At 67.8% G+C, this 54,216-nt stretch carries 59 protein-coding genes and 1 tRNA gene (1 of these 60 only partly in view); 21 read left to right on the forward strand and 39 right to left on the reverse strand.

The genetic code is table 11. The annotated features are described in order from the left end of the window. A partial coding sequence (locus MF270_RS08875; RefSeq protein ID WP_238365524.1) for a hypothetical protein occupies positions 1-203 on the reverse strand: 203 nt, incomplete at its 3' end. A 60-nt stretch (positions 204-263) separates the two neighbouring features. Between MF270_RS08875 and MF270_RS08880 the strand changes: the two genes are divergently transcribed. Then, complete coding sequence (locus tag MF270_RS08880; RefSeq protein WP_238365525.1) at positions 264-740, forward strand: GyrI-like domain-containing protein; 477 nt, start codon at positions 264-266, stop codon at positions 738-740. Here MF270_RS08880 and MF270_RS08885 read toward each other — a convergent pair. The 3 genes from MF270_RS08885 to MF270_RS08895 form a co-directional block, all read right to left on the reverse strand. After that, positions 737-1,309 carry a cob(I)yrinic acid a,c-diamide adenosyltransferase gene (locus tag MF270_RS08885; RefSeq protein WP_238365526.1) on the reverse strand — a complete coding sequence of 191 codons (573 nt, stop codon included), beginning with the start codon at positions 1,307-1,309 and terminating at the stop codon, positions 737-739. The genes MF270_RS08880 and MF270_RS08885 overlap by 4 nt on opposite strands. A gap of 2 nt (positions 1,310-1,311) precedes the next feature. Then, positions 1,312-1,515 (reverse strand): twin transmembrane helix small protein, encoded by a 204-nt coding sequence (locus MF270_RS08890; protein ID WP_336246006.1) that lies wholly within the window; start codon positions 1,513-1,515, stop codon positions 1,312-1,314. A gap of 95 nt (positions 1,516-1,610) precedes the next feature. Then, positions 1,611-2,153 (reverse strand): SH3 domain-containing protein, encoded by a 543-nt coding sequence (locus tag MF270_RS08895; RefSeq protein WP_238365527.1) that lies wholly within the window; start codon positions 2,151-2,153, stop codon positions 1,611-1,613. 217 nt (positions 2,154-2,370) lie between these two features. Here MF270_RS08895 and MF270_RS08900 point away from each other — a divergent pair, with 217 nt between their 5' ends. From MF270_RS08900 to MF270_RS08910, 3 genes are all read left to right on the forward strand, one after another. After that, positions 2,371-4,674 (forward strand): DNA topoisomerase IV subunit A, encoded by a 2,304-nt coding sequence (locus MF270_RS08900; protein WP_238365528.1) that lies wholly within the window; start codon positions 2,371-2,373, stop codon positions 4,672-4,674. 94 nt (positions 4,675-4,768) lie between these two features. After that, on the forward strand, positions 4,769-5,938 hold the full coding sequence (locus MF270_RS08905; protein ID WP_238365777.1) for a DUF898 family protein: 1,170 nt from the start codon (positions 4,769-4,771) through the stop codon (positions 5,936-5,938). Then, on the forward strand, positions 5,935-7,068 hold the full coding sequence (locus MF270_RS08910; protein WP_238365529.1) for a M48 family metallopeptidase: 1,134 nt from the start codon (positions 5,935-5,937) through the stop codon (positions 7,066-7,068). The genes MF270_RS08905 and MF270_RS08910 overlap by 4 nt, the downstream gene beginning before the upstream one ends. Before the next feature lie 198 nt (positions 7,069-7,266). On the opposite strand, the gene dgcN is transcribed toward MF270_RS08910, so the two are convergent. Then, a complete protein-coding gene (gene dgcN, locus MF270_RS08915; protein ID WP_238365530.1) occupies positions 7,267-8,268 on the reverse strand; it encodes an N-acetyltransferase DgcN in 1,002 nt (333 codons plus the stop codon). 330 nt (positions 8,269-8,598) lie between these two features. Between dgcN and MF270_RS08920 the strand changes: the two genes are divergently transcribed. Further along, the gene (locus tag MF270_RS08920; protein WP_238365531.1) at positions 8,599-9,558 is read left to right on the forward strand and encodes an L-malyl-CoA/beta-methylmalyl-CoA lyase; all 960 of its coding nucleotides are present in this window, start codon (positions 8,599-8,601) and stop codon (positions 9,556-9,558) included. A 48-nt stretch (positions 9,559-9,606) separates the two neighbouring features. Here the strand turns inward: MF270_RS08920 and MF270_RS08925 are convergent, their stop codons facing one another. Then, the gene (locus MF270_RS08925; RefSeq protein WP_238365532.1) at positions 9,607-10,998 is read right to left on the reverse strand and encodes a hypothetical protein; all 1,392 of its coding nucleotides are present in this window, start codon (positions 10,996-10,998) and stop codon (positions 9,607-9,609) included. Between the two features lie 130 nt (positions 10,999-11,128). Between MF270_RS08925 and ilvD the strand changes: the two genes are divergently transcribed. Further along, complete coding sequence (ilvD, locus tag MF270_RS08930; RefSeq protein WP_238365533.1) at positions 11,129-12,961, forward strand: dihydroxy-acid dehydratase; 1,833 nt, start codon at positions 11,129-11,131, stop codon at positions 12,959-12,961. A gap of 245 nt (positions 12,962-13,206) precedes the next feature. Here ilvD and MF270_RS08935 read toward each other — a convergent pair whose 3' ends face one another. After that, positions 13,207-13,650, reverse strand: coding sequence for an Lrp/AsnC family transcriptional regulator (locus MF270_RS08935; protein ID WP_238365534.1), 444 nt, complete (start codon positions 13,648-13,650; stop codon positions 13,207-13,209). An 81-nt stretch (positions 13,651-13,731) separates the two neighbouring features. Between MF270_RS08935 and MF270_RS08940 the strand changes: the two genes are divergently transcribed. Both MF270_RS08940 and MF270_RS08945 read left to right on the forward strand, forming a co-directional pair. Continuing rightward, on the forward strand, positions 13,732-14,328 hold the full coding sequence (locus MF270_RS08940) for a LysE family translocator (RefSeq protein ID WP_238365535.1): 597 nt from the start codon (positions 13,732-13,734) through the stop codon (positions 14,326-14,328). Positions 14,329-14,405: 77 nt separating this feature from the next. After that, complete coding sequence (locus MF270_RS08945) at positions 14,406-15,368, forward strand: acetyl-CoA carboxylase carboxyltransferase subunit alpha (protein WP_238365536.1); 963 nt, start codon at positions 14,406-14,408, stop codon at positions 15,366-15,368. A gap of 64 nt (positions 15,369-15,432) precedes the next feature. Here MF270_RS08945 and MF270_RS08950 read toward each other — a convergent pair whose 3' ends face one another. From MF270_RS08950 to lspA, 4 genes are all read right to left on the reverse strand, one after another. Then, positions 15,433-16,731 (reverse strand): M16 family metallopeptidase, encoded by a 1,299-nt coding sequence (locus MF270_RS08950; RefSeq protein WP_238365537.1) that lies wholly within the window; start codon positions 16,729-16,731, stop codon positions 15,433-15,435. Next, positions 16,728-18,089, reverse strand: coding sequence for a M16 family metallopeptidase (locus tag MF270_RS08955; RefSeq protein ID WP_238365538.1), 1,362 nt, complete (start codon positions 18,087-18,089; stop codon positions 16,728-16,730). Before MF270_RS08955 ends, MF270_RS08950 begins: the two co-directional genes overlap by 4 nt. 141 nt (positions 18,090-18,230) lie before the next feature. After that, positions 18,231-18,785, reverse strand: a complete 555-nt coding sequence (locus tag MF270_RS08960) for a DUF3035 domain-containing protein (protein ID WP_238365539.1) — start codon at positions 18,783-18,785, stop codon at positions 18,231-18,233. Between the two features lie 46 nt (positions 18,786-18,831). After that, the gene (gene lspA, locus MF270_RS08965) at positions 18,832-19,317 is read right to left on the reverse strand and encodes a signal peptidase II (RefSeq protein WP_238365540.1); all 486 of its coding nucleotides are present in this window, start codon (positions 19,315-19,317) and stop codon (positions 18,832-18,834) included. A 99-nt stretch (positions 19,318-19,416) separates the two neighbouring features. Here lspA and MF270_RS08970 point away from each other — a divergent pair, with 99 nt between their 5' ends. Beyond that, positions 19,417-19,818 carry a VOC family protein gene (locus MF270_RS08970; RefSeq protein ID WP_238365541.1) on the forward strand — a complete coding sequence of 134 codons (402 nt, stop codon included), beginning with the start codon at positions 19,417-19,419 and terminating at the stop codon, positions 19,816-19,818. A gap of 88 nt (positions 19,819-19,906) precedes the next feature. On the opposite strand, the gene ureG is transcribed toward MF270_RS08970, so the two are convergent. Genes ureG through MF270_RS09010 form a run of 8 tightly spaced genes read right to left on the reverse strand, consistent with a single transcriptional unit; the run spans position 19,907 to position 25,051 of the window. Then, a complete protein-coding gene (gene ureG, locus MF270_RS08975; protein ID WP_238365542.1) occupies positions 19,907-20,545 on the reverse strand; it encodes an urease accessory protein UreG in 639 nt (212 codons plus the stop codon). Next, positions 20,542-21,174 carry an urease accessory protein UreF gene (locus MF270_RS08980; protein WP_238365543.1) on the reverse strand — a complete coding sequence of 211 codons (633 nt, stop codon included), beginning with the start codon at positions 21,172-21,174 and terminating at the stop codon, positions 20,542-20,544. The genes ureG and MF270_RS08980 overlap by 4 nt, the downstream gene beginning before the upstream one ends. Next, complete coding sequence (ureE, locus tag MF270_RS08985) at positions 21,171-21,656, reverse strand: urease accessory protein UreE (protein WP_238365544.1); 486 nt, start codon at positions 21,654-21,656, stop codon at positions 21,171-21,173. The genes MF270_RS08980 and ureE overlap by 4 nt, the downstream gene beginning before the upstream one ends. 9 nt (positions 21,657-21,665) lie before the next feature. After that, positions 21,666-23,375 (reverse strand): urease subunit alpha, encoded by a 1,710-nt coding sequence (gene ureC / locus MF270_RS08990; RefSeq protein WP_238365545.1) that lies wholly within the window; start codon positions 23,373-23,375, stop codon positions 21,666-21,668. Between the two features lie 35 nt (positions 23,376-23,410). Further along, the gene (locus MF270_RS08995; RefSeq protein ID WP_238365546.1) at positions 23,411-23,719 is read right to left on the reverse strand and encodes an urease subunit beta; all 309 of its coding nucleotides are present in this window, start codon (positions 23,717-23,719) and stop codon (positions 23,411-23,413) included. Then, the gene (locus MF270_RS09000; RefSeq protein WP_238365547.1) at positions 23,716-23,892 is read right to left on the reverse strand and encodes a hypothetical protein; all 177 of its coding nucleotides are present in this window, start codon (positions 23,890-23,892) and stop codon (positions 23,716-23,718) included. Before MF270_RS09000 ends, MF270_RS08995 begins: the two co-directional genes overlap by 4 nt. Before the next feature lie 17 nt (positions 23,893-23,909). Next, the gene (locus tag MF270_RS09005; protein WP_238365548.1) at positions 23,910-24,212 is read right to left on the reverse strand and encodes an urease subunit gamma; all 303 of its coding nucleotides are present in this window, start codon (positions 24,210-24,212) and stop codon (positions 23,910-23,912) included. 14 nt (positions 24,213-24,226) lie between these two features. Next, the gene (locus MF270_RS09010; RefSeq protein ID WP_336246007.1) at positions 24,227-25,051 is read right to left on the reverse strand and encodes an urease accessory protein UreD; all 825 of its coding nucleotides are present in this window, start codon (positions 25,049-25,051) and stop codon (positions 24,227-24,229) included. A gap of 668 nt (positions 25,052-25,719) precedes the next feature. On the opposite strand from MF270_RS09010, the gene MF270_RS09015 reads away from it, so the two are divergent. Both MF270_RS09015 and MF270_RS09020 read left to right on the forward strand, forming a co-directional pair. Then, positions 25,720-25,857 carry a hypothetical protein gene (locus MF270_RS09015; protein ID WP_238365549.1) on the forward strand — a complete coding sequence of 46 codons (138 nt, stop codon included), beginning with the start codon at positions 25,720-25,722 and terminating at the stop codon, positions 25,855-25,857. Between the two features lie 263 nt (positions 25,858-26,120). Next, positions 26,121-26,309 carry a hypothetical protein gene (locus MF270_RS09020; RefSeq protein ID WP_238365550.1) on the forward strand — a complete coding sequence of 63 codons (189 nt, stop codon included), beginning with the start codon at positions 26,121-26,123 and terminating at the stop codon, positions 26,307-26,309. Between the two features lie 70 nt (positions 26,310-26,379). On the opposite strand, the gene MF270_RS09025 is transcribed toward MF270_RS09020, so the two are convergent. From MF270_RS09025 to MF270_RS09040, 4 genes are all read right to left on the reverse strand, one after another. After that, positions 26,380-26,456: transfer RNA gene (locus MF270_RS09025), tRNA-Pro, on the reverse strand. Between the two features lie 51 nt (positions 26,457-26,507). After that, positions 26,508-27,479, reverse strand: a complete 972-nt coding sequence (locus MF270_RS09030) for a DMT family transporter (RefSeq protein ID WP_272490717.1) — start codon at positions 27,477-27,479, stop codon at positions 26,508-26,510. A gap of 183 nt (positions 27,480-27,662) precedes the next feature. Next, positions 27,663-28,769 (reverse strand): 3-isopropylmalate dehydrogenase, encoded by a 1,107-nt coding sequence (leuB, locus tag MF270_RS09035; protein WP_238365551.1) that lies wholly within the window; start codon positions 28,767-28,769, stop codon positions 27,663-27,665. 78 nt (positions 28,770-28,847) lie between these two features. Beyond that, positions 28,848-29,735 carry a LysR family transcriptional regulator gene (locus tag MF270_RS09040; protein WP_238365552.1) on the reverse strand — a complete coding sequence of 296 codons (888 nt, stop codon included), beginning with the start codon at positions 29,733-29,735 and terminating at the stop codon, positions 28,848-28,850. 94 nt (positions 29,736-29,829) lie between these two features. Between MF270_RS09040 and MF270_RS09045 the strand changes: the two genes are divergently transcribed. The 4 genes from MF270_RS09045 to MF270_RS09060 all read left to right on the forward strand — a co-directional run bounded on the left by MF270_RS09045 (position 29,830) and on the right by MF270_RS09060 (position 35,353). Continuing rightward, positions 29,830-30,714, forward strand: coding sequence for a Rossmann-fold NAD(P)-binding domain-containing protein (locus MF270_RS09045; protein WP_238365553.1), 885 nt, complete (start codon positions 29,830-29,832; stop codon positions 30,712-30,714). Positions 30,715-30,902: 188 nt separating this feature from the next. Further along, on the forward strand, positions 30,903-33,860 hold the full coding sequence (locus tag MF270_RS09050; RefSeq protein WP_238365554.1) for an error-prone DNA polymerase: 2,958 nt from the start codon (positions 30,903-30,905) through the stop codon (positions 33,858-33,860). Positions 33,861-33,984: 124 nt separating this feature from the next. Then, positions 33,985-34,590 (forward strand): uracil-DNA glycosylase family protein, encoded by a 606-nt coding sequence (locus MF270_RS09055; protein ID WP_238365555.1) that lies wholly within the window; start codon positions 33,985-33,987, stop codon positions 34,588-34,590. Beyond that, on the forward strand, positions 34,568-35,353 hold the full coding sequence (locus tag MF270_RS09060) for an SseB family protein (RefSeq protein ID WP_238365556.1): 786 nt from the start codon (positions 34,568-34,570) through the stop codon (positions 35,351-35,353). Before MF270_RS09055 ends, MF270_RS09060 begins: the two co-directional genes overlap by 23 nt. Positions 35,354-35,558: 205 nt before the next feature. Here the strand turns inward: MF270_RS09060 and MF270_RS09065 are convergent, their stop codons facing one another. The 4 genes from MF270_RS09065 to MF270_RS09080 are packed head-to-tail and all read right to left on the reverse strand — an operon-like array spanning position 35,559 to position 38,473. Continuing rightward, positions 35,559-36,491, reverse strand: coding sequence for an OmpA family protein (locus MF270_RS09065; protein ID WP_238365557.1), 933 nt, complete (start codon positions 36,489-36,491; stop codon positions 35,559-35,561). Continuing rightward, positions 36,463-37,029, reverse strand: coding sequence for a peroxidase-related enzyme (locus MF270_RS09070; RefSeq protein WP_238365558.1), 567 nt, complete (start codon positions 37,027-37,029; stop codon positions 36,463-36,465). Before MF270_RS09070 ends, MF270_RS09065 begins: the two co-directional genes overlap by 29 nt. Beyond that, on the reverse strand, positions 37,026-37,751 hold the full coding sequence (locus tag MF270_RS09075) for a GNAT family N-acetyltransferase (RefSeq protein WP_238365779.1): 726 nt from the start codon (positions 37,749-37,751) through the stop codon (positions 37,026-37,028). Before MF270_RS09075 ends, MF270_RS09070 begins: the two co-directional genes overlap by 4 nt. Further along, positions 37,751-38,473, reverse strand: a complete 723-nt coding sequence (locus MF270_RS09080) for a competence/damage-inducible protein A (protein WP_238365559.1) — start codon at positions 38,471-38,473, stop codon at positions 37,751-37,753. Before MF270_RS09080 ends, MF270_RS09075 begins: the two co-directional genes overlap by 1 nt. A gap of 49 nt (positions 38,474-38,522) precedes the next feature. Here MF270_RS09080 and sfsA point away from each other — a divergent pair, with 49 nt between their 5' ends. Both sfsA and map read left to right on the forward strand, forming a co-directional pair. Beyond that, complete coding sequence (gene sfsA / locus MF270_RS09085; protein WP_238365560.1) at positions 38,523-39,230, forward strand: DNA/RNA nuclease SfsA; 708 nt, start codon at positions 38,523-38,525, stop codon at positions 39,228-39,230. A 77-nt stretch (positions 39,231-39,307) separates the two neighbouring features. After that, positions 39,308-40,120 (forward strand): type I methionyl aminopeptidase, encoded by an 813-nt coding sequence (map, locus tag MF270_RS09090; protein ID WP_418887872.1) that lies wholly within the window; start codon positions 39,308-39,310, stop codon positions 40,118-40,120. Positions 40,121-40,208: 88 nt separating this feature from the next. On the opposite strand, the gene hisG is transcribed toward map, so the two are convergent. Genes hisG through hisS form a run of 3 tightly spaced genes read right to left on the reverse strand, consistent with a single transcriptional unit; the run spans position 40,209 to position 43,467 of the window. Then, a complete protein-coding gene (gene hisG / locus MF270_RS09095; protein WP_238365562.1) occupies positions 40,209-40,901 on the reverse strand; it encodes an ATP phosphoribosyltransferase in 693 nt (230 codons plus the stop codon). Continuing rightward, positions 40,898-41,983 carry an ATP phosphoribosyltransferase regulatory subunit gene (locus tag MF270_RS09100; RefSeq protein WP_238365563.1) on the reverse strand — a complete coding sequence of 362 codons (1,086 nt, stop codon included), beginning with the start codon at positions 41,981-41,983 and terminating at the stop codon, positions 40,898-40,900. Before MF270_RS09100 ends, hisG begins: the two co-directional genes overlap by 4 nt. Further along, entirely contained in the window at positions 41,983-43,467 is a 1,485-nt protein-coding gene (gene hisS, locus MF270_RS09105) for a histidine--tRNA ligase (protein ID WP_238365564.1), read from the reverse strand. Before hisS ends, MF270_RS09100 begins: the two co-directional genes overlap by 1 nt. A 129-nt stretch (positions 43,468-43,596) precedes the next feature. On the opposite strand from hisS, the gene MF270_RS09110 reads away from it, so the two are divergent. Then, positions 43,597-43,809, forward strand: a complete 213-nt coding sequence (locus MF270_RS09110; protein WP_238365565.1) for a SlyX family protein — start codon at positions 43,597-43,599, stop codon at positions 43,807-43,809. An 18-nt stretch (positions 43,810-43,827) separates the two neighbouring features. Here the strand turns inward: MF270_RS09110 and MF270_RS09115 are convergent, their stop codons facing one another. Next, positions 43,828-44,778, reverse strand: a complete 951-nt coding sequence (locus MF270_RS09115; RefSeq protein WP_238365566.1) for a hypothetical protein — start codon at positions 44,776-44,778, stop codon at positions 43,828-43,830. A gap of 188 nt (positions 44,779-44,966) precedes the next feature. Between MF270_RS09115 and argB the strand changes: the two genes are divergently transcribed. Genes argB through MF270_RS09130 form a run of 3 tightly spaced genes read left to right on the forward strand, consistent with a single transcriptional unit; the run spans position 44,967 to position 47,026 of the window. Continuing rightward, on the forward strand, positions 44,967-45,854 hold the full coding sequence (gene argB / locus MF270_RS09120) for an acetylglutamate kinase (RefSeq protein WP_238365567.1): 888 nt from the start codon (positions 44,967-44,969) through the stop codon (positions 45,852-45,854). After that, positions 45,799-46,506: a ferredoxin gene (locus MF270_RS09125; RefSeq protein ID WP_418887873.1), complete on the forward strand. Its 708-nt coding sequence runs from the start codon at positions 45,799-45,801 to the stop codon at positions 46,504-46,506. The genes argB and MF270_RS09125 overlap by 56 nt, the downstream gene beginning before the upstream one ends. A 31-nt stretch (positions 46,507-46,537) precedes the next feature. Then, complete coding sequence (locus MF270_RS09130; RefSeq protein ID WP_238365569.1) at positions 46,538-47,026, forward strand: SixA phosphatase family protein; 489 nt, start codon at positions 46,538-46,540, stop codon at positions 47,024-47,026. A gap of 15 nt (positions 47,027-47,041) precedes the next feature. On the opposite strand, the gene MF270_RS09135 is transcribed toward MF270_RS09130, so the two are convergent. The 8 genes from MF270_RS09135 to crcB form a co-directional block, all read right to left on the reverse strand. Then, the gene (locus MF270_RS09135; RefSeq protein WP_238365570.1) at positions 47,042-47,809 is read right to left on the reverse strand and encodes an amino acid ABC transporter ATP-binding protein; all 768 of its coding nucleotides are present in this window, start codon (positions 47,807-47,809) and stop codon (positions 47,042-47,044) included. Positions 47,810-47,821: 12 nt separating this feature from the next. After that, positions 47,822-49,117, reverse strand: coding sequence for an amino acid ABC transporter permease (locus tag MF270_RS09140; RefSeq protein ID WP_238365571.1), 1,296 nt, complete (start codon positions 49,115-49,117; stop codon positions 47,822-47,824). A 1-nt stretch (position 49,118) separates the two neighbouring features. Next, entirely contained in the window at positions 49,119-50,333 is a 1,215-nt protein-coding gene (locus MF270_RS09145; RefSeq protein WP_238365572.1) for an amino acid ABC transporter permease, read from the reverse strand. A gap of 151 nt (positions 50,334-50,484) precedes the next feature. After that, entirely contained in the window at positions 50,485-51,501 is a 1,017-nt protein-coding gene (locus MF270_RS09150; protein WP_238365573.1) for an amino acid ABC transporter substrate-binding protein, read from the reverse strand. A gap of 184 nt (positions 51,502-51,685) precedes the next feature. Further along, positions 51,686-52,414, reverse strand: a complete 729-nt coding sequence (locus MF270_RS09155) for an ATP12 family chaperone protein (protein ID WP_238365574.1) — start codon at positions 52,412-52,414, stop codon at positions 51,686-51,688. Beyond that, a complete protein-coding gene (locus MF270_RS09160; RefSeq protein WP_238365575.1) occupies positions 52,411-53,082 on the reverse strand; it encodes an HAD-IA family hydrolase in 672 nt (223 codons plus the stop codon). The genes MF270_RS09155 and MF270_RS09160 overlap by 4 nt, the downstream gene beginning before the upstream one ends. Further along, entirely contained in the window at positions 53,079-54,128 is a 1,050-nt protein-coding gene (locus MF270_RS09165; RefSeq protein WP_238365576.1) for an RluA family pseudouridine synthase, read from the reverse strand. Before MF270_RS09165 ends, MF270_RS09160 begins: the two co-directional genes overlap by 4 nt. Further along, positions 54,125-54,216, reverse strand: partial view of a fluoride efflux transporter CrcB gene (gene crcB / locus MF270_RS09170; RefSeq protein ID WP_238365577.1) — the final stretch only. 286 nt of this gene lie beyond the right edge of the window; the window shows 92 of its 378 coding nt (coding positions 287-378); its start codon lies off the right edge, out of view; its stop codon occupies positions 54,125-54,127. Before crcB ends, MF270_RS09165 begins: the two co-directional genes overlap by 4 nt.

The raw sequence follows: 54,216 nt of genomic DNA on the forward strand, positions 1-54,216 counted from the left end.
ACGCGAACCTTCACGTTGTAGTCGATCACCCGCTTGACCGGTACCAGCACCTTCATCAGCATGGACTCCCTTGGTTTGTCGGACCTGTCCCGGGACCCCGGCCAGGCATCTCGCGGCGTTGATATAATCTTGCGCCGCGAGGCAACAGGCCAAAATCGACCCGTTAGCGCCAACCGACGCCGGGATTCGACATTTTCTTCCATCCCGTGAAATGGCCTTGCTACGGTGAAAGTCCAGAAAGACGCCGATCAAGGAGATTTCAGATGAGTGATTCCCGCCCCGACCCCGAGATCGTGGAGGCCGCGCCCCGGCTGATCGTTGCCACCAGCCGCGACTACACGATGGACACGCGCCACGAGATCCCGGCCCAGTTCCAGGGCTGGTTCGCAGCCGGCCACGAGATCCCCGAGGCCGTGGGCGACGCGATCTTCGGCGTGTCCTATAATGCCGACGGCCAGGGCGCCTTCAGCTACGGTGTCGGTGTCGAGGTCGAGGGCCGGCCCGCCACGCTGCCGGACGGCACCTGCATTCTGACCACCGCGAGCGGCCCGCACGCGGTGCTGCGGGTCTTCGGCCCCGTGACGGACCTGCCCGGAAATTTCGACTGGCTTTTTAGCACCTGGATGCCGGAACACGGCAAGACCCCGCGCGCGGGCGCGGTGTTCGAGCGTTACCCGGACGATCCGCGCAACGGCCCGGACGGCATGGCCTACGAGATCTGGGCGCCGATCCAGCCCTAGCGGTTGGCGCCGGGGGTCCAGAGCACGTCGGCCTTTCCGGTGTCGTTCGCCATCCGCGCGGCGCAGAAGAACCAGTCGCTGAGCCGGTTGAGGTAGGTCACGGCCACCGCGTTGATCGGCTCGGCCTCGGCCAGCTCGACCACCAGCCGCTCGGCCCGCCGGGCCACGGTGCGGCAGACATGCAGATGCGCCGAAAGCTGCGCGCCCCCCGGCAGGATGAAGCTGCGCAGCGGCTCGAGCTGTCCGGTCATCGCGTCGATTTCGGCCTCGAGCCGGTCGACCTGCGACTGCACCACGCGCAGGGCGGGGTAGTCGCGCTCGTGGTCCTTCTCCATCCCCGGGGTGCAGAGGTCCGCGCCAAGGTCGAAAAGGTCGTTCTGGATGCGGGTCAGCGCCTCGGCCGTCTCGTCGAGCGCCCCAAGACGCGCCACGCCGACAAAGGCGTTCAGTTCATCCACCGTGCCATAGGCCTGCGGCCGGGCGGAATGCTTGGGCACGCGGCTGCCGTCGCCCAGCGCCGTGTCGCCCTTGTCCCCGGTACGGGTGTAGATCTTGTTGAGAACGACCATCCTCAGCCCCTCCGCACGAGAACGAAGACGAGGATCAGCACGACGGCCACCGCCTGCGCGATGATCCGCGCCTTCATCATCCGGTTGGACTTGATGGCGGCCTCCTTGGTGCCCTTGCCGAAATGGCTGATGCCGATCGCAAGGATGACCACCACGAAAAGGCAGGCGGCCGCGACGGCCAGGAACAGGGGATCTTCGCGCAACATGGGGCAGGTCCGTTTCGGTCAGCGTTGGCGGCACCACATAGCCGGTCCCGGGCAAAAAGCGAACGGGCGATTTGGCGCGGGACGCACCGGGCCTGTCAGCCCGTCGGCGCGCTCAGCAGGAAATCAGCCATCCAGCCCACGCGGCCCTCGGCGGTGCGCAGCTTGACCCAGCCGTCGCCGTTGTCGGACAGCACCTCGACCTGGTCGCCCTGTTCGAGCTTGGCCAGCACCGAGTAATCGCGCCCGGGGCCGTTGCGCATGTTCACGCGGGTCTTGGTGACCGTGCGCATGTCGCTGGGGGCGGCGGCCGCTTCCGCGGCGGGGCGGGTCAGGGTCGCGACCTTGTCCGCGTCAAGCTTGAGCGCGGCACTGTCGCTGACCACAGGCTTTTCGGCGGTCTCGTCGACGCTGAGAGAGGCCAGCGTCACCGCCGCGGCAGTCTGCTCGCTTGTCGGTTGCGGAGCCATCGTGACGCGTGGCGTGCTGGCCTGGGTGCTGACGACCGGCGTCGGGTCGATTTTCTTGATCTCGGCCAGCAGCGGTCTCGGCCGCTCGGGCGGCTGGAAATCGGCGCCGCCGCTGAGTTCGTAGAAACTCCAGGCCATGAACCCGAACGTCAGGAAAATGAAGCGCTTCATACCACGCACCCCCCAGTTAAACCGACCCACGCGCCGAAGGCGCGCGCCTCGCGGCAGCAGCTTCCGGTCGGCAAGATCATGCTATCATCATTTGACATGTTCGTGAAACGGGTAGACGTGCGGAAAAGTTCCCCGTTTTCCGAACGTGACCGCAATGCAACTGCACGATGTGCTGTTGCCGCTTGAGGCCCTGCACCGGCGCGGGTACACAGCATCTATGACCAAAGACGCCGAAGACCCCAACATGGATGGACAGATCATCGCCGAGCCGCTGCGCCGCGCGATCGGTGACCGCTATCTGACCTATGCGCTGAGCACGATCATGCACCGGGCGCTGCCCGATGCGCGCGACGGGCTCAAGCCCGTGCACCGGCGAATCCTCTACGCGATGCGCGAACTACGGCTGTCGCCGACCGGGCGATTCCGCAAGTCGTCCAAGATCTCGGGCGACGTGATGGGCAACTATCACCCGCATGGCGACGTCGCGATCTACGACGCGATGGCGCGGCTCGCGCAGGATTTCAACGTCCGCTACCCGCTGGTCGACGGGCAGGGCAACTTTGGCAACATCGACGGCGACAACCCCGCCGCCAGCCGATACACCGAGGCGCGCCTGACCATCGTCGCCGAGGCGATGCTGCAGGGGCTCGACGAGAACTCGGTCGATTTCCGCGACAATTACGACGGCACGATGACCGAGCCGGTCGTGCTGCCCACGACCTTCCCGAACCTGCTGGCCAACGGGTCCTCGGGCATCGCGGTCGGCATGGCGACGAACATCCCGCCGCACAACGTCAGCGAGCTGGTCGATGCCTGCCAGCACCTAATCAAGGTGCCCGACGCGCGCGACGACACGCTGCTGAACTATGTGCCCGGCCCCGATTTCCCGACCGGCGGCATCCTGGTCGAGCCGCGCGAGAACATCGCGCAGGCCTACCGAACGGGCCGCGGGTCGTTCCGCCTGCGCTGCAAGTACGAGGTCGAGGACCTGGGCCGCGGCCAGTGGCAGATCGTGGTCACGGAAATCCCCTACCAGGTGCAGAAATCCAAGCTGGTCGAAAAGATCGCCGAGCTGATCCAGACCAAGAAGATCCCGATCCTTGGCGACGTGCGCGACGAAAGCGCCGACGACATCCGCCTGATCCTCGAGCCCAAGTCCAAGAACGTGGACCCCGAGGTGCTGATGAACCTGATGTACCGCAACTCGGATCTCGAGACGCGGTTCAGCCTGAACATGAACGTGCTGATCGACGGCGTGACGCCCAAGGTCTGTTCGCTCAAGGAAGTGCTGCGCGCCTTCCTCGACTTCCGCCGCGAGGTGCTGCTGCGCCGCTCCAAGCACCGGATGGAAAAGATCGACCACCGCCTCGAGGTGCTGGAAGGGCTCATCATCGCCTTCCTCAACCTCGACCGCGTGATCGACATCATCCGCTACGACGACGAGCCCAAGGCGGCGCTGATGCGCGAAAACTGGGGCCGCGAATTCACCCGCGCCATGTCCGAGGCCGATTACATCCCGCCCCCGCCGGGCGACGGTGAGCTGAGCGAGGTCCAGGTCGAGGCGATCCTGAACATGCGCCTCCGCTCGCTGCGCCGTCTCGAAGAGATGGAGCTGTTGCGCGAGCAGAACGCGCTGATGGAGGAACGCCAGGGCCTCGAGGACCTGCTGGACAGCGAGGGCCTGCAATGGGACCGCATCAGCGAAGAGCTGAAGGCGACCAAGAAGGCGTTTGGCAAGGATTACCACAACGGCCAGCGCCTGACGGCCTTTGCCGAGGCGGTCGAGGTCGAGGATGTCCCGCTCGAGGCGATGATCGAGCGCGAGCCGATCACCGTGGTCGTGTCGCAGATGGGCTGGGTCCGGGCGATGAACGGCCATATCGACCTCAGCCGCGAGCTGAAGTTCCGCGACGGTGACGGCCCGCGCTTCCAGTTCCATGCCGAGACGACGGACCGGCTGCTGGTCTTTGGCTCGAACGGGCGATTCTACACGGTCTCGGCCGCGAACCTGCCCGGCGGGCGCGGCATGGGCGAGCCGCTGCGCCTGATGGTCGACCTGCCGAACGAGGCGCAGATCGTCGAGATCCTGCGCCATCAGCCGGGGCGCAAGCTGCTGCTGGCCTCCTCGGCGGGCGACGGCTTCATCGTGCCCGAGGACGAGGTGATCGCCCAGACCCGCGCCGGCAAGCAGGCGCTGAACGTCAAGGAAGACGTGCGCGCCAGGGTCTGCAAGCCGGTGACCGGCGACGCGGTGGCCGTGGTGGGCGACAACCGCAAGGTGCTGGTCTTCATGCAGGACGAGCTGCCCGAGATGACCCGGGGCAAGGGCGTCCGGTTGCAAAAGTACAAGGACGGGGGCCTGAGCGATGCCACGACCTTCACCCTGGCAGAAGGCCTCTCCTGGCGCGACCCCGCCGGACGAACCCGTACCGAATCCGCACTCGATGAGTGGATCGGCAAGCGGGCCGGAAGCGGACGCATGGCCCCCCGCGGCTTCCCCCGCGACAACACATTCACCTGATCGGGCACCTGACCGGGCACCTGACCGGGTCCACAGCGGCAATTTCGTCGGCAAGCGGGCGGGGCTGTTCGGCCTCGCCTTCCGCACCAGCCTGCTGACGGTCCTGACGCTTGGGATCTACCGCTTCTGGATGAAGACGCGGCTCAGGCGCTGGTACTGGTCGGGCGTGCGGGTCGGCGGTTACCCGCTGGAATATTTCGGCGATCCGCTGGAAAAGCTGCTGGGTTTCCTGATCGCGGTCGCCTTCCTGGCCTTCTACATCGGCATCGTGAACCTCGTGCTGATGTTCGCCAGCTTCTCGCTGGTGCAAAGCAACTGGGCCGCCTATGCGACCAGTTTCGCCGGCCTCGTGCCGCTGTGGTTCTACGCCCAGTACCGGGCGCGGCGCTACGTGGTCGGCCGCACCGCCTGGCGCGGCATCCGCTTTTCGCTGGACCCCGGCGCCTGGGGCTATGCCTGGCGGGCGCTGGTGCATTGGGCGATCACGATCGTGACGCTGGGCCTGCTGTGGCCGCGCATGACCTTCTGGTTGGAAAAGTACAAGACAGATCGGACGTCCTGGGGCGATCACCGCCTGACCCAGGGTGGCCGCTGGACCATGCTGATCCGGCCCGCGCTGATCCTCTACGTCGGCGCGCTGAGCACCGCTGCGCTGACCGCCTGGCTGTTCTGGCTCAACCCCACCCTGGCCGCCATCGGGCAGATTGGCCCGGACGTACCCGATGATCCGGAGCTCTTGCGCGGTGGCGTGAACTGGGTCGGGCAATTCCTGCTCTACATCCCGCTTGGCCTGCTGATGGGTTACGGCGCGCTGCATTACCGGGTCAGAAGCCGCGGCATCCTCGCCAGCCACAAGACCGCGGACGGGCTGTCGCTGAAATCGCAGCCCGAACCGACCTGGGTGCTGGGCATCTACGTGCTGGGCGCGCTGCTGATGGGGCTGTGCCTGATCGTGCCGCTGGTGCTGTTCGTCATGTTCCTTGGCGGCGTGCTAGCTACGGGCGGACCCGAGGTGCTGATCGCCATGGGCAAACTGCCCGACTGGCTGCTGCTGATCGCCGGGGGCCTGGTCTATTTCAGCTTCTTCCTGTTCTGGTCGACCCTGAACCACGTACTGATCGCCATGCCGATCTGGGCGCACTACGCGCAGACGACGACACTTTACGCGGACGAGGAGTTCGCCGCCGTCCACCAGGGCCGCCACGACCGCTTTGACGAGGCCGAGGGCTTTGCCGAGGCACTGGACGTGGGGGCCGCCATATGACCTGGGCCGGCACCACCATCCGCGTCGGTCCGGGGGCCCAGGCCTTTCGCGCCAACGGGCATTTCTTCGACGGCCAGACAGCCCGGGCCGAGGCCGTGCGCCTGACCATCGACGAGGTGACCGAGCGGCTGATCATCACCCGCCCGGACGGAACGGAAGTGCGCTGGCCGCTGTCGCTGATCCGCCGTGTCGGCGACCAGGCGCGGAACGACATCCTCGTGTTCCGGTCGCGCGACAACCCGGCGGCGCGACTGATGATGGACGAGCCCTCGCTGATCCCGCGCTGCCCGAACCTTGGCAAGCGCAGCCGCGGCATCAGCCGGATGCGGATCGCGAAATGGGGCGCGGCAGCCATGGGGTCGGTCGCGCTGATCGTGCTGGTGCTGGTGCCGATCATGGCCGACCAGCTGGCCCGCTTCATCCCCCCCGAGGGCGAACGCGCCCTTGGCGAGGCGACGCTGGGCCAGATCCGCTCTGCGCTGGATGAAAGCGGGCTGGGCGAAGTGCCCTTCTGCGAAGCCTCGGAGGGCCTGGCCGCTGTCGAAAAGATGCGCCGTCGCCTGCAGGCCGCAACCGACACGGAGGTGACCCTGTCGATCCACGTGCTCGACCACGACATGGTCAACGCCTTCGCCCTGCCCGGCGGCTACGTGGTCTTCTTCCGCGGGCTGATCGAGGCCGCCGATACGCCCGAGGAGATGGCCTCGGTCATGGCGCACGAGATCGGCCATGTGGTCAGCCGCGACCCCACCCGCCACGCGCTGCGTTCCGCCGGGTCGATCGGGGTGCTGGGGCTGGTCTTCGGGGATTTCGCCGGAGGCGCGCTGGTGCTGTTCCTCGCCGAACGGCTGATCCAGGCGGAGTATTCGCGCGAGGCCGAAGCCGCAGCGGATGTCTTCGCCCACGGCGTGATGGAACGCGCGGGCATCCCGCCGTCCTCCATGGGCACGTTCTTTCAGAAGCTGCTGGACCGCTACGGCGACGCCGAGGGGATCATGGCGCATTTCCTGTCGCACCCGCAGTTGGCCGACCGGATCGTGGCCGCCGCCGAGGCCGCGCCGGACGTCGAACTGACGGACCCGATCCTGACCGACGCGGAATGGCAGTCCGTCAAACGGATGTGCCGCTAGGCCGGAGGTCGGAAAGGGGGCCTTGCCCCCTCGCCCGTTCCGGGCTCACCCCCAAGGTATTTGGAAAACAATGAAGGTACAGGTCGTCTGCACTTCATTGTTTCTGAAATACCTTCCGGGGGGTTTGGGGGGCAGACAGCCCCCCAAGGCCTGCGTGGTGAGACGCATACCAACATGTGTGCGAAGCAGGCCGCGGGATCAGAGCGCGGCGAGGGCGTCCACCAGCGGGCCTGCGCCAAAACGGTAGGGATCGGTGGCCGGCAGGTCCATGCGGGCCGAGACCTTGGCCAGGTAGCCGCGCGCTTCGTCCTCGCCCAGGCCCGCCGTGTTGACCGCAATGCCGACGACCTTGCAGTCGGGGTTGGCGACCTGCGCCAATTGCAGCGCCATGTCGCGCACGGCTTCCAGAGAAGGCAGTTTGTAGCCCGGCAGGCCGCGCATGTGTTCGCGGGTCGGCTCGTGGCACAGCACCAGCGCATCGGGCTGGCCGCCATGGATCAGCGCCAGGGTCACGCCCGAATAGGAGACGTGAAACAGGCTGCCCTGCCCCTCGATGATGTCCCAGTGGTCGGGGTCGTTGTCGGGCGTCAGCCATTCGATTGACCCGGCCATGAAATCCGCGATCACCGCGTCCAGCGGCACGCCGTCGCCGGTGATCAGGATGCCGGTCTGGCCGGTGGCGCGGAAGGTCGATTTCATCCCCCGCTCGCGCATCTCGGCATCGACCGCCAGCGCCGTGTACATCTTGCCGACCGAGCAATCGGTGCCCACGGCCAGCATCCGCTTGCCGGTGCGCTTCTCGCCGTTGGCGATGGGGTACTTGACCGTCGGGATGCGCACGTCGTGCAGCTTGCGTCCGCAGGCCTCGGCCACGGCCACCAGGTCGGGCTCTTCGCGCAGCAGGTTGTGCAGGCCCGAGGCGAGGTCGAACCCTTCCTCGAGCGCGGCGACCAGCACTTTCTTCCAGGCGGCAGAGATGACGCCGCCCCGGTTCGCGACGCCGATCACCAGGGTCTTGGCACCGGCGGCCTTGGCCTCTGCCAGGTCCATGTCGGGCAGCTTGAGGTCGGCCTTGCAGCCCTCCATCCGGAACTGCGCAATGGCATTCTCGGGGCGCCAGTCCTTGATCCCCTGGGCCACCTTGGCGGCCAGCGGGTCGGGGGCATCGCCGAGGAAAAGCAGGTACGGGGTCTCGATCATGGCAGGCTCCTTGTGTCTCGGTATCTGCGCAAAGGCTAGCGCGCCCGGCCCGCAAAGCGATTCCGATTTTGCAGGCGCAGCAGGGGTGCCTGCGAAGAAATCCGCGCCCGTCGGCAGATCTGCACAAGAAATTGCCGGCCCGCGCAAATCCGGCGACGCGTTCCTGTCGTCCGGGGGCGCCTGCGCGGGATCCCTTGGGTCATCCTGCATGGCACCTTTGGCCCGGCGCCGCAGCGCAGAAATGGCTTGCGTGCTGCAGCGCAATTTCCTAACCCCTAAGCCAGTCACAACGAAACATCATTGCGCCACCCCTGCATCAAGGAGCCACCCATGTCCTTCCGCCTGCAACCGACGCCGCCCGCCCGCCCCAACCGCTGCCAGCTGTTCGGGCCCGGGTCGAACACCAAGCTGCCGGCCAAGATGGCAGCCAGCGCGGCCGATGTCATCAACCTCGACCTCGAGGATTCGGTGGCCCCCGACGACAAGGTCCAGGCCCGCAAGAACGTGATCGAGGCGATCGGCGATCTGGACTGGGGCACCAAGACCCTGTCGGTGCGGATCAACGGGCTCGACACGCCCTATTGGTACCGCGACGTGGTGGACCTGCTCGAGAATTGCTCGGAGCGGCTGGACCAGATCATGATCCCCAAGGTGGGCTGCGCCGCCGACATCTATGCCGTGGATGCGCTGGTGACGGCCATCGAGACGGCCAAGGGCCGGGCCAAGAAGATCGGCTTCGAGGTCATAATCGAATCGGCCGCCGGAATCGCCCATGTGGAAGAGATCGCGGCGTCCTCGCCCCGGATGCAGGCCATGAGCCTGGGCGCGGCCGACTTTGCCGCCTCGATGGGGATGCAGACCACCGGGATCGGCGGCACGCAGGAGAATTACTACATGCTGCGCGAGGGTCAGAAGTACTGGTCCGACCCCTGGCATTGGGCGCAGACCGCCATCGTCGCCGCCTGCCGCACCCATGGCGTGCTGCCCGTCGACGGGCCCTTTGGCGACTTCAGCGATGACGACGGCTTCCGCGCCCAGGCGCTGCGCAGCGCGACGTTGGGCATGGTCGGCAAATGGGCCATCCACCCCAAGCAGATCGCGCTGGCGAACGAGGTCTTCACCCCCTCCGAAGCCGCCGTGACCGAGGCGCGCGAGATCCTCGCCGCGATGGAACAGGCCAAGTCCAACGGCGAAGGCGCGACGGTCTACAAGGGGCGCCTCGTGGACATCGCCTCGATCAAGCAGGCCGAGGTGATCGTGCGCCAGTCGGAAATGATCGCGAACGCCTAAGCGATACACGGGTGGGCGCCCCGGCGCCCGCCCACCTTCGGGCCTGTCTCAGGCCAGCCAGGCCAGCAGCAGGACCCAGAGGCTTAGCAGCGTCCCGACACACAGGATGAAGCCGAGATTCCAGCGAAAGCCCACGTCCAGCGCCTTGACCTGTCCGAAATTCGCGATCAGCAGAACGGTCGCGGTAAAGGGCGACAGCACGCCCGAGATCGCCCAGCCGCCGACGATGGCCGTCACCAGCGCGGCAGGCGCTATGCCCAGCTGCTCGGGCGTGGGAATCAGCGGCGCCAGCAACGTCACGGCCAGGATCGGGTTCGCCCCCAGCAGCCCCATCAGCGGCATCAGCCAGATGAATCCCACCAGCACCACCCCCGCCGGCAACGCCGCCGGGTCGATCCCGAGGCCATGCACCAGCGGCTCGAGCAGCGGCGCGCCGACGGTGCCGATATAGCCGGCCATGACCAGCAGGATCAGCTCGGCCCGGTAATTCGGCAGGTCGGCAAAGAGGTACGCCTGCACCCGTTCGCCGAGCGGCGCCGCGTCGGGGATCCCGCGCAGCTGGATCACCAGCCAGATGAAGGCGATCAGCGGCACGACCAGCGTGACGATGCCGACGATGCGCACGCCGGTCAGCTCGTGCAGGGTGAAGGCCAGCGTGCCCAGGACAGCGAGCAGGATGAACAGCGGTTGCAGCAGCCACCAGTTGCCCTCGGGCCTGGTATAGGCCGGCCGGTTCTGCACCTTGGGTCGAAAGATCGTGTCCAGCGCCCAGCCGCTGCCGGCGAACAGGACCATGCTGACCAGGCCATAGGGCATGGCGCTGGCCCAGCTGGCCCCCGGCACCAGGGATGTCGTGATGACCATGGCAAACCCCAGCGGCGACCAGGTCAGCGAGGACAGGAAGCCGCGCTGGATCGCCAGAAGCATCCGCCGGGTGCGGATCTGGCGGATCTGGGCATCGGGCTCCTTCGCGGCCGCCGCAGTCGACAGGCTGCCCAGCAGCGCGATGGCCCCGTAGTTCAGGACCAGCGCAAAGAGGTGCCCCCCGGCGGTCAGCGCGAGATAGCGCCGCCCCGGCGGCTGACGCGACAGGAAGGTCCCCGCCGCCCCGATGCCCGGAGAGGTCTGCGCCACCGCCCGCAGCGACGCCAGCGCAGCAAAGAAGGCCGCGATGAAGGCCGAGGCGCCGAAGCCCCGCATCACGATGGCCCCCCAGCCGGGCGTCGTCATCGCCAGCAGCAGCGTCAGCACGGCCCCCACGACCACGAAGGCCCGCCGCCCGGTCCGGTTCCCGGGCCACAGCAGCCCGACCAGCAGCAGCGTCAGAACAGCCAGCGGCACGGACAGCCCCGGCACCCCCCATTCGTCCAGGATCACCCCGCCGGTCAGCAGGACAAGCACGAGGCCAAGCGCCTTCTCGGCGGGTTTCGGGGGAGTCATCGGCAGGGTCCGTCAGAAAATATGACCCTTCTCTGCGCCTTTGTGATCGGGCACGCAACCCCGCGACCCTTGCCGCGCTGCCCTGCGGGCGTTAAAGCAGGGGCGTTTCACGCGCGACGGAGTTGACCCCATGCCCGCATATCGTTCCCGTACCTCCACCCATGGCCGCAACATGGCCGGGGCCCGCGGCCTCTGGCGTGCGACCGGCATGAAGGACGACGATTTCGGCAAGCCGATCATCGCCATCGTGAACTCCTTCACCCAGTTCGTGCCGGGCCACGTGCACCTCAAGGACCTCGGCCAGCTGGTCGCCCGCGAGGTGGAAAAGGCCGGTGGCGTCGCCAAGGAGTTCAACACCATCGCGGTCGACGACGGCATCGCCATGGGCCATGACGGCATGCTCTATTCGCTGCCCTCGCGCGAGGTGATCGCCGACAGCGTGGAGTACATGGTCAACGCCCATTGCGCCGACGCCATGGTCTGCATCTCGAACTGCGACAAGATCACCCCCGGCATGCTGATGGCCGCCATGCGCCTCAACATCCCGGCGATCTTCGTCTCGGGCGGCCCGATGGAGGCGGGCAAGATCGACATCGCCGATCTCGACATGAAGAAGATCGACCTGGTCGATGCCATGGTCGCCGCCGCCAGCGACACGCTGACCGACGAACAGGTCCAGCATATCGAGGAAAACGCCTGCCCGACCTGCGGGTCCTGTTCCGGCATGTTCACCGCCAACTCGATGAACTGCCTGGCCGAGGCGCTGGGGCTCGCCCTGCCCGGCAACGGCTCGACCCTGGCCACCCATGCCGACCGCAAGCACCTCTTCCTCGAGGCGGGCCGCCAGATCGTCGAGATCACGCGCCGCCACTACCAGCTGGACGAGAAAGGCTTCCTCCCGCGCGAGATCGCCACGTATCAAGCCTTCGAGAACGCCATGAGCCTCGACATCGCCATGGGCGGCTCGACCAACACGGTGCTGCACCTGCTGGCCATCGCTCACGAGGGCGAGGTGGACTTTACCATGCAGGACATCGACCGCCTGTCGCGCAAGGTGCCGTGCCTGTGCAAGGTCGCGCCGAACATCGAGAACGTCCACATGGAGGACGTGCACCGCGCCGGCGGCATCTTCTCGATCCTGGGCGAGCTCTACCGCGCGGACCTGCTGCACGGAGACACCACGACCGTGCACAGCGCGACCATGGCCGAAGCCATCGGCCATTGGGACATCAAGGTCGCCAACAACCCCGAGGCGGAACGGCTGTTCAAGGCCGCCCCCGGCGGCGTCCGCACGACCGAGGCGTTTTCGACCGAGAACCGCTTCAAGGAGCTCGACACCGACCGTGAAAAGGGCGTGATCCGCTCCAAGGAGCATGCCTTCAGCCAGGACGGCGGTCTCGCCGTGCTCTTCGGCAACATCGCCGAGGACGGCTGCATCGTGAAGACGGCGGGCGTCGATGCCTCGATCCTGCAATTCAACGGCACCGCCTATGTCTGCGAAAGCCAGGACGCGGCGGTGAACGACATCCTGACCGGCAAGGTCAAGGCCGGCGACGTGGTGGTCATCCGCTACGAAGGGCCGCGCGGCGGGCCGGGGATGCAGGAAATGCTCTACCCGACCAGCTACCTGAAATCGAAAGGCCTGGGCAAGGATTGCGCCCTGCTGACCGACGGCCGCTTCTCGGGCGGCACGTCCGGCCTGTCGATCGGCCACGTCTCGCCCGAGGCGGCCGAGGGTGGCACCATCGGCCTGGTCGAACAGGGCGACAAGATCGAGATCGACATCCCGAACCGCAAGATCCACCTTGCCGTGGACGATGCCGAACTGGCGCGCCGCCGCGCGATCCAGGACGAAAAGGGCTGGCAGCCCGCCGCCCCGCGCAAGCGCAAGATCTCGACCGCGCTCAAGGCCTATGCCGCGCTGACCACCTCGGCCGCCAAGGGCGCCGTCCGCCAGGTCTGATCCGGCGGCACGCTTGCGCGCTCAGGTTTCCTTTGCAAACGGCCAGGCGACGCCCCGTCCCTGGCCGTTTCGCGTATCCGACAGGTCGGATGCCTCCGGCGGGAGTATTTTAGGAAAAGTGAAAGCAGAGGCGCCGATCCGCTCTTCATTGTGCCAATAAACTCCGGGGAGGTCGCCATAGTCGCGTCATTGGTCCGAGAGACAATGGCGACGGGGCTGGCCCCTCACTCCGCACCCGACAACACTCACCCTCGTTCGTCCTTGGGCGAGCCCAGCACCACGTAGCTGGTCAGTGCATTCACATGCGGCACGGTGCCCAGCACCTCGGTGTGAAACCGCTTGTAGGCGGCAAGGTCCGCCGCCTCGACCCGCAGCAGGTATTCCACGGTGCCGGTGATGTTGTGACACTCGCGCACCTCGTCGCAGTAGCGCATCGCGCGCTCGAACCCTTCCTGTGCGGCCTTGGTATGCGCGCTGAGCCCCACCGCGACATATGCGATGAAGCCGGTGCCCATGGCCTGCGGCGACAGCACCGCGCGGTAGCCGGTGATCACCCCGGACTTCTCCAGCGCCGCGACCCGGCGCAGGCAGGCCGAGGGCGAGAGACCGACGCGCGCCGAGAGGTCCTGGTTGCTGATGCGCCCGTCGGTGCGCAATTCGCGCAATATGTTTTGGTCGATGCGATCCATGACCGTATTTTATTGCGTACAAGCTCGATTGCCACAAGGATTCGCAATCTTCTGCCGCGAAAGGTGGTCGATTCTGCGGCCATGACACCGACCCTGATCCTTGCCCTTGCCGGCTTTGCGCTCGTCTCGTCCTTCACGCCGGGGCCGAACAACCTCATGCTCATGGCCTCGGGCGCGAACTTCGGCTTTCGCCGCTCGGTCCCGCACATGGCCGGGGTCGGTCTGGGGTTCGGCGTGATGGTGCTGGGGGTCGGCATCGGGCTGATGCAGCTCTTCGACCTCCTCCCCTGGCTCGCGGACCTGCTGATGGTGGCCAGCGCGCTCTACCTCGGCTGGCTGGCCTGGAAGGTCGCACATGCCGCACCGCCGGCCGAGGCGCGGGCCAATGCGCGCCCGCTCACCTTCCTGCAGGCCGCGGCTTTCCAATGGGTCAACCCCAAGGCCTGGACCATGGCCACGGGCGCGATCACGCTCTACGCGCCATCCCGCGACCTGCCCTCGGTCGCGCTGGTCGCCGCGATGTTCGTGGGGGCCGCGCTCGGCTCGACCGCGACCTGGGCCCTGCTGGGCGGCCGGGTGCGCAGCCTGCTGGACCAACCCCGCCGCCTGCGCGTCTTCAACCGGACCATGGCCGCGCTGATGGTTGCCACGCTGATCCCGGTGCTTTGGCACCCCTGAGCCACGGCCCGAGTTGCATCCGGGCGCGCGCGGCGCCATATACGGGGCGCGACGCATAGCGAAATGGGCCCGATCCGATGACCAACTACCTCGACTTTGAAAAACCCCTGGCCGAGATCGAAGGCAAGGCGGAAGAGCTGCGGGCCCTGGCCCGCCAGAGCGAAGGGATGGATGTCGAGGACGAGGCCAAGGCGCTGGACAAGAAGGCCGCGGACATGCTGGCCGACATGTACAAGTCGCTGACACCCTGGCGCAAATGCCAGGTGGCCCGGCACCCCGACCGGCCCCATTGCCGTGACTACATCGACGCGCTCTTCACCGAGTTCACACCGCTGGCGGGTGATCGCAACTTTGCCGACGACCTCGCCGTCATGGGCGGCATGGCGCGGCTGGGCGACCGCCCGGTGGTCTTGATCGGCCACGAGAAGGGCCATGACACCAAGTCGCGGATCGAACGCAACTTCGGCATGGCCCGCCCCGAGGGCTACCGCAAGGCCGTGCGCCTGATGCAACTGGCCGACCGTTTCAACCTGCCGGTCATCACGCTGGTCGACACCGCTGGCGCCTATCCCGGCAAGGGCGCCGAGGAACGCGGCCAGTCCGAGGCGATCGCCCGCTCGACCGAAGCCTGCCTGTCGATCGGCGTGCCGCTGGTATCGGTCATCATCGGCGAGGGCGGATCGGGTGGTGCGGTGGCCTTTGCCTCGGCCAACCGCGTGGCCATGCTAGAGCATTCCGTCTACTCGGTCATCAGCCCCGAAGGTTGCGCGTCGATCCTGTGGAAGGATTCCGAGAAGATGCGCGAGGCCGCCGAGGCGCTGCGCCTGACCGCGCAGGACCTGACCAAGCTGGGTGTCTGCGACCGCATCATCCCCGAGCCGCTGGGCGGCGCGCACCGCGCCCGGCCCGACACCATCACCCGCGTGGGCACGGTGATCGAAGAGATGCTGGGCGAGCTCAGCGGCATGTCGCGCAAGGACCTGATCGCGAACCGGCGGCGCAAGTTCCTGGACATCGGGTCCAAGGGCCTCGCGGCCTGATCCACCTGTCTGAACGAAGAAGGCCGGGGTCACCCCCCGGCCTTCTTCGTTCAGACAGGTGGGCTTACAGCCCGGCGGGGGCGCCCACGACCACGAAGGTCATCGTCTCGGGGTCCAACAGCCGCGCCGCCACCCGTTGCACATCCTCGAGCGTCACCGCGTCCACCTGTTCGTTCCGCGTGCGGGCATAGTCGATGGCCATGCCATCCACCTCCATGCCGACGAGGATGCCGGCGATCCGCGCATTGCCGTCGAAGCGCAGCGGGTAGGCGCCGGTGAGGTAGGTCTTGGCCTGGGTCAGCTCGGCCTCGGTCACGCCCTCGGTGGCCATGCGGCGCCATTCGTCCTGGATCACCTGGATCGCCTCGGCCATGCGGTCGTTGCCCGACGCGACCTGCCCCATCAGCAAGTCCGCCTGGTCCTTGCCGACCATGAACGAGCCCACGCCATAGGTCAGCCCGCGCTTTTCACGCACCTCGGTCATCAGGCGGCTGTCGAACCCGCCGCCGCCCAGCACCGTGTTCATCACGTAGGCGGCAAAGAAGTCGGGATCGTCAAAGCCGATGCCCGGCTGGCCCCACAGCGCCACCGATTGCGGCGTGTCGAAGGGCACGACCGTAACCCCGCCGGGGAAGTTCAGCTTCGCAGGGCCGGGCAGCGGCGCGCCGGTTTCGGGCAGGCCCGCCAGCAGGTCGTCAAGCAGCACGGCCAGCTCTTCGGCGGTGATGTCGCCTACGGCGCTGACATAGATCCGGTCCCGCGCCATGGCACCCTCCTTGGCCGCCACGAGGTCCTCGCGGGTCAGCGCCGCGACGCTGTCCACCGTGCCGCGGTATGGGCTGCCATAGGGGTGATCGCCGTAGACCATCGCGTCGAAGGCCTTGGAGGCGATGTCGTTCGGGTCCTTCTCCGCCGAGCGCAGGCCGGAGATGACCTGCGCGCGCACCCGCTCGATCGCGTCGGCGTCGAACCGGGTCTCGGTCAGGGCAAGGCGCAGGAGGTCAAGCGAGGCCGCGCGATTCTCGGTCAGGAAGCGGGCCGAGACCGACAGCGCATCGTCGCCCACGTCGAAGCCAAAGGAGGCGGCCTGCGATTCCACCGCCTCGGCAAAGGCACGGCTGTCAAGATCGCCCGCGCCTTCCTCGAGCAGCCCGGTCATCAGGTAGGTCGCCCCGCGCTTGGCGGGATCGTCCAGCGAGGCACCGCCCCGGAACCGCAGTTCCAGCGCGACGAAGGGGATGTTGTGATCCTCGACCAGCCAGGCGGTGATGCCGCCGGGGGTCTTGACCTCCTGGATGTCGATCTCGGCCCGGGCGGGCAGCGCGGCCCAGAGGACGATCAGCAGGGTTGCGAGAAACCTCATTGGGTCACCTCCTTGTCGGTCGCCTCGGCCATGACCCAGCCGGTGACCGAGCTCTTGTCGTCAAAGACCTCGGCCGCGGCGGCCATGATCTCATCCGCGGTGATGCTGTCGACGATGTCCGGCCAGGCCAGCACGTCATCGACCGTCAGGCCGGACGTCAGCGCAGCGCCGTACATCCGCGCGAGGCTTTGCACGTTGTCCTTGGCATAGATGCGCGCGGCCCGGGCCTGCGCCTTGATCCGCGCCAGTTGGTCCGCATCGACGCCGGTTTCCATGAACTCGGCGATCACGCGATCGAGGGCAGCCTCGCCTTCCTCGAGCGTGACGCCCTCGGCCGGGACGATCACGAAGTTGAAGGTGCTGTCATCCAGCGAGGTGCCCGAGTACCAGGCGCCCGTGTAGACGGCGGTCTGGCTGTCGTATTGCAGTTTCTGCGGCAGCACGGCGGTCTGCGAGCCGCCCAGGATTTCCGACAGCAGTTCCAGCGCGGCGGCCTTGCGCTGGTCGCCGCTGTCGCGTTCCGGCGCGAGGTAGGACCGCGAGACGTAGGGTTGCGCCACCCGGGCATCCTCGTAGATCAACCGCCGCTCGGCGCGCTGCGGCGGCTCGGACGGGCGTTCGCGGGGGCCCAGCGCCGGGTTGGCGGGGATCACGCCGTAATAGGTCTCGGCCAGCGCCTGCACGTCTTCGGGCGTGGTGTCGCCGGCGACGATCAGGATCGCGTTGTTGGGCGAATAGAACAGATCGTAGAAGGATTGCGCATCCTCGAGGCTCAACTCCTCCATCTCGTGGCGCCAGCCGACGACCGGGGTGCCGTAACGATGGTTGAGGTATTGCGCCGCGCGCATCTGCTCGCGGAAGAGCGCGTCCGGGTCGTTGTCGGTGCGCATGTTGCGCTCTTCGAGGATCACGTCGCGTTCGGTCGCGATGTCGCCCTCGTCGAGGCGGAGGTTGACCATCCGGTCACTCTCCATCTTCATCATCAGCTCGAGCCGGTCGGCGGCGACGCGCTGGAAATAGCCGGTGTAATCGTAGCTGGTGAAGGCGTTGTCATTGCCGCCATTGGCCGAGACGGTCTTGGAAAACTCGCCGCTTTCCAGCATGTCGGTGGCCTTGAACAGCAGGTGTTCGAGGAAATGCGCCACGCCCGAGACGCCCGGCCATTCGTCGGCCGACCCGGCGCGGTACCAGACCATGTGAACGACGACGGGGGCGCGGTGGTCCTCGATCACGACCACCTCCATTCCGTTGTCGAGGGTGAAGGTGCTGACCTGTTCGTCCGCGGCGCGGATCGGGGTGGACCCGGCCCAGGCTAGGGTGGGCAGGAGCAGCGAGACGCATAGGGAAATCAAGCGCATGGAGACCTCTTCCAGTGACGGACGGCAGCGATAGGGCATAGTTACGCCCCCCGTTTCCGGGTGCAAGCTGTCATACGGGAATGTGAGAGCGGTTAAGAAACCGTGTACGCACCGCACGAGGGCGCGGTGCGTCGCCGGATCTTACTGCCGGCTGAGCGATCCGGGGATCGTCCGCCCGCTTTCGCGCCCCGAGGTGGGCGGGGCGGAGGGCACGTATGTGCCAAGGCGCCGGAACCGTTCCGTCTCGGCATGGGCGTCGAGCGACTGGCGGCGGTAGGCCTTGACGTAGCGGTCGACCCGGCCCAGCCGGAAATTGGTGAAGCGCGAGGCGCGCTTGCGGAACGCGAGGTCCTCGGAGGCGAGCGTCCGCCGGATGTCGGCGGGCACGCCGTAGCGCGAGGCCTGGGACACCAGCGCAGAGTCGCCGGCCGGGATGCCCGACGAGGCCGAGGGCCGGCCGCCCAGCGCCACGATGGCGTCGGCGTTCGGTGTCGGATCGACCAGGTTGCCGCTCCCCGGCGTCGGCGCCGGCAGCGCCGCGAAGCTCTCGGGCATTTCCAGCGGCTTGACCGGCAGGACCGCGAATTCCTCGGGGCCGTTGTCGGTGGGAATGTTGAGGTTGCGCATCGAGATATCGCGTTCGCCGCAGGCGACGAGCGCGGTGCAAAGCGCAAGCAAGGTGATCAGCCGTATCATGGCACCCTCCGATACTTGTCTGCGGTACCAGTCCCGGCCCGCGCGATCAAGATCTGCCTGCCTTTTTGCGCGGCTCTTCGCGGGCGAAGATGGCGAGGCCGATGGCCCCGGCAAAGATCGCGATGTCCGCGACGTTGAAGGCAAAGGGGTTCTCGATCCCGCAGCAGGACATGTTGAGAAAGTCGGCCACGGCGCCGTACACCAACCGGTCGATCACGTTGCCGAGCGCCCCGCCGATCAGCAGCCCGGCCGAGATCTGCGCCCAGCGCCCCTGCGGCTGGCGGCGGAGCCAGACGATGACGCCGATCACGATGGCGATGGCGATGGCGATCAGCACCCAGCGCGCGATGTCCGATTGCCGAGAGAAGAGACCGAAGTTGATGCCGGTGTTCCAGGCCATGCGCAGGTTGAGCACGGGCGGCAGCACGTCGATCTCGCCCCGCGTCTTGAGGTCGAGAAGCTGCACCACGAGCAGCTTGCTCAGCTGGTCGAGGACGAAGACCCAGAGCCCGGTCCAGAACACGCGACGCATCGGAAAACTGCCTACTTTCGTTGCCTTGCCCCGGTCTAGCGGCTGCGGCGCGGAAGGGAAAGCGTTGACGTCATATGCGGGCGCGTGTCTGCTGAGGGGATGAAACCGACGCTGACCTCGCTGGACCATCTCGTGCTGACTGTCGCGGACATTGACGCGACCTGCGCGTTTTATGCCGATGTGCTGGGGATGCAGGTCGAGGTCTTCGAGGCGACCGATGGCACCACGCGGCGGGCGCTGCGCTTTGGCCAGCAGAAGATCAACCTGCACGAGGCGGGGCATGAATTCCTGCCCAATGCCAGGGCCGCGACGCCGGGCTCGGCCGACCTGTGTTTCCTGACCGGACGGCGGCTGTCGCTTTGGGAAAGCCACCTGGCCGAAAAGGGCATCGAGATCATCGAAGGGCCCGTGCGACGGAACGGGGCGGCGGGACGGATTCTGTCGATCTACATCCGCGATCCGGACGGCAACCTGGTCGAGATCGCCACCCGCGCCGCATGATGTCGGCAGGGGATTGGGGGCGCTGCCCCCGTCCGCCATGGGCGGACTCCCCCGGAGTTTATCGGCAAGATGAAGGACGGATCGGCGGTTATTCGGCGGCCTGGGCACTTGCCGAGAGTTCGAGGCCGCCGTCGCGTTCGAGGAAGGCGACGATGGCGTCGATGCCTTGGCCGTTGCGAATCTCGGCCATGACGTAGGGCAGCTTGCCGCGCGCCGTCTGCGTGTCGGCTTCGAGCCTAGCGAGGTCGACGCCGACGTAAGGCGCCAGATCGGTCTTGTTGACCACCAGCATGTCGGACCGGGCCAGGCCGGGGCCGCGTTTGCGCGGGATGTCCTGGCCGGCGGCGGTGTCGATCACGTAGATCGTCAGGTCGGCCAGTTCCGGGCTGAAGGTGGCAGCAAGGTTGTCGCCGCCGGATTCGATCAGCACGAGGTCGAGGTCGGGGAAATCGCGGTTCAGGTCGGCGATGGCGGCAAGGTTGATCGAGGCATCCTCGCGGATCGCGGTGTGCGGGCAGCCGCCGGTTTCCACGCCCCGGATGCGGTCGAGCGGCAGGACCTGCTTGTGCATCAGGTATTCCGCGTCCTCGCTGGTGTAGATGTCGTTCGTCACCACCGCCATCGAGCAGCGATGCGCCATTGCTCGGCAGAGCTGTTCGGTGAGGCTGGTCTTGCCGGCGCCGACGGGGCCGCCGATGCCGACGCGGAGGGGTCCGTGCGTGCTCATGTGCGGAAGATCCTGACTTGCATGGTTTCGTGGCGCATCGCGGCCATGTCGGCCCAGAGCGCGGCGGTGCCGAGGTCGTCGAGCGTGACACCTGTGGCGCGGGCGGCGACATCGGCGATGACGGGGTGCAGCGCGTGCAGCGCCCGTTGTCCCGCGTTCTGGCCGAGGGGCACGAAGCGGACCGCGCCCGAGACGAGGTTCGAGGCGAAGGCGTGCAGGTAATGCGCGGCGATCTCCTCGGGCGGCAGAGCAAGGCCGCGGGCCGCCTCGCCCAGCGCGATGGGCAGGGGGCGGGGTTTGAGGGGCGTGTCGCGCAGGGCGGAGACGGCCTGCGCCAGCGCCGTACCCTGGTCGAGGGTTTCTTGCAGCCGCTCGGAGGAGGGTTGCAGCGCGGCGGCGAGGTCGGTCAAGGCGTCAAGGTCGGCGGACGGGTCAAGCGCGTGGCAAAGCAGGACAGCGTCCTGCCATCCTGCGCCATGGCGCAGGATGGTGGTCAGCCAGTCGGTCAGCGCCGCCGCATCGCGGATCTGGCCCGCATCGATGGCCCATTCCAGCCCGTGCGAATAGGCAAAGCCGCCCGTCGGGAAGGCGGGCGAGAGCCATTGGATCAGCGACAGTCGGTCGGTCATGCCTCGGCCGGGTGGTCGTGGTGGTGGCCGTGGTCGTGGGAATGGCCGTGATCGTGGCCCATGGTGCGGCCGTGGCCATAGGCGCCGCCTTCGGGGCGGAAGGGGGCCGTCACGCGGTGGATATGGGCGCCAAGCTGGCGCAGCATTGCCTCGAGCACATGGTCCTCGCGGATCAGCAGGCGGTCCGGCTGCACCTCGCAGGGCGTGTGGCGGTTGCCGATGTGCCAGGCGAGGCGCGGCAGGTCGCCGGTGATCTCGAGCACCTGTTCGGGGGCGGCCCGCACCTCGACCTGTCGGCCATCGGCCAGCAGGAAGACCGCGCCTTCGTCCAGCGAGATGGTCGCGGGCAGGTCGACCAGGAAGTCTTCGCCCGCATCCGTGGTCAGCCGCTTGCGGCGCAGCATCCGGGCGTCGTAGTCGAGCGTCACGGTCGCATCTGGCGCGCCGTGGGCATGGGCATGGGTGGCTTCGCAGCGGATCATGGCGGGCCCTCAGTACATGAAATAGCGTTGCGCCAGTGGCAGTTCGCTGGCCGGCTCGCAGGTCAGAAGCTCGCCATTTGCGCGAACCTCGTAGGTCTCGGGGTCGACGCTGATCTCGGGCATGGCATTGTTCATCACCATGTCGGACTTGCCGATACTGCGCGTGTTCTTGACCGCCAGCACCTCCTTGCCCAGCCCCAGCGCGCCCTTGATGCCATCGGCCAACGCGGCCTCGGACACGAAGGTGGCCGCCGTCGCCGCCGTCGCGCCGCCATAGGCGCCGAACATCGGCCGGGTATAGACCGGCTGCGGCGAGGGGATCGAGGCATTCGGATCGCCCATCTGCGCCACGGCGATCATGCCGCCGATCAGCACCATCTCGGGCTTGGCGCCAAAGAACGCAGGGCTCCAGAGTACGAGGTCGGCACGCTTGCCCTCCTGGATGGACCCGATATGCGTGCTCATCCCGTGGGCGATGGCCGGGTTGATCGTGTACTTGGCGACGTAGCGGCGGACGCGGACGTTGTCGTTGTCGCCGGTCTCTTCGCTGAGCCGCCCGCGCTGCACCTTCATCTTGTGGGCGGTCTGCCAGGTGCGGGTGATGACCTCGCCGATCCGGCCCATGGCCTGGCTGTCGGAGGCGATGATCGACATGGCGCCCATGTCGTGCAGGATATCTTCGGCCGCGATGGTTTCCTTGCGGATCCGGCTTTCGGCAAAGGCGACATCCTCGGGGATCGCCTTGTCGAGGTGGTGGCAGACCATGAGCATGTCCAGATGCTCTTCCAGCGTGTTCACCGTGTAGGGGCGCGTGGGGTTGGTCGAGGACGGCAGGACGTTCGGTTCGGACACCACCTTGATGATGTCGGGGGCGTGGCCGCCGCCCGCGCCCTCGGTGTGGAAGGCATGGATGGTGCGGCCCTTGATGGCTGCGACCGTGTTCTCGACGAAACCGGACTCATTGAGCGTGTCGGTATGGATCATCACCTGCACGTCCATGTCGTCGGCCACCGACAGGCAGCAGTCGATGGCGCCAGGGGTGGTGCCCCAGTCCTCGTGCAGTTTCAGGGCCGAGGCGCCGGCCTTGACCATCTCCACCAGCGCGGCGGGTTGGGACGCGTTGCCCTTGCCCGAGAGGCCGAAGTTCATCGGCAGCCCGTCCAGCGCCTGGAGCATGCGGCTGATGTGCCAGGGACCGGGCGTGCAGGTGGTCGCCAGTGTGCCATGGGCAGGGCCGGTGCCGCCGCCCAGCATGCAGGTGAGGCCCGAATGCAGCGCGTCGTCCACCTGCTGCGGGCAGATGAAGTGGATGTGCGAATCAAAGCCCCCGGCGGTCAGGATCTTGCCCTCGCCCGCGATCGCCTCTGTCCCCGGGCCGACGATGATGTCGACGCCGGGCTGGGTGTCGGGGTTGCCGGCCTTGCCGATCTTGTGGATGCGCCCGTCGCGCAGGCCCACATCGGCCTTGTAGATGCCGGAATGGTCGACGATCAGGGCATTGGTGATGACCGTGTCGACGGCACCCTCGGCCCGGCTGACCTGGGACTGGCCCATGCCGTCGCGCAGCACCTTGCCGCCGCCGAACTTCACCTCTTCGCCGTAGGTGGTCAGGTCACGCTCGACCTCGATGATCAGGTCGGTATCGCCCAGGCGCAGCTTGTCGCCGGTCGTGGGGCCGAACATGTCGGCATAGGCGGAACGGGAAATCGTCGTCGGCATGTGTCAGCCTTTTCCTGGAATCTCGTGGGAGGGCCTCAGCCCAGCGGCCCCATGACCTTTTGGTTGAAGCCGTAGACCGCGCGCTTGCCGCGGAAGGGCACCAGCTGCACCTCGCGGCTCTGGCCCGGCTCGAACCGCACGGCGGTGCCCGCGGCGATGTCGAGCCGGTAGCCCAGCGCGGCGGCGCGATCGAACTCGAGCCCCGGGTTGGTCTCGGCGAAATGGTAATGGCTGCCGACCTGTACCGGGCGGTCGCCGGTGTTCGACACCATCAGCGTGATCGCCTTGAGCCCTTCGTTCAGGGTGATCTCGCCGGGGGCGGTAAAGACCTCTCCGGGGATCATTTGCGGGCCCGGCGGTAGGCGATGGCGACACTCAGCAGGCCCGCGACGGCCAGCAGCAGCAGCGTGGCGCCGGTGGCGGCGCTTTCCGCGCCATGGGGATGCATGTGTGCGCCTTCGTGGGCAAAGGCGGCACCGGGAAGGACGAGAGCGGGCAGAAGGGCAAGACGGCGCATCGGATGGCTCCTTTGGGTCAGCGGATCGGGTGGTGGACGGTGACGAGCTTGGTGCCGTCGGGAAAGGTCGCTTCGACCTGCACTTCGTGGATCATCTCGGGGATGCCCGACATGCACTGGTCGGCGGTGACCACGGTGCCGCCCGCCTCCATCAGGTCGGCGACAGAGCGGCCGGCGCGGGCGCCCTCGACGACGAAATCGGTGATCAGGGCGATGGCCTCGGGGTGGTTCAGCTTGACGCCGCGCTCCAGCCGGCCGCGGGCGACCATGGCCGCGAGGCTGATCAGCAGTTTGTCCTTTTCCCGGGGGGTCAGGTTCATGAAAGGCTCCTACGTCAGATCTGCCAGACCCGCGGCAGCGGGTCCCGGCGCAGGTGGGCAAGCGCCCGGGCAAGCTGGCGGCGCAGCGGCCAGCCGTCCCGGGCGAGGATACGAAGCACAAGCCGCCCGTCCATGGCGCTGGCGGCGGCGTCTGTGCCGGGCTCGTCGAGCACGGCGCGCAGGGCGCACAGCCGGTGCTGCGCGGCAGGAGCGGCCAGCACGAGGGTCGAGAAGGCCCGCGCCCCGCCCAGGGCGGCGGCGCCGGCGGTGAGGGTGTCGTCGGTGAGCAACAGGCGCTCGTCGTGCAGCGGCTTGCCGCCGCGCAGGATGCGGCGGGTATCGCGCAGATGGATGCGGCCCACGGTCTCGCCCATGGCCGCACGGCCCAGCACCACCGTCTCGAGGCTGAGGCATTCGGCGTCATCCGCCAGCTCGATCACCGTCTCGCGTTGCACGGCGGCATTGTCGAACAGGATCGTCTCTTGCGGAATCCAGTCCAGCCGCGATCCGGCGCCAACCCGGTGACGGACCGAGACCTGCGCCACGCCCTCGGGCGCGCGATAGGCGCGCTCGGCCGTCTGGGTGGTCGCGGTGACGCTGAGGCCCGCGCCGACGTCGAGCGTGTAGCTCAGCCGGTCGCCGCCCGCCAAACCACCGGATGTATTGAGGAAAACGACCTCGCAGGGGCCACCTGTGCGCGGCAGCATGGCCTTGGCCGACCCCGCCTGCCGCAGCCCCGCCACCACCGGACGACCATTGCGCGCCTTGAGGGCGGCGAAGGCCTCCCCCCGGCTGCGCTGCAGGGCCTGCGCCCCGGTCGCGGTCATGTCGCGTGGCATGCTGCCCCCCTTGGTCTTGCGGTCACGCTAAGTGCGTACTCCGCCCATTCCACCGAAATCTGCGCATTTTGTGGGCAACCACAAGAGAGAACGGCCGTATCTGCCCAATCCTCGCGCACATTGCCCACTTCTTGGGCGCTGATGATCCAAGCTGGCGCCATCGCTTCGAGTCATGCCCCAGCGGACCACGAAGGCACAGTCTCTGGAAGAACTTTCCCATGGCCGTTACCGCCTTCCCAACCTGCGGCCCCCTGCCCGAGCGCGCAGCCGGGTCGCGCCCACGCCGCCCCGCGCGCAGTCCACCGCCACGACCGAAGGGCGGAGGGCCGCTCCCCCGCAATAACCCCTGATCCCCTGCCCCGCCTTGACCGCGTCATGACCATGCACGACCGGTCCGGTGGCTCGCCTGCCCGTCTGCCCTGCCCCGAGGAAACTGTCACCTCAACGGTCCTTGGCGGCCACCAGTGGCTTTCGTGTGGAACCAGCAGAGACCGGCAAAGGGTCTACTTGCAGCGTGTCGGCCCCATTCGCCGCGCCGTCCCGCGACCTGAAGCGGCGCCGAGACCGGGGCTCTGCCGGTTCCAGCGCACCACCGACGACGTCTCCTACATGAGCGCGGCCGCCTTGCCCGCGCACCCGGTCGATCGTTACTGGCACCGGCTAGGCGCTTGACCGCGCGGCCCGAGCTCGCCGCCAACCCCGCCTCGCTTGGTGTCGGGCGCGATGCCAGCCCGGCCTGGCTGACCCGCGCCGAAGACCCAGAGACGGCCGTCAACGTGATGGTCCGGCCCTGGGTCTGGTCGTAGCTGCTGGTCGCGGCCCGCATTATCCAACGCGAGGTCCTGGGCCGCCACATGAACATGTCCGTCGCGGAGCGGATGAGCGGCGCAGCCGAACGAAAGATCCGGCCCAACGTGGACGAGATGTGCAGGCCCGAACCCGCCGTGCGCGGCACCCGCTGCGATCACCCTGTCATGGACTGGGATTTCGGCAGCGACGCGCATTGCCACCGTCGCATCCATGTCCGCTACATGCTCAGGACACGCACGGGACTCTGTCGGCGCGAACGATGCGCGAGGTCGCCGCCGAGCGGGGATGGCGGACCTACGAGCCGTGGAACAGTGCCACCGAGATCGACAACTCCGCGCGTCTGCACGACCTGCCGGAAGAAGACATCTTCCGTGCCTCTGACATGTGTATCGGTCACCTGACCCAGAACGAATGCACCGCGCTGCGCGACAGGATCTCGCGGTCCTGACCTGCGCCGCATCCGGCCATGCTCCGGCCGAGACCAACGAAAAAGGGCGCCGTCGGCGCCCTTGTTTCATTGGTCGGAGTGAGAGGATTCGAACCTCCGGCCCCTGCCTCCCGAAGACAGTGCTCTACCAGGCTGAGCTACACTCCGACCGTGACGGGCGGACTACACAAAGCCCGCGCCCTTGGCAAGCGCCAATCGTCAGCTTTGTGTGGCCCGCCGCGCGGTTTGGCGGCGGCGCAGCAGCCGCAGCATCGGGCCGATCCGGAACGCGCTCGGCGTGTAGCCGCGCGAGCGGGTGCGCAGCACCGGCGTCGTGGTCGAGGTGCCGCCACGGCTCTCGCGGACGACGATGTAGATGCCCGACAGGATGATGATCGAGGCGCCGATCAGGGTCGCCCGGTCGATGCTCTCGTCAAAGAAGACATAGCCGAAGAACGCCGCCCAGATGATCTGCGAATACTGCATCGGCGCGACGATCGCCGCCTCGGCGTTGCGGTAGGCCGCGATCAGGCACAGCCCCGCGACAAAGCCGAAGGCCGAGATCACGCCGACCAGCCCCAGATCCTCGACCGGCATGGGTTCGTAGACGAAGGCGAGAATCACCGCCATGATCACGAAGTTCGCCGCCAGCGGATAAAGCATCAGCACGATGCTGCGCTCTTCGTTGCTGATCTTGCGCACGATGATCGAGGCCATGGCGCCGAAGACCGCCGCGCCCAGCGCCGCCGCATGGCCCAGCGTCAGATCGGCATCGCCGGGCCGCAGCACAACGAACACGCCGACGAGGCCGGCAACCACGGCCGCGCCGCGATGGATGCCGACCTTTTCGCCCAGCACGGGGATCGCCAGCAGCGTGATCAGCAACGGCTGGGCAAAGAGAATCGCGTAGGTCTGCGCCAGCGGCAGCACGGAAAAGGCATAAAAGGCGCTCATCGCCGTGATGACCGAACAGATCGTGCGCAGTGCCGTCCACCACGGGTGCACCGGGCGCAGGTTGCCGTGCGTGACGTCCTGCATCAGCATGAAGGTGACCAGCGGAAAGCTCAGCAGGGAAGAGAAAAAGATGATCTGGAACGGCGCATAGGTCCCGCCCAGCACCTTTATGACGACGTCGTGTGTCGCGTAGATCGCAAAGGCAAGAAGGGCGAAGAGGGCGCCTTTCACATTCATGACGATGCTCCTGATTGTCGGCCGGGCCACCTGCCGGGGCACCTGCGTTCCCGTCACTTTAGGCCAGATGGGTAAAGAGACAACAAGCCCCCGGGCCGGTTTTTCCGGCGCGGGGGCTTGCATGCACCGTCTCCCGGCGGGGAGACGGTGAAAATCATGACGCGCGGCAGCGCGCCAATCGGATCAGAGGCTCGCGTCGAGCGCCGCGATCACCGCGTCGCCCATTTCCGACGTGGTGGCCGGGGTGGCGCCCTCGACGTTCAGCAGGTCGGCGGTGCGGATGCCCTGGCCCAGCACGTCGTTGACGGCCTTTTCCAGTCGGTCGGCCTCGTCGCCCCGGTCGAAGGAATAGCGCAGCGCCATGGCGAACGACAGGATACAGGCACAGGGGTTGGCCTTGCCCGTGCCCGCGATATCCGGGGCCGAACCATGGACGGGCTCGTAAAGCGCCTTGGGCCGCCCGTTCGCCATCGGCGCGCCGAGGCTGGCCGAGGGCAGCATCCCGAGCGAACCGGTCAGCATGGCCGCAAGGTCCGACAGCAGGTCGCCGAACAGGTTGTCGGTGACGATCACGTCGAACTGCTTGGGCCAGCGGGTCAGTTGCATGGCGCCGGCGTCGGCATACATGTGGCTCAGCTCGACATCCGGGTACTCGGCATCGTGGATCTCCTGCACGACATCGCGCCACAGGATGCCCGATTCCATCACGTTGGCTTTCTCCATCGAGCAGACCTTGTTGCCGCGCTTGCGCGCCATCTCGAAGGCCGACCGCGCAACCCGCGCGATCTCGCTCTCGGTGTAGCGCTGGGTGTTGATGCCCACGCGCTCGTTGCCTTCCTTGATGATCCCGCGCGGCTCGCCGAAATAGACACCGCTCGTCAGCTCGCGGATGATCATGATGTCCAGACCGGCGACAACGTCCTTTTTCAGCGAGCTGAAATCGGCCAGCGCGTCAAAGCACTGGGCCGGGCGCAGGTTGGCGTAGAGGTCCATCTCCTTGCGCAGGCGCAGCAGGCCCCGCTCGGGCTTCACCGAGAAATCCAGCTTGTCGTATTGCGGCCCGCCCACGGCGCCCAGCAGGACGGCATCGACCTCCTGCGCTTTCGCCATCGTGTCGTCATGCAGCGGCGTGCCGTGCTTGTCGTAGGCGCAGCCGCCCACCAGGTCCTCGCTCACGTCGAAGGTCAGGCCGCGCTTGGCACCGAACCAGTCGATGATCTTGCGCACCTCGGCCATGACCTCGGGGCCGATCCCGTCGCCGGGCAGGATGAGAAGCGAAGGATTGGACATGCGGGGTCTCCATTGGTGGGCCGTCAGGCCGGATGTGTCGTCAAATCGGCACTCGGGTAAACCCTGCCGCGCGAAGGGTCAAGAAACGAAGGGGCGCAGCCCCGCCGCCAGCATCTCCCAGGCGCGCCGGATACGGGGCGTGTTGCGCATCGCCTGCGCCGCGGCCAGCCACATCGGGATGCCGGGAATGTCGAAATCCGGCAGCAGCCGATCGAGCAGCGGATCGGCCATCCCGACCTTGAGCTGCCCGAAGCCGATCCCGCAGCCCTGCCGGACCAGCTCCCAGTTAGTCGCCTGCGCGTCGCAGCGGGTGCCGAACCAGCCGCGCTCGGCCGGCAGGCCCGCCGCGCGCATGCCCTGAAGGATCACGTCGCTGCGGTCGTAGCCTACCAGGTGATGGTCCGCGAGGTCCTCGGGCCGCTCCGGCCGCCCGGCCCGTGCAAGGTAGCGTTTTGCGGCGAAGATCCCGATCGGCACATCCCCCAGCTTGCGCGTGATGATGTCCAGCTGGTCGCTGCGGTACATCCGCACCGCGATGTCCGCCTCTCGGAACAGCAGGTTCTCGGTGCTGTCGCTGGGCAAGAGGTCGATCTCGATCTCGGGCTCCTCCGCCCGCATCTGCGCGATGATCCCCGGCAGGATGTAATGCGACACGAGGTGGGGCGCGGTGATCCGCACGGCGCCCGCCAGCCGCGTCTCGGCCCCCGCGACGCTCAGCGCCACCTGCCCCATCGCGTCGCGCATGGCGCGCGCCGGCGCGATCAGCGCCGCGCCGGTCCCGGTCACCTCGAAGCCGCGTGGACGGCGGTGGAACAACTCCGCCCCCAGCCGCGCCTCGATCTCGCGCACCTGGCGGCCGACCGTGGGCTGGGACGAGCCCAGCTGCCGCGCCGCCGCGCTGAGGCTGCCGGTCTCGGCCACCGCCAGGAAGACCTCCATCAATGACCAGTCGATCCGCATATCCATTCAGTATTGAATGGATGATCTGCGACTCCTGTCAATTCCCAAAAACCTGCGCATGGCCGATATTCTCTTCAGACACCTCGACAGGAGACACGACATGACCCGCACCGTCCTTCTCACCGGCGCCTCCGGCAAGATCGGCCACCATGCTGCCAAGGCGTTCTCGGACGCCGGCTGGCAGATCCGCCGCTTCCAGCGCGGCACCGACATGACGCAAGCCGCGCAGGGCTGCGACGTGATCGTCAACGGGATGAATCCGCCCAAGTACCACAACTGGGCCGAGATCATCCCCGAGATCACCCGCCAGCACATCGCCGCCGCCCGCGCCTCGGGCGCCACGGTGATCATCCCCGGCAACGTCTACACGTTCGGCGACCGCTGCGACGGCGCCTGGGACGAGACCACGCCCCACCGCCCCTGCAGCCGCAAGGGGCAGATCCGGGTCGAGATGGAGCAGGCCTATCGCGACGCCGGCATCCAGACCATCGTGCTGCGGGCCGGCAATTTCATCGACCCCGACAGCGCCGACGACCTGTTCTCGATGATCATCCTCGGCAAGCTGGGCAAGAACCGCTTTGTCCACGCCGCCGACCCCGCGGTGCGGCAGGAATGGTGCATCCTGCCCGACTGGGCCCGCGCCGCCGTCGCGCTGGCCGACAAGCGCCACGACCTCGCTGCGTTCGAAGACGTCCCCTGCGGCAACCACGCCGTGACCGGGTCCGAGCTGAAAGCCCGGTTCGAGGCGCTGACCGGCCGCAGCCTGCGCGACGCCTCCTTCGCCTGGTGGCAGCTGCGCCTCGCCGCTCCGGTGCTCGAACTTGCGCGCGAACTGCTCGAAATGCGCTATCTCTACGATCTCGACCACGCGCTGTCGGACGCCAAGCTGCGCCGCCTGCTGCCCGACTGGGCACCCACCCCGCTGGACCAGGCGCTCGCGGCCAAGCTGGCGATGACCACCGGCACCACCGCGAAGGCAGCGTGAGGGAGTGAGGGGCCAGCCCCTCACACACCCCGGAGTTTATCGGCACAATGAAGCAGGGGATCCGATCCGCTCTTCATTGTGCTTCTAAACTCCCGCCGGAGGCATCCGACACCGGCCACGAGCGCCATCGTCTCGGATCACGACACGGACTCCAAAAGGGAACAAAACGTGAATATACTCTCCCGACCATGACCGTCGAGCTGTCGATTCTCTCCAACTTCACCTTCCTCACCGGGGCCTCCCACCCCGAGGAGTACATGGACCGTGCGGCCACCCTCGGCCTCGATGCCATCGCCATCGCCGACATCAATTCCGTCGCGGGGATCGTCCGCGCCCATACCCGCGCCAAGGACATCGCCCGCCGTGTGGCCGAGCGGCGGCGCTTCGACGCCGAACACGGCCTGATCGGCCCGCCCGCACCCGAGGGCTGCCCGCCGGCGCCCTCCTTCCCCATCTACCACGTCCCCCGCCTGCTGCCCGCCGCGCGGCTGCGCTTTACCGACGGGCCCGACGTCACCGCCCTGCCCGAGAACCGGCAAGGCTGGGCCCGGCTCTGCCGGCTGCTGTCGCGCGGGCGGCTCCGGGCCGACAAGGGAGACTGCATCCTGCACCTGTCGGACCTTCTGGAGGGGGCAGAGGGGCTGCGGCTCCTGCTCCACCCGCCACGGGCGCTGCCGGAGACGCCCGGCGCGGGCGGATGGCGGCAACAGGCGGAACGGCTGTCGCGCCGGCTCGGGGGGCAGATGGCGCTGCTGCTGACGCCCCGCTACGATGGCCAGGACCCGGCGCGTTTCGACGCGCTCGCGGCCGAGGCCGTGCGGCTGGGCCTGCCCACGGTCGCCTCGGCCGCGCCGGTCATGCACCACGGCCGCCGCCGCAGGCTGGCCGACGTGATGACTGCGATCCGCCTTGGCCGCCGGGTCGACAGCCTGGGCCGCGCGGCCCTCGCCAATGCCGAGCAGCGCCTGCGCTCCGCGCCCGAGCTGCGCCGCATCTTCCACGGCCACGAGGGCGCCATCGACCGGGCGGCAGAGCTGGCGGCACGCCTCGAGTTCCAGCTGGACCAGTTGCGTTACGAGTACCCGTCCGAGATCGCCGATGGCGAATCCCCCGCCCAGCGCCTCTCGCGCCTCGCCCACGAGGGGCTGCGCTGGCGCTATCCCCATGGCGCGCCCGAGCGGGTCCGCGCCATGCTGGACCACGAGCTCACCCTCATCGGCAAGCTGAACTACGAGCCCTATTTCCTCACCGTCCGCGACATCGTCGCCTTTGCGCGCGCGCGGGACATCCTCTGCCAGGGGCGCGGGTCGGCCGCGAACTCGGTCGTCTGCTACTGCCTCGGCGTCACCTCGGTCAGCCCCGAGATCGGCACCATGGTCTTCGAACGCTTCGTCAGCGAGGCCCGCGACGAGCCCCCCGACATCGACGTCGATTTCGAACACGAGCGCCGCGAAGAGGTCATCCAGTGGATCTACGAGCGCTACGGCCGCCACCGCGCGGGCCTCTGCGCCACCGTGATCCACTACCGCGGCAAGCGCGCGATCCGCGAGGTCGGCAAGGTCATGGGCCTCAGCGAAGACACCATCGGCGCGCTCAGCTCGCAGCTTTGGGGGTTCTTCAGCGCCGACGGGGTCGAGGACCAGCGGATGCGCGAGATCGGCCTCGACCCCGCCGACCGGCGCCTGCAGCAGACCATGGCGCTGATCCACGAGATCATCGGCTTTCCCCGCCACCTTTCCCAACATGTCGGCGGCTTCATCATCACCGAGGGGCGGCTCGATGAGCTTGTCCCGATCGAGAACGCCACGATGGAGGACCGCACGGTCATCTGCTGGGACAAGGACGATATCGACAGCCTCGGCATCCTCAAGGTGGACGTGCTGAGCCTTGGGATGCTGACCTGCATCCGCAAGGCGTTCGACCTGATGAAGACCCACGTGGGCCAGGACTGGACCCTCGCCACCCTGCCGCCCGAGGACCCACGCGTCTACGACATGCTCTGCGCGGCCGACAGCATCGGCGTCTTCCAGGTGGAAAGCCGCGCGCAGATGAACTTCCTGCCGCGAATGCGGCCGCGCAACTTCTACGACCTGGTGATCGAGGTGGCAATCATCCGCCCCGGCCCGATCCAGGGCGACATGGTCCACCCCTATATCCGCCGCCGCAACGGGGAGGAGAAGGTGGAATTCCCCTCGGACGCCCTCGGCCAGGTGCTGGGCAAGACGCTGGGCGTGCCGCTGTTCCAGGAACAGGCGATGCAGATCGCCATCATCGGCGCGGGCTTCACGCCCGAAGAGGCGGACCGCCTGCGCCGCTCGCTCGCCACGTTCAAGAAGCATGGCAATGTCAGCGAGTTCCGCGAACGCTTCATGCGCGGAATGGCGCGGAACGGCTACGACGACGACTTCGCCGCGCGGTGCTTTTCCCAGATCGAGGGCTTCGGCAGCTACGGCTTTCCCGAAAGCCACGCGGCCAGCTTTGCCCTGCTGGTCTATGCCTCGGCCTGGATCAAGTGCCACCACCCGGGCATCTTCGCCTGCGCGCTGCTGAATTCGCAGCCCATGGGGTTCTACGCCCCGGCTCAGATCGTGCGCGACGCGCGCGAACACGGGGTCACGGTGCGCCCCGTCTGCATCCAGTCCAGCTACTGGGACAACGTGATGGAGCCGGACGGGCGCGGCGGGCTCGCCCTGCGGCTGGGGTTCCGGCAGATCAAGGGGCTCAAGGAGGAAGACGCCGCCTGGATCTGCGCCGCCCGCGGCAACGGCTACCGCACGGTCGAGGATGTCTGGCGCCGCGCCGGCCTGGCCTCGGCCGTGCTCGCTCGTCTGGCCGAGGCGGATTGCTTTGCCGACCTCGGGCTCTCGCGCCGCGAGGCCCTGTGGGAGGCGCGCGCGCTGAAGGGACCCGAGCCGCTGCCGCTGTTCTCCGGCGACATGGATGGCGAGGGGATCCTGGAACCCGCCGCCCACCTGCCCGCGATGACCGAGGGCGAGGAGGTGGTCGAGGATTACGTCGCCATGCGCCTGACCCTGCGGCGCCACCCGATGGCACTGCTGCGCCCCTACCTGACGCCGGGCGCGGTTGGTAGGGACAGGACTGGGGGGCCAGCCCCCCAAACCCCCCGGAGTTTACAGGCACAATGAAGAGGGATCCCGATCCGTGTCTTCATTGTGCCAATAAACTCCCGCCGGAGGCATCCCGAACCAGCCGTCCGCCCACCGCCCGTGCGGTTTGATCCCGCCGCAACAGGCGCCTATCTCTGGGCGCATGACCTTCGATGCGCTCAAGACCCGGATACGTGGCTGCACGATCTGCGCAGACCGCTTTGCCGCGACCGAGACCGGCCATGCGCCGCGGCCGGTGCTGCTGGCCGAATCCTCGGCACGGGTGCTGATCGCGGGGCAGGCGCCGGGGATGCGGGTGCACCTGTCGGGGCGGCCCTTCACCGACCCGTCGGGGGACCGGCTGCGCGACTGGATGGGACTGGACGAAGAGGCCTTCTACGACACGGCCCGCGTGGCCATCGTGCCCATGGGCTTCTGCTTTCCGGGCTACCGCAAGGGTGCGGACCTGCCGCCGCCGCCGATCTGCGCGCGGACATGGCGGGCGGAGGTGATGGCGCATCTGCCGAACGTGCAACTGACCCTCGCCGTGGGCGGGGCGGCGCAGAAGTGGCACCTGCCGGGCGCCGGCAATGTCACCGACACGGTGCGCGGCTGGCGGGGCTGCGGCGACGTGATCCCCTTGCCTCATCCGTCCTGGCGCAATACCGCATGGCTGAAACGAAACCCGTGGTTCGAGGACGCCTTGCTGCCCGAGCTGCGCGACCGGATCCGAAAGGTGCTGAAAGATGCAGACCGAGACCGCGCTTGACCGCGCCCATGCGGCGATGGAGGCCGGCGGCGACGCCGAACGGCTGCAGTTCTACGCCACCCTCGCCGATGCCGAGCTGGTCGTGCTGCTCGAGACCGAGCCCGAGGGCGAGACCCTCTCGCCCGAGGTCTTCGAGCTGTCGGACATGACCTGCATCCTCGCCTTCGACACAGAGGAGCGGCTGTCGCGGTTCACCGGCCGGCCGGTGCCCTACGCGGCGCTGTCGGGGCGGGTGATCGCGGGGCTGCTGCAAGACCAGGGGATCGCGCTGGCGCTGAACCTCGAGGTCGCGCCGTCGCAGACCATCCTGCCGCCCGAGGCGCTGGGGTGGCTGACCGAAACGCTGACCCATGCGCCGGACGAGGCGCAGGCGCGGCCCGTGGCCTTCGACCGCCCGCAGGGCCTGCCCGAAGCACTGCTGGGCGCACTCGACGCGCGGCTGGGGGCCATGCCGGGGTTGGCGCGCAGCGCGTTCCTTGCGCGCGTCACCTACGATGACGACAGCCGCGGGCACCTTCTGGCGTTTTCCGGCGCCGCGCCACGCGCCCATGCGCCGCTGGCCAAGGCGGTGGGTGAGGCGCTGACCTTTTCCGGCCTCGACGCCGGGGCGCTGGACGTGACCTTTTTGGGCGACGGAGACACCGCGCTCGAGGCGCTGGCGCGGGTGGCCTGGCGGTTCGATATCCCCGAGCCGGTGCAGCCGAAGGTGGCCGAAGTCAAGGCGCCGGGGATGGACCCGGACGCGCCGCCGAAGCTGCGATAGGGCTTGGGGCGGAGCCGCGCGTTGGCTGAACGCGGGGTGGGGTTCTGACGGTTGCGGGATGCGCTTTGGCCTGGCCACGTCCGTAGAACGTCCCCAGCGCGCGGGCATGGCACCTCGTCGCCCCGTCGGGGCAGGTCATGCGCACAGCCTGCCGCCGGCATGACGCAGTGTGGCAAGCGCAGGCACCCAGACCCAACCGACGCCTCTATTCCGTCGAGATCAGCACCGCCTCGACGCGCCGGTTGGCCTCGCGCCCCTCGGGGGTCAGGTTGCTGGCGACGGGCGACAGGTACCCCATCCCCTCGGCCGAGATCTGTTCGCGCGGGACGCCGAATTCTCTGACCAGCCGGTCCGCGACCGAGGCGGCGCGGCGGCGCGACAGGGCGATGTTCGACTCGAGCGCCCCGACCGAATCGGTGTGCCCCACCAGCGCCACCTGCCGCCCCGGGTTCGCCACCAGGTACTGGCCCAGCGCCGCGAGCGTCGCGAAGGGCCCCTCGCCCAGCTCGGACGAGCCCGTGCGGAAGGTCAGGTCGGACAGCACGACGTGGCCCCGCGCCTCGAGCTCTTCGGACAGCGGCCCCTGCGGCCCGGAGGAGACGATGACGGCGCCGCGGGTGATCTCTTCGTCCCCTTGGCCAACCTGCACGACCTGCAGGAAACTGGCCGACAGGTTGTGGCTGGCCAGCAGCGACACGTGATCCGCGCCCGCTTCGCCCTCGCGCACGGCCGAGATGAAGTGGAAATCGGCGAGGTCCACGTGCATCGCGGGTTCGGGCAACACCTCCGTCCCGAAGCGGAAATCGAACCCGCCGCAGATCGTGGCCGCGCAATCGAGCAGCAGGTCGTAGCCGTCCGTCAAGAGCTGCTCGCGGATCGGGGCGAGGACCTGCAGGTTGGTCAGCCCGGGCGTCTCGATCCGCCAAGCCTGCCGCGTCACGGCGCCCTCGACCAGCAGGGCCGGCACGGTCTCACCCGTCCAGGGCGCGATGGGCAGGGCGTAGCTGGCGCGCGGCTCGGCCTGCTCCTCGACCAGCCGCGCACCGACCGGCAGGTCGAGCGTCAGCGCCATGGCCGGCCCCGCAAGCAAGGCCAGCAGGGCCGCCAGATTAGCGGAACGAACCGTGGTATTCGTCATTCGGACGCATGTCGATGGCGCTGGCCACGCGGTTGGACATGTTGAAGAAACCGGTCACGTTGGCGATGTCCCAGATGTCACGATCCGAGAAACCCGCGTCGCGCAACGCCTGCCGGTCGGCTTCGACCACGGTGTGGCTTTCCCTGGTGACCTTTTCGGCAAAGGTCAGCATGGCCCATTGCCGCGCGTCAAGGTCGGCCGCGCGCCAGTTCATCACCATCTGCTCGCCCAGGATCGGGTTGCCCGACAGCTGCCGCACGGCCGCGCCATGGGCGGTCAGGCAGTAGAAGCACTTGTTGATCGAGCTGACGACGACCGCGATCATCTCGCGTTCCAGCTTGCTCAGCGCGCTCTCGCCCAGCATCAGGTCATTGTAGAGTGCGGTGAAGGCGTTCAGCTTGTCGATGTCGAAGGCATGGGCGCGCAGCACGTTCGGCACCATCCCCAGCTTTTCGTCGCAGATGTCGAAGTATTTCTGCGTCTTCTCGGGCAGCGGATCGACCTGGGGCAGGTCGAGGGCAGAGATCTTGTGGCTCATCGGGGCTCCTCCTTGATGCGGTAGTGATAGGCGCCGACGTCCGTCATGCCCAGCCCGCGATAGAGCGCGTTGCCCCCGGTGTTGCCCCGCGTCACGGCCAGCGCGAGGGTCTGCGCGCCGTGGTCGCGCGCCCAGAGCGCGGCCTTGCGCATCAAGAGCGCGCCCATGCCCTTGCGGCGCATCTCGGGCAGGACCTCGATGGCGTGGATCATGGCGATGTCGCCGTCGAGCGCCACAAAGGCCGTGCCGCCCGGCGCCATGTCGCGGCGGGTCAGCAGGGCCGATTTCGGGCCCGTGACGCGGTCCATCACCGCCCAGCGGGCCGGGCCGATGCCGCCCTTCTCCCAGATCCGGCGCTGGATCGCCAGCGGCTCCCAGACCGCGTAATGGACGTAGCCGGGCATCGGGTCGCGCAGCAGGTCGTCCACGTCGATGGCATAAAGCGTCACCGGGTCGACCACCACGTAGCCGCGCGCGGCGAGCGCCGCGTCCAGCGCCTCTTCCCCCCCACGGACCTGGAAGAGGGCAGGCTGGCCAAGCTTGGCCATGGCCGCTTCGGCGGCCGCGATATCGCCCGGCGTCCAGGCCCCGTCGGCCGTGGCGGCCGAGACGCGCTTGCCACCGCCCTGCCCGTCGCGGATCGTCCAGGGGCCAAGGGTCTGCTTCGCGGCGGCGGGCCAGGTCGCCTCCATCGCCGCGTACAGCCTGTCTTGCGTCGGCATCATTCCGGGAACAGCCGCGACAGCCGCGCCATGGCCGCATCCACCTGCGCACCATCCGCGCCGCGGATCACCACGTTGGCACCGTAGATCCCGTCGCGCTGGAACGGGTAAGACCCGATCGAGAGCTCGGGGAAATCCGCCGCCAGGTCCGACAGCGGCCCGGCGATCAGGCCTTCGCCCTGCATGATGCGCAGCGATTGCGACAAGAGCGGCGCGCCGCCGACAAGGCCGGGCAGAACGCTGGCGACCATGGCCTGGAACACCGCCGGCACGCCCGCCATGACATGCACGTTCTCAAGTGTGAAACCCGGCGCGATCGAGACCGGGTTCTCGATCAGCGTAGCGCCGTCGGGGATGCGGGCCATGCGCTGGCGGGCCGCGTTGAACTCCACCCCCTGGCGGTCGTAATGCGCGGCCAGCAGCGCCCGGGCATCGTCGCGGATGGTGATGCCGACGCCGAAGGCCGCGGCGATGCATTCCGCCGTGATATCGTCATGGGTCGGCCCGATGCCGCCGCTGGTGAACACATGGTCCTTCGTTTCGGCCAGCGCCTTCACCGCGCCGATGATGGCGTCCCGGTCGTCCGAGACGACGCGGACCTCTTTCAGGTCGATCCCCTTGTGGGTCAGCTCCTGCGCGAGGTAGTGCATGTTGCTGTCGCGGGTGCGGCCCGACAGGATTTCATCCCCGATCACCAGCATGGCTGCGGTTGGATTCGGCATGGCCCAGGCCCCCTTGCGTATTCGTCTGGCAGAGGTATAGCCCCGCCCCATGCGCTTTCAAACCCCGCTCGTCCCCGCCCGCCTTGTCCGCCGCTACAAACGCTTCCTCGCCGATTGCACGCTGGAGGACGGCACCGAGGTGACGGCCCATTGCGCCAACCCGGGCAGCATGATGGGGCTGGCCGAGCCGGGCATGCGGATCTGGCTGGAACCGAACGACGATCCGAAGAAAAAGCTGAAATATGGCTGGCGGCTGGTCGAACATGAGGGCGGGCATTTCACCGGCGTCGACACCTCGGTGCCGAACCGCGCCCTGCGCGGCGCGCTCGAGGCGGGGGTGGTGCCGGGGCTTTCGGGCTACGACACGGTGCGCCCGGAGGTGACATACGGCGTGGGCAGCCGGATCGACTTCCTGCTGACCGGGGCAGGCCGGCCCGATTGCTATGTCGAGGTGAAATCCGTGACCCTCTCGCGCCAGCCGGGCCTTGCCGAGTTCCCCGACAGCGTGACCGCGCGCGGCACCAAGCACCTCGGGGAGCTGGCGGCGATGGTGACCGAAGGGCACCGCGCAGTCATGCTCTACCTCGTGCAACGCACGGATGCGGCGCGGTTCACCCTGGCCGAGGATATCGACCCGGCCTATGCCGCCGCCTTTCGCGCCGCCCGCGACGCGGGGGTCGAGGCGATCTGCATCGGCACGACGATCACGCCCGAAGGGGTTGAAGTCGCGGACCCGATCCCCATCGAGATCCCGTGATTTCGGAGCCTCTGGCAAATCCCCGCGCAAAACCTTACAATATGCCGCAAGTGCATAACATCCCGGGAGCTTTCGGCTTGGACAAGGACCACCGCGGCAAGGTCACGCGCGACGGCATTCGCATCTACGACACGACGGACTTTGCAGGGATGCACAAGGCCGGCGAACTGGCTGCGCGCATCCTCGACGAGATGATCGAGCATGTCTTCCCCGGCCAGACCACGGCCGAGATCGACCGCATCATCGAGGCCAAGGTGACCGAGGCAGGTGCGAAATCGGCCACGATCGGCTACCGCGGCTACCAGCACGCCAGCTGCATCAGCATCAACCACGTGGTCTGCCACGGCATTCCCGGCGACAAGAAGCTCAAGAACGGCGACATCCTGAACATCGACGTCACGGTGATCGTGGATGGCTGGTACGGCGACACCAGCCGCATGTACGTGGCCGGCGACCTGAGCCGCAAGTCCGAGCGGCTGATCCAGGTGACGCATGACGCGCTGATGCTGGGGATCGAACAGGTCAAGCCGGGCAACACCTTCGGCGACATCGGCCACGCGATCCAGACCTACGTGGAAAAGCAGCGCATGTCCGTGGTGCGCGACTTCTGCGGCCACGGGCTGGGGCGGGTGTTCCACGCCCCGCCGAACGTGCTGCACTACGGCCGCCCCGGCACCGCCGCGCGGCTCGAGGAAGGCATGTTCTTCACCATCGAGCCGATGGTGAACCTCGGCCGGCCCGAAACCAAGGTGCTGGCCGACGACTGGACGGCGGTGACCCGCGACAAGTCCCTGTCGGCACAGTTCGAACATTCGGTCGGCGTGACGGCGGACGGGGTCGATATCTTCACCCTCTCGCCCGCCGGCAAGTTCCACCCGACCTATGGCTGAGCCCCAAGATTATTCTGACGAATAATCTTGGGTGGCGCGCGCGGCGTGAAAATTCTTCGTCAGAAGAATTTTCCGGGTCTGGCCCCGATCAGACGTCGAGCTTCTGGCACAGCTGTCGCACGATGTCGCGCTCGGCGTCGCTGGCCGCCGCGTTGCGCGACCGGAACAGCGTCGCCTGGCTTTTCAACACCAGCCCGTCGCCGAGGATCTTGAGGTGGTTGGCCCGCAGCGTGTCGCCGGTCGAGGTGATGTCGGCCACGGCCTCGGCGCTCTCGTTCTTGACCGTGCCTTCCGTCGCGCCCTGGCTGTCGACCAGTTGGTAATCGGCCACGCCCGCATCGCGCAGGAAGGTGCGCACCAGCCGGTGATACTTGGTCGCGATCCTCAGGCGGAAGCCGTGCACGCGCCGGAAGGCCGCCGCCGCCGCGTCGAGATCGTCGAGCGTATCGACGTCGATCCAGCAGGCCGGCACCGCGATGATCAGGTCGGCATGGCCAAAGCCCAGCTCGGCCAGGGGCTCCACCTTCTGCTCCCACCCGGCCAGCTTTTCCTGCACGAGGTCGGTGCCCGTGACCCCGAGGTGAATGCGCCCCGCCTCGAGCTCGCGCGGGATTTCCCCCGCCGACAGAAGCACCAGCTCGACCCCGTCGATCCCGTCGACCGCGCCGGCGTATTCCCGGTCCGACCCGGTGCGCGACAGCGTAACGCCGCGCGCGCCGAACCAGTCGAAAGTCTTTTCCATCAGCCGCCCCTTGGAGGGCACGCCCAGCTTGATCGTCATGCCGAGAGCCCTCCGAGTTCGACCGCGAGGCCGGGGCGGATCACCCCGCCGACGGCCGGAATCTCGCGCCCGGCGCCCAGTTGACGGGTCAGCGCATCATAGCGCCCTCCCGTGGCCACGGGGGGCAGGTCGGGCCGGCCCGACGCGTAGAAGCCAAAGACGAAGCCGTCGTAATATTCCATCGAGGTCCGTCCATAGGTCGCCTCGAAATCCAGTTGCTCGACATCCACCCCGCGCGCGGCCAGCGCGTCGATCCGGGCGGCCAGCCGGTCCACCGCGTCGGCGATGGCCGGCAGGTCCACCGCGAGGTCGCGCAGGCGCTCCAGCGCGAAGGGGCAGGTTTCCTTGACCTGCGCCACGGCTTCCACCAGGTCCAGCTGCTCGCGCGAGATCGGCGGCGTGGCGGCGTCTTCGCGCAGGGCGTCGATCCGGTCCGCGACCTCGGCGGCGCTGCGCAGCCCGATCTGCGGCGCGGTGCATGTGACCTTGCCGTCCAGCAGCGCGCGGCGCGTGTCGGGCATTTGGCGCTTGCCCGAGAAGCGTTCGAGCAGCGCGCGGAAGCGGCGCGGGCGCCAGAGGTGGCGCATCAGCGCGGCCTTGCGCCGCTCGCTCGTCGCCAGCCCCTGCACCGCCGCGATGAGGATGCCGATGTCGCCGGTCGCCGCGTGCAGGTGCAGCGGCGCCAGCGCCTCGCGGATGAGCGCGTAGACCTCGGCATCCGCCTCGGCCGGGTTTTCGCGGTCAAAGATCTCGTAACCGACCTGGATGTACTCGGTCGGCCGGTTCAGGGCCTCGTCCTCCTGCATGCGGAAGACCTCGCCCATGTAGGTGTAGCGCGCGGGCTCCGCCCCTTCGGCCATGTGGCGTTGAACCACCGGCACGGTGAAGTCCGGGCGCAGCATCAGCTCGCCGCGCAGCGGGTCATGGGTGACGAAGGCGCGGGCGCGGATGTCCTCTCCGTAGAGATCCAGCAGCGTGCCGGCCGGTTGCAGCACGCCGGTATCGACCTGGCTTGCCCCCGTGGCCAGAAAGCGATCGAGGAGGCCCTGGGCCTCCTCCTTGGTGCGGCGCAGCTCGGGCATCAGGAATAGCTCTCGATGATCTCGCGAACCTTCGCCACGAGGTCCCCGCGCGGCACCTCGTACTGGCTCGGCCGCTCTTTCCATTCGTCCAGCGTCGCGTTCTCGGCGATCCTGGCGCCCAGCACCAGGTCCTTGATCTGCACGACGCCGCGCGCCTTTTCGTCCCCGCCCTCGATCACCGCGACCGGGCTGCCGCGCCGGTCGGCGTATTTCATCTGGTTGCCGAAGTTCTTGGGGTTGCCAAGGTAGACCTCGGCCCGGATGCCTGCCGCGCGCAGCTCGCCCACCATGGCCTGGTAATCGGCCATGCGGTCGCGGTCCATGACCGTGACGACGACCGGGCCCTGTTCGGCCCCGCCGATGCGACCCTTTTCGCGCAGCGCGGCCAGCAACCGGTCGACGCCGATGGAGACGCCCACCGCCGGAACGGTCTGCCCGGTGAAGCGCGCCACGAGGTCGTCGTAGCGCCCGCCGCCCGCAACGCTGCCGAACTGGCGCTTGCGGCCCTTGTCGTCGAGGATCTCGAAGGTCAGCTCGGCTTCGAACACCGGGCCGGTGTAATAGCCAAGGCCGCGCACGACGCTGGGGTCGATCTCGATCCGGTCGGGGCCATAGCCCTGCGCGTCCAGCAGCGCGGCGATCTCTTCCAGCTCGGCGATGCCTTCGGCCCCGATGGCGCTGTCACCCACGGCGGCGCGCAGGTTGGCCAGCGTCTCGGCCGCGTCCGCGCCCTTGGAGGTGAGGAAGGCCACCACCGGGTCGGCCTGCTCGGCCCGCAGGCCCACGCCGTCGATGAAGGCGCCCGAGGCGTCCTTGCGCCCCGTGGTCAGCAGCTCTCGCACGCCGGCCTCGCCCACCTTGTCGAACTTGTCGATGGTGCGCAGCACGGCGTCGCGGTCCTGGTCCTCGCCCAGCCCCATGGCTTCAAGCACACCATTCAGAACCTTGCGGTTGTTCACCCGCACCACGTAGTCGCCACGCGGAATGCCGACGGTCTCGAGGCAATCGGACAGCATCGCGCAGATCTCGGCATCGGCGGCCATGGAGGCCGTGCCGACCGTATCCGCATCGCATTGATAGAACTGGCGGAACCGACCGGGCCCCGGCTTTTCGTTGCGCCAGACCGGGCCCATCGCGTAGCGGCGGTAGGGCGTCGGCAGATCGTTGCGGTGCTGGGCGTAGACCCGGGCCAGCGGGGCCGTCAAATCATAGCGCAGGGCCAGCCAGTCGCCGCGGTCATTCTCGTCGAACTCCTGCCAGGCAAAGACGCCCTCGTTCGGGCGGTCCACGTCGGGCAGGAACTTGCCCAGCGCCTCGACCGTCTCGACGGCCGAGGATTCCAGCGCGTCGAAGCCGTAGCGATGGTAGACCCCGGCGATCTGCGCCAGCATCTCGGCGCGCTCGCGCACCTCGGCGCCGAAATAGTCGCGGAACCCTTTCGGCGTTTCGGCCTTGGGGCGGGGGGCTTTTTTCTGCTTGGCCATCGGTCTGGTCCTCGGGCGGAATTGCGAGGCCCGTGTAGCCGCAAGCGCCGAAAGGGGCAAGCGGCGCGGGCTTTCGCGGCGGCGCCATGCGCGCTATGAAACGCGCAGATGACAAGAGGGCCAGGGCCGATGGACGACGACAGCCGGATCGAAACGCTCGAGGCGCATGTGGCCGAGCTGCAGCGGCAGGCCGAGGAGCTGTCGGAGATGCTCGCCCTGCGCGGCCGCGAGGTGGACGAGCTGACGCGCAAGGTGGCCATGCTGATGGAGCGCGAGATCGCGCGGCAGGCCGATGGCGAGGGCGGGATCTACTTCGGCGACGAGAAGCCGCCACACTGGTGACCCGGCCCGGGGCCGGGGTCAGTTGGTCTTGATATCGGTGGCCGCCACGTCGCCCTGCGACAGCAGGATATTCGCCCAGCGCGCGTTCGAGCCGAAATTCTCGTAGACCGAGACAAAGACCGTGTCCCGCTCGAGCTTGCTCATGGCACTGCCGCAGGGCTTGCCCTTGCCGACCCGGCAGATGCGCGACTTGACCTGTTCGTAGGCGGTGTCGGTCGAGGAATAGGGCTGCACCTTGGCCGGCAGGCCATAGCGCAGCTGTTCATGCATCTCGGCGCTGCCGAACATCGCCAGCGCGCCCGAGAAGACGCGCACGCAGTCATCCTCGAACCCGGTCACGTAGAAGGCGCGGCGCGCGGTGCTGCCGGGGTTGCTGTCGTAGATGCGGTAGGTCGGGCGCCGTTCGGGGTAGCTGGCGACCTCGCGGCCCAGGCCGTTCCGCGGGAAATTGCAGACCCGCGCCACCTCGCCGTAGGTGGGCACGGTGCCGAAAGCGATGCCGTCGTCCTGCTGCGCGGACTGCTGGCGGCGGCCGAAGAGACCGCCCCGCTGCGGCGCCACGTCGGCCTGCGGCTCGAGCGAGGCGACCTCGACCCCCTCCTCCGTAGCCTGCGGCTGGGCGCCGGCGCCCGAGAAAAGGCCAAGCAAGCCACCATTACGCTCGGGTTCGGCTGCGGCGGCCGTCTCTTCGACGACCTCGCCGGTCTCGCCGTTCTCGATCACCGCATCCGCCTCGAGCGATGCCGAGGGCTCGGCCGGGGTGCGGCGGAACATGGCACCGAAGAGCCCGCGGGCCTGGGTCTGCGCCGCCTCCGTGTCGCCGGCGGTCGGCAGGGCGGCCATGGCCCGGTCCTCGACCGGGATGTCGACCTGCGACAGCTTTTCGACGCGGTCCAGCGACGACGAGCAGGCCGTGGCCAGGGCCAGCGCGGCCAGGGCAAGGACAAGACGGGGGGCGATATGTGACATGCCTGGGCTCCTTCCCGCGAAGGCGTAGCAAATTCACATGCGAATGGTCCAGCGCAGATGCGCGGACCGGCGGACATGCGCCGCGTGCTGCCCATTCGCACGGCGCACCGGGTGCCGGCCCAGCGGCTTGCACCATGACGCGGGGACAGGTAATCCCAAGGGGGACAAAGGCCCTGAGGACCACGAGGATGAAAACCCGCGACATGAACCGTGACTGGATCGCCACCGCCCGTACCCTTTCGCAGGCCATGCCCTACATGCGCCGCTACACCGGCGCCGTGGTCGTCATCAAGCTGGGCGGACACGCCATGGGCTCGGACGAGGGGATGGAAATCTTTGCCCGCGACGTGGTGCTGATGCAGATGGTGGGCATCCACCCGGTCATCGTCCATGGCGGCGGGCCGCAGATCAACCGCCTGCTGGACAAGCTCGAGATCAAGTCCGAGTTCCGCAATGGCAAGCGCGTCACCGACGCGGCCACCATGGACGTGGTCGAGATGGTGCTGTCGGGCAGCGTCAACAGCACCATCGTGCAGGCCATCGCCCGGCAGGGCGGCAAGGCCATCGGCGTGTCGGGCAAGGATGCCGGGCTGATCGAATGCACGCAGACCGATCCCGACCTCGGGTTCGTCGGCACGCCGTCCAAGGTCGATCCGACGATCCTGCACGACATGTTCGCGTCGAACACGATTCCCGTGATCGCCCCCATCGGCACCGGCGAGAACGGCGAGACCTACAACATCAACGGCGACACGGCGGCCGGCGCCATCGCGGCCGCGCTCAAGGCCGACCGGCTGCTGCTGCTGACGGATGTTTCGGGCGTCAAGAACGCCGCCGGAGAGGTCGTGACCGAGCTGACGCCGGAACAGATCCGGTCGCTCACCGCCGAGGGCGTGATCGCGGGCGGGATGATTCCCAAGACCGAGACCGCGCTGATGGCGATCGAGGGCGGCGTGCGCGCGGCGGTGATCCTTGATGGGCGGGCGCCCAATGCCTGCCTGCTCGAGCTTTTCACCGAGCATGGCGCCGGCTCGATCATCCGGGCCGGCGACCTGCCCCCCATTGCCCGCGACTGACCTCGGCGCGCTGGCGTCCGGCGCCGCCGCGCGGCACCTGACCATCCTCGGCGGGTTTCACCCCGCCGAGGGCGAATCCCTGCTGCTGCTGGGCCCGGGCGAGCCTTCGTTCTGGCCCGCGTTCGAGGCCAGCCCCGAACGCGCCGATGGCAAACCCGACCCGATGGACCGCTGGTCGCACCGGGTGATCGGTGCCTGGGCCGCCGAACTGGGCGCCACGGCGCATTTCCCCGACGACCGGCCCTTTCCGCCCTTCTACGACTGGGCGCTGCGCAGCGGAAACTGCCATGCCTCGCCCATCCTCATGCTGGTGCATGACCGGGCCGGGCTGCTGGTGTCGTTCCGCGGGGCACTGCGCCTGCCCTGGCATGTGGACCTGCCCGCCACCGCCCCGTCGCCATGTACCGGCTGCGCACGGCCCTGCCTTTCGACCTGCCCGGTGGGCGCGCTGACGACCACGGGTTACGACGTCGCCGCCTGCACCGCCTGGATCGGATCGCCCGACGGGGCGGAGTGCCTGACCGCGGGATGCCTCGCCCGCCGCGCCTGCCCGCCGGCGCGGGACTGGCCGCGCGATCCGCGACAATCGGCCTTTCACATGGCCGCCTTTCTGGCCGCGAACGGGGTGCCGCCGCGCAGCCCGCACGGCTAGAGTGGCCGCAGAGAATTCCGGGGATTCGATCATGACCAAGCGCCTCGTGCTCATGCGCCACGCCAAGTCCGACTGGTCGATGAACCTTGACGATCACGCCCGCCCGCTGAACCCGCGGGGGCTGCGCGCGGGTGTTGCGCTGGGGGACTGGCTGCGCGCGCAAGGCATCACGCCGGACCAGGCCCTGGTGTCGGATGCCATCCGCACGCGCGAGACCTTCGCGGGGCTCGGCCTTGCCGTCGCCCCCGAATACCTGCGCGGGCTCTACCTGGCGACGCCCGAGCAGATGCGCGCGGTGCTGTCCCGCGCCACGGGCGACGTGGTGCTGATGATAGGGCACAACGACGGGATCGGCACGCTGGCCGCCGCGCTGGTCGATGAGCCGCCCGAGCACGATCGGTTCTACAATTACCCGACCGGTAGCACGCTGGTGGTCGATTTCGACATCGACGACTGGGCGGACCTTGGCATGAAAAAAGGCCGCGCGGCGCATTTCATCACGCCGCGCGACCTTGAATGATCCCGCCCTTGGGACTCAGTGCCCGAGGATCTGGCTGAGGAACAGCTTGGTCCGCTCGTTCTGGGGATTGTTGAAGAAATCGTGGGGGTTGTTCTGCTCCACGATCTGGCCATCGGCCATGAAGATCACCCGGTTCGCCACCGCCTGGGCAAAGCCCATCTCGTGCGTGACGCAGAGCATGGTCATGCCTTCCTCGGCCAGGCTCACCATCGTGTCCAGCACCTCCTTGATCATCTCGGGATCAAGCGCCGAGGTCGGTTCGTCGAACAACATGATCCGCGGCTTCATGCAGAGCGACCGCGCGATCGCCACCCGCTGCTGCTGACCGCCCGAGAGCTGGCCGGGATACTTGTCGGCCTGTTCGGGGATCTTCACCTTCTCGAGGAAATGCATCGCGGTTTCCTCGGCCTCGCGCTTGGGGATCTTGCGGACCCAGATCGGCGCGAGGGTGCAGTTCTCGAGGATCGTCAGGTGCGGGAAGAGGTTGAAGTGCTGGAACACCATCCCGACTTCCGACCGGATCTTGTCGATGTTCTTTAGGTCCGAGGACAGCACGGTCCCGTCCACCTCGATCCGGCCCTTCTGATGCTCTTCCAGCGCGTTGATGCAGCGGATCAGCGTCGACTTGCCCGACCCCGAGGGGCCGGCAATGACGATCCGCTCGCCCCGGTACACCGTCAGGTCGATATCGCGCAGCACGTGGAACGTCCCGTACCACTTGTTCATCTTGTCGATCGAGATCGCGACCTCGTCCGAAACCTTCATTTGGGTCTGTGCAGACATGTATCGGACTCCTTACCGGTGGTCGCGTTGCAGCTGGCGTTCAAGCCACTGCGAATATTGAGAGATCGAATAGCAGACGACGAAGAACAGCAGGATCGCAAAGCTCCAGAGTTCCCAGTAGACGCCGTTCCATTCGGTCGAGGCCAGGATCGGGCCGCGGATCATGCCGACCATGTCGAACATCGAGATCACCGAGACCAGCGTCGTGTCCTTGAACAGGCCCACCGCCACGTTGACGATGCCGGGGATCGAGATCTTCAGCGCCTGCGGCAGGATGATCAGCCGCATCGACTGGCCGTAATCGAGGCCAAGGCTGTCCGCCGCCTCGTACTGGCCGCGCGGCAGGGCGGCGAGACCGCCCCGGATCACCTCGGCGATATAGGCCGAGGCGAACATGGTGATCATGATGATCACCCGCAGCACCAGGTCGAAGTTCGTGCCCGGCGGCAGGAAGTACGCCAGCACCACGTTGGCCACGAACAGCAGCGTGATCAGCGGCACGCCGCGGATGAACTCGATGAAGACGACGCAGATCCACTTGACGATGGGCAGGTCCGACTGGCGGCCCAGCGCCAGCAGGATGCCGATCGGCAGAGACAGAGAGATACAGACCGTGCCAAGGATCAGGTTCAGCATGAACCCGCCCAGGTCACGGCTTGGCACCGGCTCAAGCGCGATCACGCCCTCGGCCGCGCCGACAAGAAACCCGCCGGCCCACCAGGTGACCAGCGCCCCGACCACGGCGAGGGCCGCGCCGCCGGCAAAGCTTTGCCGTTCCACCTGCTTGAACAACAGGTAGCCGACGACAAAGCCCAGCAGACCCACAAGCGGCGCAAAGATCGTGCCGCCCCAGATCAGCCAGAAGCCGACGAAGGGATAGAGCCCGGTAAAGATCAGCATTTTGCGCGGCGCCTTGGGGTAGAGCACCGGCGCGACCGCGACCAGCAGCAGGACAAAGGCCAGGGTCGGCCGCCAGTACTGGTCGTTCGGGTAGGCCACACCGAACAGCAGCTGGTTCCAGCGCTCGGTCAGGACGGCGAAGCAGCCGCCCGTGGCGCCGTCCAGCACCTCGCGGCAGGTGGCCAGCGAATCGGCGTTCCAGATGCCGCCCAGGAACCAGGGCAGCGACCCCGACAGCAGCCGGAAGATGATGTAGACCGCGACGAGGGTCAGGATCGTGTTGAACCAGCCCGAGAACAGGTTCTCGCGCATCCACTTGACCGCCCCGGCCTCGGAGGCCGGCGGCGGCTGCTGCGGCAGCATCGTGTCGCGCACGTAGGCGACGGCATGTGCGTGGGTGTCAGACATCTCAGCGCTCCCTCATCCGCACGGCATTGTTGTAGGCGTTCATGATGGCCGAGATGGCCAGGCTGATCGCCAGGTAGAAGGTCATCAGCAAGAGCACCGATTCGATGGCCCGGCCGGTCTGGTTCAGCGTGATGCCGCCCAGCGTGCCCGTCAGGTCCATGTAGCCCACCGCGATGGCGAGCGACGAGTTCTTGGTCAGGTTCAGGTATTGCGAGATCAGCGGCGGCACGATCACCCGCAGCGCCTGCGGCAGCACGACCAGGTTCATGATCCGGCCCGGGCGCAGGCCCAGCGAGGCGGCGGCCTCGGTCTGGCCCTTGCTGACGGCAAGGATGCCGGCGCGCACGTTCTCGGCGATGAAGGCCGCGGTGTAGATCGACAGCGCGAACCACAGCGAGATCAGCGAGTTGCGCATGAAGATCCCGCCCTGGAAGTTGAACCCGGCAAGGGCCGGGTATTCCAGGCTGATCGGCCGGCCAAGCAGGAAGAACACCAGCAGGGTCGGCACGAAGAACAGGCCGACCGACGGCCAGAGCGTCTTGATGACCCGGCCCTCGGCGTAAAGCTTCTTGGTCGCGTAGCGCTTGAGGCCGAAGATGCCGATGATCGAGGCGATGAAGACCGCGACCACGATCCAGCCGCCCGGCCCGAAGATCGGCAGCGGCGCGTAGAAGCCCCGGCCGGTAAAGGCGAAGCTGCCCCAGACCATCGAGGCGGTCGCATCATCCCCGCGGAAGTCGCGCGGCTGCGGCAGCACGGCGACAAAGATCGCCATGATCACGAGGATCCAGATCAGCACCGGCACGTTGCGGAAGATTTCGACATAGACCGCCATCAGCTTGCTGACGAGCCAGTTGTTCGACAGGCGCAGCACGCCGACGACCACGCCGATCACCGTGGCGGTGATGCAGCCCAGCACCGCCACCAGCAGCGTGTTCAGCACGCCGACGACCGAGGCACGCCAGTGGGTCGACTGGCTGGTATATTCGATCAGGCGCTGGTTGATGTCGTAATTCGCGGGCTCCCCAAGGAACCCGTAGCTGAAATTCAGGCCCGCGGCCCGCAGGTTGTTGACCAGGTTGTAGCCCAGCCACGAGAAGGCGGCGATCAGCAGAAGCAGAGCTATGAGCTGAAAGGTGAGCGACCGGTAACGGGTGTCGTAGATCAGTTGCGAAAACTGGAACGAACCCGACGGCGGGTCGGAGACTGAAGTCATGCTGTCATCCCTGTGTGAGCCTTGGTCCGGCCGATCGGCGGGTTTGCCCGCTCTGTCTCGCCGGTGGCTGCGTTTTTATGAAGTGGTCCGGAAAGGCCCCCGGACAAAAGCTGAAAGGGGCGCGGTGTGATCCGCGCCCCTTTCGTGTTCCTCAGCGGAACGGCGGGCTGTAGAGCAGGCCGCCGTCGGTCCACTGCGCGTTCAGGCCGCGCGCCAAGCCGATCGGGGTCGATTCGCCGATGTTCTTGGCGAACAGTTCACCGTAGTTGCCGCCGGCCATGATGGCCTTCTTGGCCCAGTCGGCCTCGAGCCCCATCATCTCGCCCAGGTTGCCGGCCGAGCCTAGCAGGCGGTTGATTTCCGGGTTGTCGGTGCCGGCCGACAGTTCCTCGACGTTGGCCGAGGTCACGCCGTATTCCTCGGCCGCGATCAGCGCGTTCAGCGTCCAGCGGACCACATCGCCCCACTCGCTGTCGCCATGGCGGACAAGCGGGCCCAACGGCTCTTTCGAGATGATCTCGGGCAGGATGATATGCGCCGACGGGTCTTCGAACGCGGCGCGGGTGGCCGCGAGGCCCGACGCGTCGGTCGTGTAGACGTCACAGGCACCTTCCAGGTACAGCGGCTGCGCCTCTGCGTTGGTCTCGATCGGAACCGGCTCGTAGCTGATGTTGTTGATGCGGAAGAAATCCGCCAGGTTCAGCTCGGTCGTGGTGCCGGTCTGGATGCAGACCGTGGCGCCGTCGAGTTCCTTGGCCGAGCTCACGCCCAGCTCTTTCGGGACCATGAAGCCCTGGCCGTCGTAGTAGTTCACGCCGACGAATTCGAACTTGAGGTCGACGTCGCGCGAGAAGGTCCAGGTGGTGTTCCGGGCCAGCATGTCGATCTCGCCCGAGGCGAGCGCGGTGAAGCGGGTCTTGCCGGTGGTCGGTACGAATTCGACGGCCATCGGGTCACCCAGCACGGCCGCGGCGACGGCACGGCAGACGCCAACGTCGAACCCGTCCCAGTTGCCGTTCGCGTCGGGCGCCGCAAAGCCGACCAGACCGGTCGTCACGCCGCAGTTCAGCTTGCCGCGCGCTTTGACATCGTCAAGCGTCGCTGCAGCCGCTGCGCCTGCCGAAAGGGCAGCAACCGCCAGCGTGCCAAGGAGTACGGATTTCTTCATGTTTACCTCTTCCTGATGTGTCGCCTCTTTTCCGAGGCTTTTCGTCCGGCCCAACGGCCGGGTTTAACGCCAAAAACGGCCAAAGCCGCCGTCAACTCAAGAATTGTGGTCAGAGACGCCGGGGATCGTCAAGGGAGTCCGGGGGGAAAATGACCAAAGGTTAGGCAGAAAGCGACATGCGCCGTCAGATTTCGGGCAGCGTCTTGCCGCGAACGAGGTCGAGGAATCGCTTGGCCTGCAGGAACTCGCCGCGCTTGTAGGCCGCTGTTTCCGCGGCCTCTTCGTCGATGCCCCATTGCTCGGCCTGCCAGTCCTCGTCGACGCGGCTGAGGTCCCAGATCTCTTGCGCCGGGGCCACGTCGCGGGCCGCGGCCAGCCCGAGCACGAGAGAGCCGCTCATGGCCACGAGATCGTGAAGCGCCGCAAGCTCGAACGGATCGTGTTCATGGACGATCTCGCGCAGGCGGGCGGTGCTGGTCTCGGGCTGGGCGATGTGCATGACACCGCGTCCGACGTTCAGCGGCGCGCCCAGCGCACGCGCGGCCCAGTCCAGCAGCGGGTCCCAGGCCGCGGCCTGGCGCGCGACCAGCTCGTCAGGGGTCTCGGCGCGGTAGCACAGCAGGTCCGTGCCGCCGTAGTCGGCCAGCATGTCCGCGACCTCGGCGCACTGCACGGCGACCTTGTCGAGCGCGGAATTGGCCGTGCGCGTGCAGGGCATGGTGCCGGGATCGACCTCGCCCTCCTGCGCGTCCCATTCGGCGGCGATGGCCGCGGCCAGGGCGGCCGAGGGCAGCGTCAGCGCGGTCTTGGCCGGGGTCCTGAGCGGCCGCCCGTCCAGCCGCACGGCAAAGCCCTCCGCCTCGGGCACGACCTCGGCCGCTGTCCAGAACCGCTTGCGCTTCCACTCGCTCATGCCTGCCCCCAGATGCCGGAAAGGACGCCGGGCAGCTCGGCCCAGTCGTCCAGGATCGCCTCGGCCGCGCCCAGCGCGCCGCGATCGTGATAGCCCCAGGACACGCCGATCGGCCGGATGCCGGCGGCGCGTCCCATCTCCATGTCGAAACTCGTATCGCCGATGATGACGGCCCGCGCCGAATCGGTGATGCCACCCTCGGCCATGGCCGCGTGCAACATCGACGGATGCGGCTTGGACGGGTGATCGTCGGCGCATTGCAGCGTGAGGAAGCGGTCCCGCAGGCCCAGCTGGTCCATCAGCGCGTCGAGGCCGCGCCGCGACTTGCCCGTGGCCACGCCCAGCAGCGTTTCGGGCTCGGCATGCAGCGCCTCGATCATGGCCAGCGTGCCGGGGTAGAGCACCGGCGCGACCTGGCTTGCGCGCAGGTGCTGGTAGTGGCGCTTGTAGCCCTCGGCGATCACGCCCTGCGTGGCGGGATCGAGATCGGGCGCCAGCCGGGCCACGGCCAGTGGCAGGCTCAGCCCCACGACGCCCAGGATCACCTCGCGCGCGGGTGTTTCCTGCCCGGCGGCGGCAAAGCCTGCCGCCATGCTCTGGGTGATGTCGGCCTGGCTGTCGACCAGCGTGCCGTCCACGTCGAAGATGACCAGCCGCAGGTCGCTCATACCAGGCTCTCGAACGGGTCGTCCGCCGCCAGCGTCTCGTCCCAGCCCAGGGTTTCCCAGGTTTCGGCCATGTGGGACGGCATCGGCGCGATGATGGTCACCGCCTTTTTCGTGATCGGGTGGACGAAGGCCATGCTGCGCGCATGCAGGTGCATCTTGCGGCTGATGATCCCGCCCAGCTGCGCGCCCCAGCCGTCGCCCATGTTCTCCTGCCCGGACCCGCCGTACTTGCCGTCGCCGATGATCGGGTGGCCGATCTCGGCCATGTGCGCGCGCAGCTGGTGCGTGCGGCCCGTCACCGGCTCGAGCGCAACCCAGGACGCGCGGCTGGCCACCCGGTAAAGCGTCGCATAGCGCGTCAGCGCGCGCTTGGCGCCGGGGGTGCTGTCCATGTCGCGCGGGTGCACGGCCTGCATCCTTTCGCCCTCGCCGCCCTTGCCGTGACCGGGCGCCTTGACGAGGCCATAGCGGATCTCGCCCAGGTAGGGCGTCGGCACACCGGCGACCAGCGCCCAGTAGATCTTGCGCGTCTGCTTGTGACGCAGCGCGTCGGTCAGCCCCTTGGCGACCTCGCGCGTGCGCGCAAGCAGCAGGATGCCCGAGGTGTCCTTGTCCAGCCGGTGCACCAGCCGCGGCTTGTCCTCGGCCCCGAAGCGCAGCGCCTCGGCCAGGGCATCGACATGGCGATCCCCCTGCCCCGAGCCGCCCTGCGTCGGCAGGCCCGCCGGCTTGTTGATCGCGATGATGTGGTCGTCCTTCCACAGCACGGCGGATTGCATCATCTTCTCGTCGGCGGCGCTGATCTTGGCCTTGCCCTCGGGCTTGGGCTTGGCGCCGGGCTCGGGCAGCGGCGGAATGCGCACCTCCTGGCCCACCTCGACCCGGGTCGCGGCCTTGACCCGCCCGCCATCGACGCGGATCTCGCCCTTGCGGCACATCTTTTCGATCATGCCCTGGCCAAGATGCGGGAAATGCCGCTTGAGCCAGCGGTCGATGCGCTGGTCGCCGTCCCCCGGCCCCACGGTGATGGTCTGGACCCGGCTCATGCGATGACACTCCGTGCAAGGATCAGGCCGGCAAACAGCGCGGCCAGGGAAAGGACGACCGAAGCGGTCACGTAGGTGGCGGCCAGCC

Source organism: Mesobacterium pallidum, assembly GCF_019966535.1.
Taxonomy (GTDB): Bacteria; Pseudomonadota; Alphaproteobacteria; order Rhodobacterales; family Rhodobacteraceae; genus Mesobacterium; species Mesobacterium pallidum.

Bases quoted from the DNA above. Each gene is read 5' to 3' on its own strand.
- MF270_RS08880 (WP_238365525.1), top strand. From the start codon at position 264: ATGAGTGATTCCCGCCCCGACCCCGAGATCGTGGAGGCCGCGCCCCGG.
- MF270_RS08885 (WP_238365526.1), bottom strand. From the start codon at position 1,309: ATGGTCGTTCTCAACAAGATCTACACCCGTACCGGGGACAAGGGCGAC.
- MF270_RS08890 (WP_336246006.1), bottom strand. From the start codon at position 1,515: ATGTTGCGCGAAGATCCCCTGTTCCTGGCCGTCGCGGCCGCCTGCCTT.
- MF270_RS08895 (WP_238365527.1), bottom strand. From the start codon at position 2,153: ATGAAGCGCTTCATTTTCCTGACGTTCGGGTTCATGGCCTGGAGTTTC.
- MF270_RS08900 (WP_238365528.1), top strand. From the start codon at position 2,371: ATGACCAAAGACGCCGAAGACCCCAACATGGATGGACAGATCATCGCC.
- MF270_RS08910 (WP_238365529.1), top strand. From the start codon at position 5,935: ATGACCTGGGCCGGCACCACCATCCGCGTCGGTCCGGGGGCCCAGGCC.
- dgcN (WP_238365530.1), bottom strand. From the start codon at position 8,268: ATGATCGAGACCCCGTACCTGCTTTTCCTCGGCGATGCCCCCGACCCG.
- MF270_RS08920 (WP_238365531.1), top strand. From the start codon at position 8,599: ATGTCCTTCCGCCTGCAACCGACGCCGCCCGCCCGCCCCAACCGCTGC.
- MF270_RS08925 (WP_238365532.1), bottom strand. From the start codon at position 10,998: ATGACTCCCCCGAAACCCGCCGAGAAGGCGCTTGGCCTCGTGCTTGTC.
- ilvD (WP_238365533.1), top strand. From the start codon at position 11,129: ATGCCCGCATATCGTTCCCGTACCTCCACCCATGGCCGCAACATGGCC.
- MF270_RS08935 (WP_238365534.1), bottom strand. From the start codon at position 13,650: ATGGATCGCATCGACCAAAACATATTGCGCGAATTGCGCACCGACGGG.
- MF270_RS08940 (WP_238365535.1), top strand. From the start codon at position 13,732: ATGACACCGACCCTGATCCTTGCCCTTGCCGGCTTTGCGCTCGTCTCG.
- MF270_RS08945 (WP_238365536.1), top strand. From the start codon at position 14,406: ATGACCAACTACCTCGACTTTGAAAAACCCCTGGCCGAGATCGAAGGC.
- MF270_RS08950 (WP_238365537.1), bottom strand. From the start codon at position 16,731: ATGAGGTTTCTCGCAACCCTGCTGATCGTCCTCTGGGCCGCGCTGCCC.
- MF270_RS08955 (WP_238365538.1), bottom strand. From the start codon at position 18,089: ATGCGCTTGATTTCCCTATGCGTCTCGCTGCTCCTGCCCACCCTAGCC.
- MF270_RS08960 (WP_238365539.1), bottom strand. From the start codon at position 18,785: ATGATACGGCTGATCACCTTGCTTGCGCTTTGCACCGCGCTCGTCGCC.
- lspA (WP_238365540.1), bottom strand. From the start codon at position 19,317: ATGCGTCGCGTGTTCTGGACCGGGCTCTGGGTCTTCGTCCTCGACCAG.
- MF270_RS08970 (WP_238365541.1), top strand. From the start codon at position 19,417: ATGAAACCGACGCTGACCTCGCTGGACCATCTCGTGCTGACTGTCGCG.
- ureG (WP_238365542.1), bottom strand. From the start codon at position 20,545: ATGAGCACGCACGGACCCCTCCGCGTCGGCATCGGCGGCCCCGTCGGC.
- MF270_RS08980 (WP_238365543.1), bottom strand. From the start codon at position 21,174: ATGACCGACCGACTGTCGCTGATCCAATGGCTCTCGCCCGCCTTCCCG.
- ureE (WP_238365544.1), bottom strand. From the start codon at position 21,656: ATGATCCGCTGCGAAGCCACCCATGCCCATGCCCACGGCGCGCCAGAT.
- ureC (WP_238365545.1), bottom strand. From the start codon at position 23,375: ATGCCGACGACGATTTCCCGTTCCGCCTATGCCGACATGTTCGGCCCC.
- MF270_RS08995 (WP_238365546.1), bottom strand. From the start codon at position 23,719: ATGATCCCCGGAGAGGTCTTTACCGCCCCCGGCGAGATCACCCTGAAC.
- MF270_RS09000 (WP_238365547.1), bottom strand. From the start codon at position 23,892: ATGCGCCGTCTTGCCCTTCTGCCCGCTCTCGTCCTTCCCGGTGCCGCC.
- MF270_RS09005 (WP_238365548.1), bottom strand. From the start codon at position 24,212: ATGAACCTGACCCCCCGGGAAAAGGACAAACTGCTGATCAGCCTCGCG.
- MF270_RS09010 (WP_336246007.1), bottom strand. From the start codon at position 25,051: ATGCCACGCGACATGACCGCGACCGGGGCGCAGGCCCTGCAGCGCAGC.
- MF270_RS09020 (WP_238365550.1), top strand. From the start codon at position 26,121: ATGCGCGAGGTCGCCGCCGAGCGGGGATGGCGGACCTACGAGCCGTGG.
- MF270_RS09030 (WP_272490717.1), bottom strand. From the start codon at position 27,479: ATGAATGTGAAAGGCGCCCTCTTCGCCCTTCTTGCCTTTGCGATCTAC.
- leuB (WP_238365551.1), bottom strand. From the start codon at position 28,769: ATGTCCAATCCTTCGCTTCTCATCCTGCCCGGCGACGGGATCGGCCCC.
- MF270_RS09040 (WP_238365552.1), bottom strand. From the start codon at position 29,735: ATGGATATGCGGATCGACTGGTCATTGATGGAGGTCTTCCTGGCGGTG.
- MF270_RS09045 (WP_238365553.1), top strand. From the start codon at position 29,830: ATGACCCGCACCGTCCTTCTCACCGGCGCCTCCGGCAAGATCGGCCAC.
- MF270_RS09050 (WP_238365554.1), top strand. From the start codon at position 30,903: ATGACCGTCGAGCTGTCGATTCTCTCCAACTTCACCTTCCTCACCGGG.
- MF270_RS09055 (WP_238365555.1), top strand. From the start codon at position 33,985: ATGACCTTCGATGCGCTCAAGACCCGGATACGTGGCTGCACGATCTGC.
- MF270_RS09060 (WP_238365556.1), top strand. From the start codon at position 34,568: ATGCAGACCGAGACCGCGCTTGACCGCGCCCATGCGGCGATGGAGGCC.
- MF270_RS09065 (WP_238365557.1), bottom strand. From the start codon at position 36,491: ATGACGAATACCACGGTTCGTTCCGCTAATCTGGCGGCCCTGCTGGCC.
- MF270_RS09070 (WP_238365558.1), bottom strand. From the start codon at position 37,029: ATGAGCCACAAGATCTCTGCCCTCGACCTGCCCCAGGTCGATCCGCTG.
- MF270_RS09075 (WP_238365779.1), bottom strand. From the start codon at position 37,751: ATGCCGACGCAAGACAGGCTGTACGCGGCGATGGAGGCGACCTGGCCC.
- MF270_RS09080 (WP_238365559.1), bottom strand. From the start codon at position 38,473: ATGCCGAATCCAACCGCAGCCATGCTGGTGATCGGGGATGAAATCCTG.
- sfsA (WP_238365560.1), top strand. From the start codon at position 38,523: ATGCGCTTTCAAACCCCGCTCGTCCCCGCCCGCCTTGTCCGCCGCTAC.
- hisG (WP_238365562.1), bottom strand. From the start codon at position 40,901: ATGACGATCAAGCTGGGCGTGCCCTCCAAGGGGCGGCTGATGGAAAAG.
- MF270_RS09100 (WP_238365563.1), bottom strand. From the start codon at position 41,983: ATGCCCGAGCTGCGCCGCACCAAGGAGGAGGCCCAGGGCCTCCTCGAT.
- hisS (WP_238365564.1), bottom strand. From the start codon at position 43,467: ATGGCCAAGCAGAAAAAAGCCCCCCGCCCCAAGGCCGAAACGCCGAAA.
- MF270_RS09110 (WP_238365565.1), top strand. From the start codon at position 43,597: ATGGACGACGACAGCCGGATCGAAACGCTCGAGGCGCATGTGGCCGAG.
- MF270_RS09115 (WP_238365566.1), bottom strand. From the start codon at position 44,778: ATGTCACATATCGCCCCCCGTCTTGTCCTTGCCCTGGCCGCGCTGGCC.
- argB (WP_238365567.1), top strand. From the start codon at position 44,967: ATGAAAACCCGCGACATGAACCGTGACTGGATCGCCACCGCCCGTACC.
- MF270_RS09125 (WP_418887873.1), top strand. From the start codon at position 45,799: ATGGCGCCGGCTCGATCATCCGGGCCGGCGACCTGCCCCCCATTGCCC.
- MF270_RS09130 (WP_238365569.1), top strand. From the start codon at position 46,538: ATGACCAAGCGCCTCGTGCTCATGCGCCACGCCAAGTCCGACTGGTCG.
- MF270_RS09135 (WP_238365570.1), bottom strand. From the start codon at position 47,809: ATGTCTGCACAGACCCAAATGAAGGTTTCGGACGAGGTCGCGATCTCG.
- MF270_RS09140 (WP_238365571.1), bottom strand. From the start codon at position 49,117: ATGTCTGACACCCACGCACATGCCGTCGCCTACGTGCGCGACACGATG.
- MF270_RS09145 (WP_238365572.1), bottom strand. From the start codon at position 50,333: ATGACTTCAGTCTCCGACCCGCCGTCGGGTTCGTTCCAGTTTTCGCAA.
- MF270_RS09150 (WP_238365573.1), bottom strand. From the start codon at position 51,501: ATGAAGAAATCCGTACTCCTTGGCACGCTGGCGGTTGCTGCCCTTTCG.
- MF270_RS09155 (WP_238365574.1), bottom strand. From the start codon at position 52,414: ATGAGCGAGTGGAAGCGCAAGCGGTTCTGGACAGCGGCCGAGGTCGTG.
- MF270_RS09160 (WP_238365575.1), bottom strand. From the start codon at position 53,082: ATGAGCGACCTGCGGCTGGTCATCTTCGACGTGGACGGCACGCTGGTC.
- MF270_RS09165 (WP_238365576.1), bottom strand. From the start codon at position 54,128: ATGAGCCGGGTCCAGACCATCACCGTGGGGCCGGGGGACGGCGACCAG.